This is a genomic window from Pedobacter frigoris, from assembly GCF_005116445.1.
Lineage (GTDB): Bacteria > Bacteroidota > Bacteroidia > Sphingobacteriales > Sphingobacteriaceae > Pedobacter > Pedobacter frigoris.
Genome location: NZ_SWBQ01000003.1, coordinates 634,386 through 677,725, shown reverse-complemented (window position 1 = coordinate 677,725; position 43,340 = coordinate 634,386). Strand labels below are relative to the sequence as shown.

Annotated in this window: 43 protein-coding genes (1 of these 43 only partly in view); 19 read left to right on the top strand and 24 right to left on the bottom strand. The window is 40.5% G+C overall.

Annotation, left to right across the window (positions count from 1 at the left end; genetic code table 11):
- The 5 genes from FA047_RS13760 to FA047_RS13740 form a co-directional block, all read left to right on the top strand.
- A partial coding sequence (locus FA047_RS13760; RefSeq protein ID WP_136836631.1) for an RHS repeat domain-containing protein occupies nt 1-1,353 on the top strand: 1,353 nt, incomplete at its 5' end.
- Nucleotides 1,350-1,853, top strand: coding sequence for a hypothetical protein (locus tag FA047_RS13755; protein ID WP_136836630.1), 504 nt, complete (start codon nt 1,350-1,352; stop codon nt 1,851-1,853). The genes FA047_RS13760 and FA047_RS13755, both read left to right, overlap by 4 nt.
- Nucleotides 1,854-2,523: 670 nt before the next feature.
- On the top strand, nt 2,524-2,754 hold the full coding sequence (locus FA047_RS13745; RefSeq protein ID WP_136836628.1) for a hypothetical protein: 231 nt from the start codon (nt 2,524-2,526) through the stop codon (nt 2,752-2,754).
- Between the two features lie 120 nt (nt 2,755-2,874).
- Nucleotides 2,875-3,039 (top strand): hypothetical protein, encoded by a 165-nt coding sequence (locus FA047_RS20535; RefSeq protein ID WP_169304406.1) that lies wholly within the window; start codon nt 2,875-2,877, stop codon nt 3,037-3,039.
- A gap of 3 nt (nt 3,040-3,042) precedes the next feature.
- Nucleotides 3,043-3,522, top strand: a complete 480-nt coding sequence (locus FA047_RS13740) for a hypothetical protein (RefSeq protein WP_136836627.1) — start codon at nt 3,043-3,045, stop codon at nt 3,520-3,522.
- Nucleotides 3,523-3,605: 83 nt separating this feature from the next.
- Here the strand turns inward: FA047_RS13740 and FA047_RS13735 are convergent, their stop codons facing one another.
- On the bottom strand, nt 3,606-3,917 hold the full coding sequence (locus FA047_RS13735) for a hypothetical protein (protein WP_136836626.1): 312 nt from the start codon (nt 3,915-3,917) through the stop codon (nt 3,606-3,608).
- A gap of 365 nt (nt 3,918-4,282) precedes the next feature.
- On the opposite strand from FA047_RS13735, the gene ispE reads away from it, so the two are divergent.
- From ispE to FA047_RS13720, 3 genes are all read left to right on the top strand, one after another.
- Nucleotides 4,283-5,086 (top strand): 4-(cytidine 5'-diphospho)-2-C-methyl-D-erythritol kinase, encoded by an 804-nt coding sequence (gene ispE / locus FA047_RS13730; RefSeq protein ID WP_136836625.1) that lies wholly within the window; start codon nt 4,283-4,285, stop codon nt 5,084-5,086.
- Between the two features lie 67 nt (nt 5,087-5,153).
- Nucleotides 5,154-5,570, top strand: a complete 417-nt coding sequence (locus tag FA047_RS13725) for an OsmC family protein (protein ID WP_136836624.1) — start codon at nt 5,154-5,156, stop codon at nt 5,568-5,570.
- A gap of 5 nt (nt 5,571-5,575) precedes the next feature.
- On the top strand, nt 5,576-6,739 hold the full coding sequence (locus tag FA047_RS13720; RefSeq protein ID WP_136836623.1) for an O-succinylhomoserine sulfhydrylase: 1,164 nt from the start codon (nt 5,576-5,578) through the stop codon (nt 6,737-6,739).
- Here the strand turns inward: FA047_RS13720 and FA047_RS13715 are convergent.
- The 5 genes from FA047_RS13715 to tgt all read right to left on the bottom strand — a co-directional run bounded on the left by FA047_RS13715 (nt 6,736) and on the right by tgt (nt 13,474).
- On the bottom strand, nt 6,736-7,032 hold the full coding sequence (locus tag FA047_RS13715; RefSeq protein WP_136836622.1) for a LapA family protein: 297 nt from the start codon (nt 7,030-7,032) through the stop codon (nt 6,736-6,738). The genes FA047_RS13720 and FA047_RS13715 overlap by 4 nt on opposite strands.
- Nucleotides 7,033-7,056: 24 nt before the next feature.
- Nucleotides 7,057-9,867, bottom strand: a complete 2,811-nt coding sequence (locus tag FA047_RS13710; protein WP_136836621.1) for a TolB-like translocation protein — start codon at nt 9,865-9,867, stop codon at nt 7,057-7,059.
- A gap of 469 nt (nt 9,868-10,336) precedes the next feature.
- Complete coding sequence (locus tag FA047_RS13705; protein WP_136836620.1) at nt 10,337-11,224, bottom strand: DMT family transporter; 888 nt, start codon at nt 11,222-11,224, stop codon at nt 10,337-10,339.
- A gap of 15 nt (nt 11,225-11,239) precedes the next feature.
- On the bottom strand, nt 11,240-12,343 hold the full coding sequence (locus FA047_RS13700; protein WP_136836619.1) for an LptF/LptG family permease: 1,104 nt from the start codon (nt 12,341-12,343) through the stop codon (nt 11,240-11,242).
- Complete coding sequence (gene tgt, locus FA047_RS13695) at nt 12,344-13,474, bottom strand: tRNA guanosine(34) transglycosylase Tgt (protein WP_136836618.1); 1,131 nt, start codon at nt 13,472-13,474, stop codon at nt 12,344-12,346.
- A gap of 82 nt (nt 13,475-13,556) precedes the next feature.
- Here tgt and FA047_RS13690 point away from each other — a divergent pair, with 82 nt between their 5' ends.
- Together FA047_RS13690 and rsmG are read left to right on the top strand one after the other, a co-directional pair.
- The gene (locus FA047_RS13690) at nt 13,557-14,678 is read left to right on the top strand and encodes a glycosyltransferase (protein ID WP_136836617.1); all 1,122 of its coding nucleotides are present in this window, start codon (nt 13,557-13,559) and stop codon (nt 14,676-14,678) included.
- Nucleotides 14,669-15,301, top strand: coding sequence for a 16S rRNA (guanine(527)-N(7))-methyltransferase RsmG (rsmG, locus tag FA047_RS13685; RefSeq protein ID WP_136836616.1), 633 nt, complete (start codon nt 14,669-14,671; stop codon nt 15,299-15,301). Before FA047_RS13690 ends, rsmG begins: the two co-directional genes overlap by 10 nt.
- 36 nt (nt 15,302-15,337) lie before the next feature.
- On the opposite strand, the gene FA047_RS13680 is transcribed toward rsmG, so the two are convergent.
- Nucleotides 15,338-16,678 carry a M56 family metallopeptidase gene (locus FA047_RS13680; RefSeq protein ID WP_136836615.1) on the bottom strand — a complete coding sequence of 447 codons (1,341 nt, stop codon included), beginning with the start codon at nt 16,676-16,678 and terminating at the stop codon, nt 15,338-15,340.
- Nucleotides 16,675-17,046, bottom strand: coding sequence for a BlaI/MecI/CopY family transcriptional regulator (locus tag FA047_RS13675; protein WP_136836614.1), 372 nt, complete (start codon nt 17,044-17,046; stop codon nt 16,675-16,677). Before FA047_RS13675 ends, FA047_RS13680 begins: the two co-directional genes overlap by 4 nt.
- A 143-nt stretch (nt 17,047-17,189) precedes the next feature.
- Between FA047_RS13675 and dprA the strand changes: the two genes are divergently transcribed.
- Complete coding sequence (gene dprA, locus FA047_RS13670; protein WP_136836613.1) at nt 17,190-18,278, top strand: DNA-processing protein DprA; 1,089 nt, start codon at nt 17,190-17,192, stop codon at nt 18,276-18,278.
- 151 nt (nt 18,279-18,429) lie between these two features.
- Nucleotides 18,430-19,791, top strand: coding sequence for a pyridoxal-phosphate dependent enzyme (locus tag FA047_RS13665; RefSeq protein WP_136836612.1), 1,362 nt, complete (start codon nt 18,430-18,432; stop codon nt 19,789-19,791).
- A gap of 60 nt (nt 19,792-19,851) precedes the next feature.
- Here the strand turns inward: FA047_RS13665 and murA are convergent, their stop codons facing one another.
- The 6 genes from murA to msrA form a co-directional block, all read right to left on the bottom strand.
- Nucleotides 19,852-21,177 (bottom strand): UDP-N-acetylglucosamine 1-carboxyvinyltransferase, encoded by a 1,326-nt coding sequence (murA, locus tag FA047_RS13660; RefSeq protein WP_136836611.1) that lies wholly within the window; start codon nt 21,175-21,177, stop codon nt 19,852-19,854.
- A gap of 42 nt (nt 21,178-21,219) precedes the next feature.
- Nucleotides 21,220-21,900 carry a DUF4290 domain-containing protein gene (locus FA047_RS13655; protein WP_136836610.1) on the bottom strand — a complete coding sequence of 227 codons (681 nt, stop codon included), beginning with the start codon at nt 21,898-21,900 and terminating at the stop codon, nt 21,220-21,222.
- 117 nt (nt 21,901-22,017) lie between these two features.
- Nucleotides 22,018-24,339: an ATP-dependent helicase gene (locus FA047_RS13650; protein WP_136836609.1), complete on the bottom strand. Its 2,322-nt coding sequence runs from the start codon at nt 24,337-24,339 to the stop codon at nt 22,018-22,020.
- Nucleotides 24,340-24,428: 89 nt separating this feature from the next.
- Complete coding sequence (locus FA047_RS13645; RefSeq protein WP_136836608.1) at nt 24,429-25,955, bottom strand: PH domain-containing protein; 1,527 nt, start codon at nt 25,953-25,955, stop codon at nt 24,429-24,431.
- Nucleotides 25,956-26,471, bottom strand: coding sequence for a PH domain-containing protein (locus FA047_RS13640; protein WP_136836607.1), 516 nt, complete (start codon nt 26,469-26,471; stop codon nt 25,956-25,958).
- A gap of 116 nt (nt 26,472-26,587) precedes the next feature.
- Complete coding sequence (gene msrA / locus FA047_RS13635) at nt 26,588-27,205, bottom strand: peptide-methionine (S)-S-oxide reductase MsrA (protein WP_225872733.1); 618 nt, start codon at nt 27,203-27,205, stop codon at nt 26,588-26,590.
- Between the two features lie 543 nt (nt 27,206-27,748).
- On the opposite strand from msrA, the gene serC reads away from it, so the two are divergent.
- Together serC and FA047_RS13625 are read left to right on the top strand one after the other, a co-directional pair.
- On the top strand, nt 27,749-28,879 hold the full coding sequence (gene serC / locus FA047_RS13630) for a 3-phosphoserine/phosphohydroxythreonine transaminase (RefSeq protein ID WP_136836606.1): 1,131 nt from the start codon (nt 27,749-27,751) through the stop codon (nt 28,877-28,879).
- Nucleotides 28,872-29,738, top strand: a complete 867-nt coding sequence (locus FA047_RS13625) for a sigma-70 family RNA polymerase sigma factor (RefSeq protein WP_136836605.1) — start codon at nt 28,872-28,874, stop codon at nt 29,736-29,738. The genes serC and FA047_RS13625 overlap by 8 nt, the downstream gene beginning before the upstream one ends.
- A gap of 112 nt (nt 29,739-29,850) precedes the next feature.
- Here FA047_RS13625 and FA047_RS13620 read toward each other — a convergent pair whose 3' ends face one another.
- On the bottom strand, nt 29,851-30,318 hold the full coding sequence (locus FA047_RS13620) for an Lrp/AsnC family transcriptional regulator (protein ID WP_136836604.1): 468 nt from the start codon (nt 30,316-30,318) through the stop codon (nt 29,851-29,853).
- A gap of 85 nt (nt 30,319-30,403) precedes the next feature.
- On the opposite strand from FA047_RS13620, the gene FA047_RS13615 reads away from it, so the two are divergent.
- Both FA047_RS13615 and FA047_RS13610 read left to right on the top strand, forming a co-directional pair.
- Entirely contained in the window at nt 30,404-31,774 is a 1,371-nt protein-coding gene (locus FA047_RS13615) for a dipeptidase (protein ID WP_136836603.1), read from the top strand.
- A gap of 156 nt (nt 31,775-31,930) precedes the next feature.
- Nucleotides 31,931-32,860, top strand: coding sequence for a glycoside hydrolase family 25 protein (locus FA047_RS13610; RefSeq protein WP_136836602.1), 930 nt, complete (start codon nt 31,931-31,933; stop codon nt 32,858-32,860).
- Here FA047_RS13610 and cls read toward each other — a convergent pair.
- Nucleotides 32,857-34,320 (bottom strand): cardiolipin synthase, encoded by a 1,464-nt coding sequence (cls, locus tag FA047_RS13605; protein ID WP_317130919.1) that lies wholly within the window; start codon nt 34,318-34,320, stop codon nt 32,857-32,859. The two genes, FA047_RS13610 and cls, sit on opposite strands and share 4 nt — an antisense overlap.
- Nucleotides 34,321-34,389: 69 nt before the next feature.
- On the opposite strand from cls, the gene FA047_RS13600 reads away from it, so the two are divergent.
- Nucleotides 34,390-34,815 (top strand): GNAT family N-acetyltransferase, encoded by a 426-nt coding sequence (locus FA047_RS13600; protein WP_136836601.1) that lies wholly within the window; start codon nt 34,390-34,392, stop codon nt 34,813-34,815.
- 3 nt (nt 34,816-34,818) lie between these two features.
- Here FA047_RS13600 and FA047_RS13595 read toward each other — a convergent pair whose 3' ends face one another.
- Nucleotides 34,819-35,916 (bottom strand): mandelate racemase/muconate lactonizing enzyme family protein, encoded by a 1,098-nt coding sequence (locus FA047_RS13595; RefSeq protein ID WP_136836600.1) that lies wholly within the window; start codon nt 35,914-35,916, stop codon nt 34,819-34,821.
- A 51-nt stretch (nt 35,917-35,967) separates the two neighbouring features.
- On the opposite strand from FA047_RS13595, the gene FA047_RS13590 reads away from it, so the two are divergent.
- Both FA047_RS13590 and FA047_RS13585 read left to right on the top strand, forming a co-directional pair.
- Complete coding sequence (locus tag FA047_RS13590; protein ID WP_136836599.1) at nt 35,968-37,983, top strand: thioredoxin domain-containing protein; 2,016 nt, start codon at nt 35,968-35,970, stop codon at nt 37,981-37,983.
- A gap of 7 nt (nt 37,984-37,990) precedes the next feature.
- The gene (locus FA047_RS13585) at nt 37,991-38,491 is read left to right on the top strand and encodes an FKBP-type peptidyl-prolyl cis-trans isomerase (RefSeq protein WP_136836598.1); all 501 of its coding nucleotides are present in this window, start codon (nt 37,991-37,993) and stop codon (nt 38,489-38,491) included.
- A 61-nt stretch (nt 38,492-38,552) separates the two neighbouring features.
- Here FA047_RS13585 and FA047_RS13580 read toward each other — a convergent pair whose 3' ends face one another.
- The 7 genes from FA047_RS13580 to FA047_RS13555 all read right to left on the bottom strand — a co-directional run.
- Nucleotides 38,553-38,990 (bottom strand): Fur family transcriptional regulator, encoded by a 438-nt coding sequence (locus tag FA047_RS13580; RefSeq protein ID WP_136836597.1) that lies wholly within the window; start codon nt 38,988-38,990, stop codon nt 38,553-38,555.
- Nucleotides 38,987-39,427: a hypothetical protein gene (locus tag FA047_RS13575; RefSeq protein WP_136836596.1), complete on the bottom strand. Its 441-nt coding sequence runs from the start codon at nt 39,425-39,427 to the stop codon at nt 38,987-38,989. Before FA047_RS13575 ends, FA047_RS13580 begins: the two co-directional genes overlap by 4 nt.
- Nucleotides 39,428-39,462: 35 nt before the next feature.
- Nucleotides 39,463-40,719 carry an ABC transporter permease gene (locus tag FA047_RS13570; protein WP_136836595.1) on the bottom strand — a complete coding sequence of 419 codons (1,257 nt, stop codon included), beginning with the start codon at nt 40,717-40,719 and terminating at the stop codon, nt 39,463-39,465.
- Nucleotides 40,716-41,345: an ABC transporter ATP-binding protein gene (locus FA047_RS13565; protein ID WP_136836594.1), complete on the bottom strand. Its 630-nt coding sequence runs from the start codon at nt 41,343-41,345 to the stop codon at nt 40,716-40,718. Before FA047_RS13565 ends, FA047_RS13570 begins: the two co-directional genes overlap by 4 nt.
- 9 nt (nt 41,346-41,354) lie before the next feature.
- Entirely contained in the window at nt 41,355-41,486 is a 132-nt protein-coding gene (locus FA047_RS21020; RefSeq protein WP_262709990.1) for a hypothetical protein, read from the bottom strand.
- 91 nt (nt 41,487-41,577) lie between these two features.
- On the bottom strand, nt 41,578-41,958 hold the full coding sequence (locus FA047_RS13560) for a MerC domain-containing protein (RefSeq protein ID WP_136836593.1): 381 nt from the start codon (nt 41,956-41,958) through the stop codon (nt 41,578-41,580).
- A gap of 157 nt (nt 41,959-42,115) precedes the next feature.
- Nucleotides 42,116-43,340: the 3' portion of an ABC-F family ATP-binding cassette domain-containing protein gene (locus tag FA047_RS13555; protein ID WP_136836592.1), read on the bottom strand. 407 nt of this gene lie beyond the right edge of the window; 1,225 of the gene's 1,632 nt are visible here — the last part of the coding sequence; its start codon lies off the right edge, out of view — the gene reads right to left on this strand; the stop codon is at nt 42,116-42,118.

Genomic DNA, 43,340 nt, shown 5'->3' with positions numbered 1-43,340 from the left:
ACTGCCGAAGGAGAGAAATTGCAGAAGAAGTATGTAAATGGCCCTGTTACAATGATTACTGCCTACAATAAAGGCATTGAATATGTTGGCCGGCATGTGGACACCCTGCAAGTGCAATATATCCAGACCAGCGAGGGCCGTGCCTGGTTTGACGGCACTAAGTTTATTTATGAGTATAATTTAACAGATCATTTAGGCAATGTTCGAGCTACCATTGATGCTGATCCTGCAGATGTGACCCAGCGTACTGCAAGATTGGTGCAGGAGAATAGTTACTATCCTTTTGGTATGGTGATGCCCGGTGCTGATATAAATTATACAGCGGGTAATAAGAATAATTACCTGTATACCGGAAAGGAATTCCAGGAAGAGTTGGGCGAATATGATCATGGTGCAAGGTTCTATGATCCTGCAGTAGCGAGATGGAGTGTGGCGGATCCATTGGCGGAACAGTTTTATGGGGTGTCGGCTTATAATTATGTGTTTAATAATCCAATGGCTTTTACAGATCCTACGGGGATGGCTCCGGAGGGTAAAGAAGACCCTAGAGGGGAATGGTATAGGGATATGTGGTATGATCCTTATGCAGGTGGATACTATGCATATATTCACTACAATAATGAAAAAGAACAGGCTAGGGGACAGGCGGAAGCTAATCATGCGATGATGGCTGGTGCGAGAAATGCAAGAATTCAGCAGAGACAGGCTGCATATGCATATATGTGGGCTAATTACAATCCACTTAATGCGGAGCTGCCACGGGCACGTACGCAAAATGATTTAAATCAGGAAAAATATAGTTCAAATAGAGGTAACTTTGGGAATAATGCTAATAAACAAAATGGGAGTTGGGAGAACTCGAAAGAGGCATTGGATATCGGAGGAGGGGCATACGGGTTTGGGGAAAATTTATTCCTTAACAACGGTAAATGGCTGGGAAAAAATAATAAATATTATTCTACGAATTTTGCTGGAAATCAGCATACAGGAAGCAGAAATGGAGTATTAAAATTAGCAAGTAAATACAAAAGTGCAGGTAGAATTGTAACATTTTTGAGCGTTGGCGTTGGCGTAATTGAAACAGCTGAAGGTTTTAAAAAGGACGGAAATAAAGTTGGATATAATGCTACTCGTGCAACAGCAAGTACACTAGGGTCGCTTGCAGGTGGATTAATAGGTGCTAAGGTTGGTGCAGCTGGTGGGGGAGCAATTGGTATAGCTTTCTTCGGAGTAGGTTCAGTTCCGGGGGCGGTCATAGGTGGTACCGTTGGGTTTGTCGGTGGTTACTTCGGAGGTAAGGCAGGGGGTAAAGCAGCTGAATATGGTGTGGATCAATATTACAAGCATAAATGATGAAAGATATAGAAACGTTTTTAAATTGGATATACTATTGTATGTATAAAGGGGAATATAAATTGAGCAGGCTATTTAGGATATTAAATCCGGTACGCCTATTAGTTAAAATGCCGTTCCTTAAGAAAAGATATGAAAAACTTGGGGTTGATATTGATAAAGAAATAGACTCAATCCTGTATAGTAAAAGATTCGGAGTAAGTGTAATATACATGGGCGGAATCTTAGCCGGTATATTATTTTTAGTCCAAATGACTATTTCTATAATTATTATTAGAATACTAGATATCCAGATTACATCATATGGTATTTTTCTTCCGATTTTTTTTATCACTTCTTATTTTGTTTGCCATGTTTTGATTTTCAAGGGTGATAAATATTTGTCTTATTTTGAAAAATTTGACAAATGGACGAGAAATAAAAAGATTAAATATGGGCTTTTGTCTCTGAGTGTCGTACTCACTATAATATCAACATTTATTTTTTCTCTTTTGATGTAATTGGAGGTTTCGGCAATAGTAGCCAGGTAATTTTGAAACCTGCTGTGTCCAGTCCTGAATTTACTTGTCGTTTTTGGTTGATAATGTGACAATTTGATATAGATGAAAAAAACAACCATACAAGCCATCATAGTGATAAAGATGTTTTTCATTGTGTTTTTTACTATAGCAAATACGTTTGTTAATTCCAGAAAAGAGTTTATAGAAGGATATTATTTTGTAATAAATAAGATTAGGGTTACTCCAACAAAGAGACTCATATTGTATAATAAGGAAGGAAAAGAATTTTTGTTCTGGAACTATTCTATCATGTTGGAAGAACGTCTGTCCGTTGGTGATTCCGTATTTAAAGCGCCATGTTCAGAGTTTCTCTATCTTTATAAAAAAAATAACAAGGGCGAATATGGAAAATTTCAGAAAATAAGTCCTTCTGGGTTGTTTTCTTATAAATGGTTTTGTAAATGAAATTACAGATTATGGTATCGTAATGAGATGTATAATTAAGATTGTTTGTCTGTCAATACTTTTCTGTTCCTGTGTTTACGATCCACCGGCTTCCAAGCTGGAAATCATAAACCAAAGCGGGAATAGTTGTTTTATCATAACTAAGGTTGATACCATCTCATCGATAAGGGGCTATGATGTTCCGTATTTCTCAAAAAATGAGGTATTGCCTGGAGACACCTTGGAGCTTTTTGAGTCGGGAACTAATGGTTGGTATCGTATCTTGAATCAAGGTCCGAAAAACAAACTTTATCTGTTTGTTTTCAACCAAGATTCTATTAAGAAGTATCGTAATATTGAGGAATTGGCAAAAAGGAAACAATATGATATCGTAGAATATACCGAAAAACAGCTTGAGGATTTAGATTGGAAAGTAAAGATTAATAATCATGAATAAATCTATTAACCTACCAAAAGCTATAAACACGTCAGTATGATAGCTTCTATCTCTACTAAGATAAGACTTGTTAAATAGAGACATTTTTTCTAAATTTGATACAGTTTTTAAGCCAGCATAATGGATAAACAGAAGCAATCATTTGATCAGGCTGAATTAGAGCTTTTAAAAGAGGGGCTAAAAAGAAGTTATAAGGAGCGTTTTGAAATGGCTACCCGTTTGTATAAAATACAACAGACCATGAAACAGGCTTCCATATCCCATAAACCATTTATTAGTAAGTAATTCGTGGACATCTTTGATGAGGATATTTTAAATTTTTGGAGAACGCTTCAGGAATATAATGTGCAATACATTATGGTTGGTGGATATGCTACCAATCTACACGGTTATCAGCGTTTTACAGGTGATTTGGATATATGGTTAAAAGATACCTTAGATAATAGACAACAGTTGCGTCAAGCATTTATGAAATGTGATATGGGTGATTATCCCATGATTGAGTACATGCAATTTATTCCAGGTTGGACAGATTTTCATCTTAAAAATGGCCTTCGCTTAGACATACTTATCGAAATGAAGGGGCTAGAAGGGTATACTTTCGATGAATGTCTGGAAATGGCTTCTGTTGCAGATATCGAGGATGTAAATATCCCTTTCTTGCATATTAATCAATTGATCGAAAATAAGAAGGTCGTTAATCGTCCAAAAGATCAAATTGACGTATTGGCGCTAGAACAAATACGTCAGCTACGCGAGATTAAATAAATTTTTAGGATTTAATTAAATACCACAAAAGCCGGAATCCTCCGGCTTTTGTGTGTATTAGCTATTAGTATATTGAATTTTAATTATTCAATGATTTTACCGTCCTTGTCGATTTTCAAAGAACCGGTTTCTTGTTCTTTCTTCACGTTGATCAGATAGTAAGAAGTTTTGTCTGCGTTAGTCACTAAAAACGCTGCAGTTGGAGTCCAGGCTTTAACAGGGTCAGATTGTAGGGTCTTCGTAACTGCCTCTGGAAGGTCTTTCAACTCAACCGGAGCTTTTGTAGTACTATCTTGTTGTACAGCAACTATAATTGGGTTTTTGATGTCATTTGCTTTTACTGTTGTTAATCCTGCTACTGCTAAAAATGCTGCTGATAAGATGATCTTTTTCATAATACTTATTTTAATGTTTCAGTTAAAAATTCATGTTAATTCTGTTTAGTGTATGCATCATAATGATACCAAACCTTGAAGTTTTTGGCACTTGATTGATTGTTAGTGGTTTATGTTTTTTGGTGTAGAAATTAGTTGTAGAGCTTCTCCACACTTTGTTGAGTTTTTAAACGGAAGCAGGGTTAGATGTGATTGTCTTTGCCTGTGGGCCATCATACAGTAGCGTTCGTCATCCTGAATTTATTTGCTTCGCAGTTTCTTCGAGGTCAGGATGACGGCAAGAAATAAAAGCATGTTCATATGCCAGTTGTAATTCTGAATCGATTATTTGTAAGTTTGCCAGCACAATATTAACCACACCATCAATGCTTGCATTTGCCAATGCCAAGATCAACCTTGGCCTCAACGTCATAGAAAAAAGACCTGATGGGTACCATAACCTTGAAACGATATTTTATCCGGTTAAGCTTTATGATGTTATCGAGATCACAGATGCAGTAGAGACAAGTTGCGTGATTAAGGGTGTAGATGTGCCCGGCGATGCGACAGATAACATTTGTATCAAAGCTTATCAGTTGCTGAAAAAAGATTTTAACCTGCCTCCACAGCAAATTACTTTGCTAAAAAATATTCCTGTGGGTGCCGGACTAGGGGGTGGTTCTTCTGATGCTGCGTTCCTGATTAAGCTGCTGAACCAGAAGTTTGAATTGGGTCTCACCGACAACCAAATGGAGGTCTATGCCGGACAACTAGGTGCAGATTGCCCTTTCTTTATCCGTAATGAACCAGTATTTGCTGAAGGTATCGGCGACGAGTTCAGCGCCGTTGATCTCGATCTCTCCAACTATTTTATGGTGCTGGTGAAGCCTGAGGTTCACGTATCTACAGCTGATGCTTATAGCGGAATAAAGCCTATAATTCCTAGTAGTTCGGTAAAAGATTTAATACCTTTGCCCCTCAAAGATTGGAAATTGAATCTGAAGAATGATTTTGAAGCTACTGTGTTCTCAAAATATCCTGAAATAGAACGGGTAAAAACGGAGTTGTATCACGCTGGTGCAATTTATGCAGCCATGAGTGGTAGCGGTTCGTGTGTATTTGGTATTTTTGAGGAAGAGACAAAATTATCCGGTCTGGAAAAGGACAATAAGGTATTTTACAATGTCTGAAAATCCTAATGAAAGATCTCTTAATCATCATTGGGAAAATCGGCGTAATTGACAACAAAAGGAATATATGGAGATCAACTTAGTACGTAAAAGTGGCAAGTTTAATTTTGAAGCTGAAAATTCAAGTGGCTTTAAAGTCGAGCTGGATGCAAAACAGGAAATCGGAGGAGAAGGTAAAGGTTTCAGGCCAATGGAAATGTTGCTGATCGGCCTAGGTGGCTGCAGCGGTATAGATATGGTCAATGTGCTGACTAAGCAAAAGGAGCCGCTGAATGATGTTAAAATCAGTATCAAGGCTACAAGAAAGGATCAGGAGATGCCACCGATATTTGACGTTATCAATATTCATTTTGATCTTTACGGTACATTAAGCGTACAAAAAGTAGAGCGTGCGCTGGATATGACTTTTGACAAGTATTGCTCGGTATCCAATATTCTGGGACGCTCTGCACAAATTAATTTTACATACACCATTCATCAATAATAAAAATGCAAGACAATTTCGAAACCTTGGCCATTCGTTTACAAGCGGAAAGAACACAGTTTAAAGAGCACTCAGTGCCTTTGTACCTCACTTCAAGTTATAAATTTGATGATGCTGAGGAAATGCGTGCACTTTTTGCAAACGAAAAGGAAGGTAACGTATACAGCCGTTATGCCAATCCAAATACAGACGAACTGATCAATAAAATGGCGGTTCTGGAAGGTGCAGAGGCAGGATGGGCTACAGCTAGCGGAATGGCTGCGATTTTTACAACTTTTGCGTCGTTCCTGCAGTCTGGCGATCATGTTTTATCCAGCCGTTCGGTTTTTGGTTCTACACATCAGTTGCTCAATAATATTTTTCCTAAATGGGGCGTAAGTTATACTTATGCTGACCTGGATAAATTGGATCAATGGGAAAATGGCATCAAGCCTAATACCAAAATGATCTTTGTAGAGACACCTTCAAATCCTGGTATTGACATCATCGACCTGGCATGGCTGGCGCAATTGGCTAAGAAAAATGGAATTATGCTGGTAGTCGACAATTGTTTTGCTACGCCTTACCTGCAGCAGCCAATCAAATTGGGTGCTGATATTTCTATTCACTCGGCAACTAAATTCATTGACGGACAAGGTCGTACACTTGGTGGAATCATCTTAGGCTCTGCTAAGCTGATCAAGGAAATTGAAGGTTTTGCAAGGCACAGCGGGCCGGCTATGTCGCCGTTCAATGCCTGGTTGCTTTCAAAAAGCTTAGAGACTTTAGCTGTGCGTATGGACAGGCATTGCGAAAGTGCGCTGAAAGTAGCTCAGTTTTTGGAGGGCAATGCGGTGATTAAAAAAGTAATGTATCCTTTTTTGCCTTCGCACCCGCAGTACGACATCGCGAAGAAACAAATGAGACAGGGGGGTGGCATCGTGACCTTCGTGATCGATGGCGGAGTAGCTGCGGCCGGTAAGTTTATGGATGGACTGAAAATGTTCTCTATTTCTGCGAATCTTGGTGATACAAGGTCTATCGCTACGCATCCGGCTACCAGTACGCATTCTAAACTTACAGAAGAAGAGCGCTTGCAGGTAGGTATCGAGCAGGGAACAATTCGCCTGTCAATAGGTTTGGAACATATTGATGATATCCTGGCTGATATAAAACAGGCTTTAGCCTAACTGATATAATCACGGTCCTCGTCGCTGAGGTCGTTTTTTCTCTTCAAATCATTTCTCCGATCCTCAGGTGACACCTGGGGATCGTTCATATCATAGCTGCTCACAGTTGTTTTTGGTTTGGCTGCCCAGTAGCCGAGGATAAATCCTACAAAAGTACATATGCCTACTACCAGAAGCTTAGAAATGTCCCTTTTGACAAAAATGAAGTTGAATTCAACTGCATCGGTATTGATCATCAAAAATATAGTGATTAGTGCAGTAAAGGCGATAATAAAAATGGTTTTGGTTTTCATCAGGATAGGGTTTTTGTTCTTCTGTTAAAAGCTGTAGTTGAAAATCAGTTCTAATATAGGATTTTGATTGTATTTTTTGTTTACAAACACAAATCTCGCGCCTAAATCTACAATCGGCTGGTATCTGAGTACATTCAGGCTGCTGCGCAATTCAAAGCCATAGGTTTTAGGTTCCGACAGGTTGGTCTCTGTGCCGAAGTTCTCGTAGTGGCAAAACAAGGTGCCTCTTAGGTTCCTGATGTAAGCCAGCGGACCGATCTCGGCATCAGGAAACGCAATAGGAAAGCGGTAATTGAATAAAAGCGTGTTGTTGAGCGTGCTTGTCGCTTTGATGTTGTTGTAGCCGTAAACGGTCGCGATCTCCTGGTCGTACCTGCGTATTCCTGTTGCGGTCTGGTAGTTGAAATTGGTAAGAAAGCTGTGGTTTTTGGCCAATCCCGGAAAATACAGAAACCCTTCGGCGGCGAACAGGCGTCCGGCCAACTGGTCGTCAAAAGGCTGATGGACATAGGTTAACCTAAGGGTCTGCGCCCATTTCGGTGCAATGTCTCTCTCTGCTTGTCTGACGGTGTGTGTAAAAGTGAAATTGTACTGCATTGGAAAAGCCAGCGATGTGATGAAGTTTGAAGGAAGGTTTTCCGGCATGTATCTCGTTGTGTAGCTGGTCGATGTGTTTACAGAAAAGTTGTAATTGTGATTGCGCGCATTGATGCTCAGCGGGAGTGAGGCCTGAAGTTGAACATAGTTTTCTCTCCAGTCGCCCTGAAGTACACCGGCCTTGGTGTTGTAAAAACCTCTCCTCGGACGGTTCCTGTAGGTAGTTCGGATGATGGGGTAAAATGTTTTCAGACTAAAACCTGTGCTGTACTCAAACCGGTTGAGGTCGCGGTGGTAATCTGCACCTGCAAAAAAATCGAAAGTGTTCAGCAGGTTGTTGGATTTTAGCTGCAATCCAAACTGGTATTCGTCTTCGATCACAGGAATGATGCTGTGGACGTTGAACAGGTGACTTAGGGTTTTGTATGGCCGGGAGGTAAAAGTACTGTCAGGGACGCTTAAAAATACGTTTCCTGTGTTTTCCTGTTGCTGGGTAGGGGCGCCAAAATACACAAAGCTATTTCTGCCCGAGGGTGTCGGGTTGATGTCTGTTTCTGAAATCTCATATCCTGATGCAGCGTAGTTGTTGAACAGGATCTTTTCGGCGCCTTCTATTTTGGATGGATTAAAAGCGCCGTATTTAGAAGCGCTCAGAGCGCTTATCTTTTTGCTGATGGTATCTATGCGGTAAATGTTGTCGATTCCATTGTAATGCGCGTTAAAAGCTATTCCCTGGTCAATATAGATCGGTCTGCTCAGCTGCTGTTGTGATTCTTTGATTAAAACCTGGTTTTTGTCTTCTGCTCCGGCAATCCTTAGGGCTTTTCCTTTTTCGCTTACGCTAATGTAGGCGACCAGGCTGCCGTTGCTGTCATAGCTGGGGGTTTGAAGGATGAGGTTTTCCGGATTGGCAAAGGTGTTGATGATCTTTCCGCTTTCAGCATCAAGCTCCACGAGATTGCATTTATTGCTGAGGTCAATTTTTACTGCGACAATCTTTTTCCCGTCGGCCGAGATAGCAGGAGAGAAGAGCCTGCTCCGCGAACTGAGCTTTTTAAATTTTTTTGTGCTCATGTTGTAACTGCAGATCACACTGTAGCTCCTTTGACGGTATCTTGGGTCGTACCGGATCTCGTCCCATACGATCGTATTGGCGGCATAGCTGAACCACGGCTGCTCCTGCGGGCCAATGCCAAAGAGCCTCTGTTCTTTTTTGTTGCTGTCGATCAGTACAAAATAAGCAGCTTCACTTTTGCTGTCCTTTAGCACGAGTATTTTTTCGTTCTTCAGTTTTACCGGCATGAAATAGCTGGCGGCATAACCAGCTGCTTTGTTCAAGGTAGGGTAAGTTTGTGTCTTCAGGTTTTTGTCCTGAGCCTCCCATTCTTTTTTAATCAGGGCTGAGGTTTGGAGGTAAGATTGTCTGGTTCCCTTGCCGGTGAATTTTTTTAGGCTGTTTGAAAAAGGGTAAAGTCGTACCGGTCTTTTACGGATGTCTGTAAGTACGCTGTCGAAAATATTTCTTCCAAAATCCTTTCTGATGTTTGAGGCCATCAGGTAGCCGAGTTGGTAGTAGCCGGGGGTGATATCTTTGTTAGATCCGAAGTTGGCTTTGCTGTAAGAAAATTTCCTGCCCTCGAGCAGTGCTGCCCGGTAAGGCATCACCCATAATGGTTGTCGTCCTCTGCCTGAATTTGTAAGTGCAGTTTCGATGGTTACAGCGTCGCCTTCAAAGAACCAAAGCGGGATGCTTACACCGAACCATGCGAAGTAAATATCCTCTGGAAAAGGGGAGGCTTTTCCGTTGGTCAGTTTGTCGAATTGGGCCACGTGACGGAGCTCATGAACGGCAAGGTTATTCAGCCAATCCTGACTGTCAAATTGCTGCGGTGGGGTAGTGTAAAATTCTGACTTTTTTGGGGCTAGTTGGACGAAGCCATTTGCGATTACTCCGCGGTTTTGAAGTAAGATAGGAATGCTGGTTTTTTGTCGGTTTAGAGAGCTGCCGACGTAAGGGTAGATGTGGCTAATTGTAGCAGCCATTCTTTGGGCTTCTTTTTCGAGTTCGTCCGGATAAATGAGTTTGAAGCCCGAGGTGTTAATTTGCCTCCATTTTACACTAAGTGGGTTTTGTTCAGCGCCGAAAATCTGGGCAAAAGCAGTATGTGAAATAACGGTTAATATAGAAATGTTTATTAATTTGATTATCAGTGCTTTTATGTTGTTTTTTTCAGTCATTTCAATAGGTTTGCTAAAATTATTAGTTTTTATATTTCCTGAAACTGTATTTATTGTTATGTTATTATTTAATTGTTTATATTTATTTTACTGATATTCAGTTTTTTAAATTAACTAAATTAAATTGGTTATTGACTAATTTTATTGTGTTTTTAAGCGTTTTATAGTGGCATTTTTATAAAATGAACTTAGTCGATTCTGTTTGCTTTAATCTGCTGTCAAGGTACACTATTTAGGCTTTAAATCCAACAAATATTTTTTGATGAAAATTAAGAATGTATACAGATTGAGCAAAATATCTGCTGTAGAATACGCTGATTATTGAATGGATTTTGAGGGGAAATGAGCGTTTATAGATGCTTATTAAGACCTTGGTCTAGGTCTCTTTTGGATCAGTTTATAGAAAGGATATTGAACCGAAGCAGATAAGAAAAACACTCCCCCACCCCTGTATTTTTAGTGCGAAAAACTACTGTAAATTCTTGCGTTTTTTGTAGATCGGATACAGGAAAACCGAACCTAAAATTAGTGTCGCCCCGAGGTAAAATCCGACCGACATAGACTCCTTTGAACCGAAGAAAAGGAAGGCTAAAATGATACCGTATACGGGCTCTAAATTCGTGATTAAGGCGACCCGGAATGCAGATAGATTTCGCATCACTGAGACTCCTGCAACGTAAGCCAAGGCAGTACATATAGTGCCTAATATGAGCAGGTAAATCCAGTCATGGAATCCCAGATTGAAAGATTCATTTTGAAGCTCTCCATTGAACAAACGGTACAATGTAATCCAGAAAAAGGCACCGGATATTTCGTAGAATCCTATGATTTTTGCATCGCTTTTCTGAACCAGATTGGAGTTGATGATGGCAAAAATACTGGATGCAACGGTAGCTAAAAGGCCTAAAACTATTCCCAATGTGTACTGTGATTCGAACTTAAATATGAGGTATATGCCCAGAATAATGATGAGCCCGACGAAGATATCGGGCTTGAATATGGGCTGTTTCTTGACTAAAGGCTCTAATACTGCCGTAAAAAGGGTGATGGACGACATACATACGAGCACTACTGATACAGTAGATACCTTGATGGCGTGAAAGAACAAGATCCAATGTATGGCTACGATACTTCCTGTTAAAAAGAACTGCAGAAACTGCTTTCTGGTCACTTTTATACTGGTTTTGCTCAGTTTAAAATAAACAAATAAGGTAATGCTGGCAATAAGTACCCTATACCACACCATTTGCACTGCATCAATAGATATAAGTGCACCCAGGATGCCTGTAAAACCCCATATAAAGACAGTAAAATGCAGTACCAGTAAGCTTTTCGTTATGGAAGAAAGGTTGTTCATTGTGAAATTGAATGTTTATTTTGGTGCTTTTCTAAGCAAATAGTAACCAAGCAATCCAAAAAATATGGTGGGGGCCAATACGGCAAACAGAGGTGGGAAGCCTCCTTTTAAAGAGAACATTTTGGCAAATTGATTCAATACAATATACCCAAAGCTTAATAATATGCCTATTCCCAAGGGTAAACCGACTCCTCCTCGTACTTTTCGAGACGAGAGGGCGACACCAATCAGGGTAAGGACAAAGGCAGAAAGTGGTGTTAACCAGCGCTTATAACGCTCAAAAAGCAAGTCATTCATGATTCCGCTTCCTCTGATTCTTTCTTTCTTTATTTTTACGGCCAGCTCCTTATTGCTCATGTTCTCGTAGATGTTGTCATAAGCAGAGAAATCGTCAGGACGCATGTCCAGGACAGTATCTTTGCTCATGCTCGTCCCTGTGATCATCGTCTCCTTAAAGCCATCTATGAGTCTTATAGAGTAATTGGTCAGTTTCCATGATCTCTTTACAGAATCCCATTTGATCTCTTCTGCAACAAGCTTTTTAGTGAGTACATCACCTTTAAAATTGTCCAGAGAGAAGCGTGTTCCGGTTTTGCTTCTATTGTCAAAATTATCCATGTAAATGTAGGTCTTGTCGTCCAGCTTCATGTGAATGTTGTTCTTGCTAGACGGCGCATTTTTCTTTACATATGTGTTTTCAAAGCTGTTTTTAAGCTGATTGGTATGGGGTAAAATGTATAGATTAGAGGCAAGATTGACTGCAAATATGATGAAGGCGGAAACAAAATAAGGCATCAGAAAGCGGTTGAAGCTAACCCCGCCACTTAAAATAGGCACAATTTCAGTCTGGTCAGCCATTTTCGCGGTAAAGAATATCACCGCTATAAAGTTGATCAGTGGCGAAAGCATATTGACGTAGAAGGGGATAGAGCCGGCGTAATACAGGCTGATCACCTGCCAGAAAGTGAGATTCGCACTCAGGAAATCATCCAGCTTTTCCGACAAGTCAAAGATCACGATGATGATTACAAACAGCGTTAGGGTATACAAGAACGTACCCAGGTATTTGCTGATGATGTACCAATCAATGATTTTAATCCTGTCTTTGAAGAAGCTCATTTATAATTTATTCCCTAAGATAGTGACCATTTTGTTTTTCCATGCATAAAACTCTCCGCTGATGATCTTTTCCCGCGCTTCTTTAACCAGCCACAGGTAAAAATGGAGGTTGTGAAGTGTGGCTATCTGTGCGCCAAGCATTTCTTTTGAATGCATCAGGTGCCTTAGATATGCTTTGGAATACACCTGGTCGGCATGAAGATCGCTTTCAGCATCAATAGGAGACAGGTCGTCCGCCCATTTTTTATTGCCGATATTGATGATCCCGTTTCTTGTGAACAACATTCCGTTACGTGCATTTCTGGTTGGCATTACACAATCGAACATATCTACACCTAAAGCAATGTTTTCCAGTATGTTGATGGGTGTGCCGACGCCCATAAGGTAACGTGGTTTCTCGTAAGGTAGTATATCGCATACGACTTCTGTCATGCCATACATTTCTTCTGCCGGTTCTCCAACGGAAAGTCCGCCGATCGCATTACCCTCGCGCTCCATAGAGGCGATAAATTCTGCAGATTTTACCCTGAGATCTTTATATACAGAACCCTGGACGATAGGGAAAAGTGTCTGGTTGAAACCATATTTGGGTTCAGTGCTGTCAAATCTTGCACAGCAGCGTTTCAGCCACCTGTGCGTCATGTTGATAGATGAGGCAGCATATTTGTAATCACAAGGATAAGGTGTACACTCATCGAATGCCATGATGATATCGGCACCAATGGTACGCTGGATGTCCATCGCAATTTCAGGCGTGAAAAGGTGTTTCGAACCATCAATATGAGAGTTAAAAGTCACACCTTCTTCTTTAATTTTTCTTACTTTACTTAAAGAATATACCTGGTAACCTCCGCTATCTGTAAGGATAGGACGGTCCCAGCCGATGAATTTATGCAGTCCGCCAGCCTTTTCCAGTATCTCCAGACCCGGACGGAGGTATAAATGGTAGGTGTTTCCAAGGATGATTTTGGCATCGATGTCTTGTTTCAGTTCGCGCTGATGAACGGCCTTAACCGTGCCAGCGGTACCTACAGGCATGAAAATAGGTGTCTGGATTTCTCCATGATCCGTGGTAACTGTTCCTGCTCTTGCTTTGGAATGTATGTCTTTTGCCTGTAAACTAAACTTCATAATCTTGCCTTCAAAAAATCTGGGCAAAAGTAGCAAAAAAACCAGTTAAAAATGAGAAATTTGCCGGTTACAAAAATACATCGTGGAATTAACCTTAATAGAGAGCAGTCTGCTCGGCGCTTTAATCTTTTGTTTTTTAATACAGTTATACTTTAGTCTTTTCGTACACTTAAAATTAGCGCTGGTCAAAATTGAACCAATAGCTGAGTCGGGCAGGAAACCGCTGAGCGTGATCATCTGTGCGCGCAATGAAGCGGAGAACCTGCGACAATATTTACCCGTGGTTCTGGAACAGAATTATCCTGATTTTGAGGTGGTTGTTGTGAATGACCGCTCATGGGACGGCACAAGGGATCTTTTGGAGGAATTCTCCAAACAGCATAAACGCCTTAAGGTAGTTACGATTGCTGAAGGAGAGAAGTTCATCGCAGGAAAGAAGTTTGCGGTGACTATGGGTATTAAAGCAGCAGCGCATGAATGGTTGGTGTTTACCGATGCAGATTGTGTGCCGGCATCTCCAAACTGGCTTTTGGGAATGCAGCAGCCTGCTGATGAAAAGACTGAAATTTTGCTCGGATACTCACCTTATCTAAAAAGGAAGGGTATTCTGAATGCTTTAATTCGTTTTGAAACCTTTTTTACAGCGGTTAATTACCTCGCTTTCGCTATAAAAGGGATGCCATATATGGGCGTTGGACGTAATATGGCTTACAAAAAGTCCCTGTTTTTTAAAAATAAAGGCTTCGCTGCACATATGCATGTTCCGTCCGGAGATGACGATTTGTTTGTAAATGCCCATGCAACTAAACGCAATACAGAAATCTGCTTTCATAAAGACGCACACGTGTGGACTGAGCCCAATACCAGTTTTAGAGCTTACCTGAGGCAAAAGAAGAGGCATTTTGGAGCAGGTAAATTATATAAAGGTAAGCATAAATTTATCCTTTCTTTGCAGATCATATTTCAGTTTCTGTTTTATGCATTTTTTGCGGCATTGATGTTCTTCAAGCCTGCCATGTATATCGCTCTAGGTGTTCTGGGTCTGAGTATCATCATCAGGTGCTTTATTTATCCGAGATTGCTGAAACGCCTTAATTATGGTAAATTGAGCATTTGGTTTCCGCTTCTGGATGTGCTGTTGTTCATTTTTCTGGTGTTTAACGCCATTGTATCTATATTTGTTAAAAAAGTAACGTGGAAATAAAGTCGACATTAATACAAAAGTATTTCAAGGAGTTAACTGACAAGCAAATTGCCCAGTTTGATCAGCTGTATGATTTATACAGTTTCTGGAACGCCCAGATCAATGTAATATCAAGGAAAGATATTGATGAACTTTATGAACGTCATATCCTTCATTCGTTGGGGATTGCGAAGTTTTGTACGTTTAAACCTGGCGAAAAGGTGCTTGATGTCGGTACTGGCGGAGGGTTTCCCGGTGTTCCTCTGGCGATTTTATTTCCGGAAACACAGTTTCATCTGGTAGACTCCATTGGAAAGAAAATTAAAGTCGTGACTGAGGTTGCTACTGCCTTAGGCCTTCAGAATCTAAAAGCAAGTCATTTGAGAGCGGAGCAGGTAACGGATAAGTATGATTTTGTAGTTTCCAGAGCAGTTACCCGTCTGATTGATTTTTATCCATGGGTAAAAGGAAAGTTCAATAAAGATTCGAAGAATGCGATCCCAAACGGGATACTTTATTTAAAAGGTGGAGATCTGGCAGAGGAAATTGCTGAATCAAGGCTAAAAGCGGAATTGTATCCGCTTTCAGCCTATTTTAATGAAGAGTTTTTTGATACGAAATATGTAGTATATATACCACAGTAAGAGATTTAATATCCTCTGGTAAGTCTTGCGAACGGGTTACTCACCTTTTCGTTTATTACCTGGATGTGTGGGATGGAAATCATATTTCTTAATATCTGTTTCAGATTTTTTAGTTTCAGATTTGGGCTGTGGTGGCGGTACGTCGTATACTACTTCGTTGCTTACTACTTCTACTTTTTTTGGCCTTGGCGGTGTAAACTTAACCTGGTCTCTTTTTACTACTGGTGGTGGAAATTTCACCTGATCTACCTTCGGTGGTGGTGGTTCTACCGGCGGCGGCGGCGGCACCTCATTTTTATTTACCACATCAGGCTTTACAATTGGCGGTGGGAATTTAACCTGATCACGTTTGGGCGAATTTTTCGCTTTTGGTGGCGGGAATTTAACTTTCACTTGTTTTGGAGGAGGTGGTGGAACCTGCTCCTGTTTCGTGACATTTACTTTCTTTGCGGTTTTAGGTTCCTGATTCATTGCATAATCAGTCCTGTATTTCTCCGGATACAGGTCTACTAATACATAATCTTTACTAAATGCAAGTGTCGATGCGCAGAGCATCCCCCCGGCAATCGGGATCGCCAGTAGCAGTTTGAGCCGTGCCCGTCCCGCTGATTTTTTTTGGTTTAACATGTTAATTCTCCTTTTTAATATTGATTGATTGAATATTTGATTGGTAAGTTGGCTCGGAACATTTCCAAAGGAATTCTGGATTAAAAGCATTGCATAATCGTGTTTTGGAATGTCTGAAACCGTGGTTAGGTCATCGGCAATATACTCGTGGATTAATTTAATATCCTTTTGGATTACCCAGGTAATTGGATTAAACCAGTTTAGGATTTGAATAAGCTCGAAAAAGAGGATATCTAAGCTATGGTTTTGTGAAATGTGGACCATTTCATGTTTTAAGATGGTATTCTTTTCTTTGATTGAGGGATTGATAAACAGCATATTAAAGAATGAAAATGCTGTTACCGAATTATCCAGGTCTACCAGAATAATTTTTCCCTGTCTTTGTTTTTTTGCAGCTGTTGCAAGCGATATTACCCCGTATAGGTTGTAGGCGAGTCGCGCAAGAAAACCCAATGCGATAAGCAGATAGCTCCAAGTTATAACTTGATTGATATTGATGAAGGGATTCCCGCTGGTTTTGCTTATTTCCGGACCACCATCACCGAATTGTTTGCTGCTATTAGTACTTAACAGTTCGTTTAGGTAACCAACCTGCAGTAAGGGCAATGCAAAGGCAAATAACGTTGCACTAAGCAAGTAATACCTGTTTATGGTGTAGAACGTTTCCTTGTGCAGAAATAATCGGTAAAACCCATAGAATACAGCCAGATACAGATTGGCTTCCAATAAATAATACAACCAGTTCATCATTTCTTGTTTTTAAGTTTTTCAGCCATCTGGATCAATTCATCCAGTTCATCCATGTCCATGTTTTTTTCCTTTACGAGAAAAGAAACCAGACTTTGATAGGAATTTTCGAAGTAATTGTTCATCACTTTGTCAAATGCAAAATGCTTGTATTGCTCTTCAGAGATTAATGGGAAGTAAATATGCGTATTCCCTACAGCCTTATGATCTACAAAGCCTTTGCTTTCCAATACCCGGATTACGGTAGATACGGTATTATAGGCAGGCTTTGGCGGCATCATTTTCTCGATTACTTCCTTCACCAGTCCCTCTTTTATTTCCCATAAAATCAGCATTACCTGCTCTTCCGCTTTTGTAAGTTCTCTCATCATTGAATCAAATATTAATGTTACTTAAAGCTACTACTATTTTTATAGTTTGCAAACTATTTTAATAGTTTAATTTTAAGTACCTGTTTTTTAGTGTTTTAAAATTTGTTGTTGGTTCTGCTTTATATTATTTGTGAATTTTGCCAATGAGTTTAATCCACAACATCGCCCTGACCTTCATACCTGAAGTGGGGCACGTAACAGCAAAAAATCTGCTTGGTCATTTCGGTTCAGCTGAGGCCATATTTAAAGCAAAAAGGCATGAGCTACTACAGGTATCGGGTATTGGTCCGCAAACAGCGGGTCATATCTTAAATAACAATGCGCTACAGGAAGCAGAAAAACAGCTCAGATTTGTCGAACAGCACCAGGTGAAGGTCCTGTTTTTTACTGATGATGATTATCCAAAGCGATTGCGCAATTGTTTTGATGCACCTATACTGCTGTATTATAAAGGTACTGTTGACTTAAATCATCCAAGGATAATCAGTGTGGTAGGAACCAGGAGGGCTACAGAATATGGGCGACAACTCTGCCGGCAGTTGGCTGAAGCGCTGGCCTCTTATAATGTAATCATCGTAAGTGGTCTCGCATTTGGGATCGATATCGCCGCGCATAAGGAAAGTCTGGCCAACGATATACCGACCATAGGTGTTTTGGCGCATGGTTTAGATAGAATTTATCCACCTTTACATCAGCCGGTTGCTCAAAAAATGGCCTTAAATGGGGGGTTATTGACCGAGTTTCCCTTGAAAACCATTCCCGATAAAGAGAATTTTCCACAGCGGAACCGAATCATTGCCGGTATATCTGATGCAACCATTTTAGTTGAAGCGACGGCAAAAGGAGGAGCGCTCATCACCGCAGATATAGCAAATTCTTACAACAGAGATGTTTATGCTTTTCCGGGCAGGGCGACGGACGTTTCATCTGAAGGATGTAATTTCCTCATTAAAACCAATAGAGCCGCGTTGATCAATCATACAAAAGACCTCATTTATCAACTTGGATGGGAGGAAATGACACCTAAGAAAATACAGCAGATCCAGTTGCCTCTTGGCTTATCAGAAGAAGAGCTGAGGGTTGTTGAATTGTTAAAGATATCATCGGCAAGAATAGATGAATTGTCCATACAATCGAATATCCCTCAAAGTAAGTTGGCGATGTACCTTTTAAACCTGGAAATGCAAGGAATATTGGTGGCTTTACCCGGTAAAGTTTACAGACTCAATTAAGATATTTTCTTTTTCACCTTATAATGTTTGTTTTTTATCCTACTTGTTCAGTAGATTAAAATATAGTGTTGTTATTTTTGTTTATTTAATATTATATTTTGATTTTCTGTTTATAAATAAAATTCCAATCTTCAATATGTATTTTTGTGTCATGTGGTACAACAATATTTTAGAGACAATAGGCAATACTCCTTTGGTAAAATTGAATAATATTACCAGGGAGATACCCGCCACTGTGCTGGCAAAAATCGAAACGACCAATCCCGGGAATTCCATTAAGGACCGGATGGCTGTTAAGATGATTGAGGATGCAGAAAAGAGTGGAAAGCTGAAACCGGGCGGTACAATTATAGAGGGAACATCAGGAAATACCGGGATGGGACTTGCTATGGCTGCGATTATCAAAGGTTACAAGTGTATTTTTACCACTACGGATAAACAATCTAAGGAAAAGGTGGACGCATTACGTGCATTTGGTGCTGAAGTAATTGTTTGTCCTACGAATGTTGAGCCCGAAGACCCACGTTCTTATTACTCTGTTTCCTCACGTCTGGAACGGGAGGTGCCGAACTCCTGGAAGCCTAACCAGTATGATAATCTGGCCAATAGTCAGGCTCATTACGAGCAGACAGGTCCTGAGATCTGGGCGCAAACTGAAGGAAAAATAACCCATTTGGTAGTAGGTGTAGGTACGGGAGGTACCATATCAGGTACCGGAAAATACCTGAAAGAACGGAATCCAAATATCAAAGTTTGGGGTATTGATACTTATGGTTCAGTATTTAAGAAGTTTAAAGAAACCGGAATACTGGATAAAAATGAGATTTACCCTTACATTACCGAGGGCATTGGAGAAGATTTTCTGCCTAAGAACGTAGATTTCGATATCATCGACCTTTTTGAAAAGGTAACTGATAAAGATGCGGCATTGATGACCCGGGACATTGCACGTAAAGAAGGGATCTTTGTGGGCAATTCAGCTGGTTCAGCAATCGCCGGCCTATTGCAATTGAAAGATCAATTGAAGCCTGAAGATGTAGTTGTTGTGATTTTTCATGATCATGGCAGCAGGTATATGGGTAAAATGTATAATGAGGACTGGCTGAGGGAAAGAGGGTTCTTAAAAGATGAAAAACTAACTGCCAGATCAATTATTTCTAAGAAGGAATCTGCAGAAATAGTGACCATCGATTGTGAAAAAACACTTTTGGAAGCCATAAATACCATGCATAGCCTGAACATTTCTCAAATTCCGGTTACCCAAAAAGAAATGGTTGTCGGAAAGCTGGTAGATGGAGATATTCTAAAAGCATTGATGGAAAACCCTTCTTTAAAGTCGGCGAAAGTAGAAGAAATCATGTCGGCAAGTTTCCCGTTTGTCGACCTAAATACATCTATTGATCGTATTTCAGCGTTGATCAACAAGGATAATAGTGCAGTGTTGGTAGAGACTGAGGCAGGAAAGATTGAGATCATCACGCAGTACGACATCATTAATGCCATTTCGGCTTAACAAGTTTGGTAAACATAAAAAAAGCCTCTTTAAAGAGGCTTTTTTTATGCATAATTAATTTTAATGACTTGGTGCAGCGGCATCTACACGTTTAATCTGTGCGCCTATCGCACGCAGGCGGGTATCAATGTCCTGATAACCACGCTCTATCTGTTCAATATTGAAAATCGTAGACTTTCCTTCAGCAGACAAAGCTGCAATGAGCAGTGAAACACCTGCACGGATATCTGGAGAAGTCATGCTGATTCCTCTCAGTTTATATTTTTTATCAATACCGTTTACAGTTGCCCTGTGCGGATCACAAAGAATAATTTGTGCACCCATATCAATCAGTTTATCTACGAAGAACAGCCTGCTTTCAAACATTTTCTGGTGAATAAGCACATTCCCTCTGGCCTGAGTGGCTACTACCAATACGATGCTCAGCAAGTCAGGAGTAAAGCCCGGCCATGGAGAATCAGCAATAGTTAGCATAGAACCATCTATAAATGATTCGATTACATAATGTTTTTGAGACGGAATATAGATGTCATCACCTTTTCGTTCGAATTTGATGCCTAATTTTTTGAATACATCAGGAATTACACCCAATTCATCATAACATACGTTTTTGATAGTGATTTCCGACTCTGTCATGGCTGCTAAGCCAATGAAAGAACCAATTTCAATCATATCCGGCAGCATTCTATGCTCAGTTCCGCCCAGCGCGCTTACGCCTTCAATGGTCAATAAATTAGAGCCGATACCTGAGATTTTTGCACCCATACGGTTCAGCATTTTACACAATTGCTGTAAATATGGCTCGCAGGCAGCATTATATATGGTTGTAGTTCCTTTTGCAAGTACAGCAGCCATAACAATATTGGCAGTACCAGTTACAGAAGCCTCATCCAGAAGGATATAAGCGCCTTTCAAATTGGTAGCATCTACATTAAAGAACTCTTTTTTAGTATCGTACACAAATTTGGCACCTAGCTTTTCAAAGCCTAAAAAGTGTGTATCCAATCTTCTTCTTCCTATTTTATCACCACCTGGTTTAGGAATAGCAGCTGTACCGAACCGGCCCAGAAGTGGGCCAACGATCATAATTGAACCTCTTAAACCACCACCTTTTGCCTTAAACACATCGGAAGTGAAGAAGTTTTGGTTGATATTTTTAGCTTCAAAAGTGTAAGTGTCTTTAGACAGGCGTTCCACAGTAACTCCCATGTCGCCAAGGAGTTCGATCAGTTTGTTTACATCCTTAATGTCTGGGATGTTGCTGATCGTCACTTTTTTATCTGTCAGTAAAACAGCGGCAATAATTTGTAAGGCTTCATTCTTTGCCCCCTGAGGCTGAATTTCTCCTTTTAATTTCTTTCCACCAATGATTTCAAATGCGTTCATATTTGTAAATAAAGGGATCTATGTTAAAAAGTATGGTGAATTTTAATGTCTTTGCTTCGGATTGTTATTGCGCTGACGGTTATTGTTGTTGTTATTGTTGTTTTGTCTGCCTTTATTGTTGTTCTGTCTGCCGCGATTGTTGTTATTACTTTGTCTGGCAACCACCGGAGGTTTAAATTCAACCTTGGCCAGGTTTACATTTTCATCCAGCTCCAATGCCCCGTTAGATAATTCCCTTAAATTTTTAAGGATGGTTTCATCTGCTACACTGTCTTTATTCCAGGTTACATAAGCCATTTTCATGAAGTTGGCGATGCCCTGCACCATTGCAGCACGACGTTCAGGTTCGTCTACAGCCTTTGCTTTTTCGATCATCACCTCCACAGTTTTGCCGTAGTGTTTGTATCTGATTTTTTGCTGAGGATAACCAATATGGTCAGGCTTTATCAACGCAGCTTCAGGAGTAGGTTTAGGATATGGACTGTCTACATCTATCTGGTAACCAGATATGATGTGGAGGTGATCCCAAAGTTTGTGTTTGAAATCGGCAACATCACGTAAATGTGGATTTAAAAAGCCCATCAGATCAATTACAGCCTGCGCATATTTATTGCGCTCTTCACGATCTGGTAGCTCTATGATATATTTCACCATATTCTGAACATTGCGGCCATACTCTGCCAATATCAGTTCATTTCTTGTGGTATTATAATCGAAATTCATTCTTGTTTTATTTCTATGGCTGTCTGTTATCCATTGATAACGAGCAAATGCCAGTTTTTATATAATAGTTCTTTAGTAGGAAGCCAAAAGCTTATACAGAGATAGCAAATATATGGCTTATTTCACAATTCGCAATTTAGCAAATTTTAATAACAACTGCTTGTTACCCAATCCCTGGAAAAATACGGTTGCTTTTACGTCGGGCAAAGTACCTTCCAGACTCACGATTTTACCGAATCCAAACTTCTCATGTTCTACATCCATACCATTCTGGAAAGCATTTGCCGGATCTGGTGCAAATCCCGGAGTAGGCACGTGTGCTTTTGGTAATAAAGAAGTGGTTTTAGGTCGCGGCGCAGCAGCGCTGGCAGTACCGGATGAAGATGAACCTGATGACATTGCAGGTTTTGGTTTACTGAAGCTATCTCTCTGCTGTGTCCAGGTTCGTCTTTCATTGTCAAAGCTGTCTTCCCCGAAATTATTCTTCGTAGGTTTTACCACCTCCAGCTCCAGGTATTTTGCATTGATTTCATTAATGAAGCGGCTTGGTTCACAGTTGGTCAGCGTTCCCCAGCGGTAACGTGATGTTGCGTACGTTAGCGTAAGTTTCTTTTCAGCCCTTGTAATTGCTACGTAAAACAAACGGCGTTCTTCTTCCAGATCAGTCCGCGAATTCAGACTCATCTGCGAAGGGAATAGATTCTCTTCAAGGCCTACGATAAATACGTTCTTGAATTCCAGTCCTTTAGAAGAGTGAATGGTCATCAGCGAAACCGTATCTTTGTTCTTATCATCACCACGGTCATCGTTGGTCAGCAATGCGATATCCTGCATAAAAATGGCCAGGCTACGGTCTTCAATGTCTTCACGTTCAGCAAATTCTTTGATACCGTTTAGCAATTCCTGTATGTTTTCATAACGGCTGCGACCTTCAATGCTATCGTCCGTATGTAATTCTTTTAATATCCCTGAATGCTGCGCAATGTATAACGCAGTCTCATAAGCGTCAAGCTTTTTAGCTTCTGCCGCAAAACTTTGGATCAGCATTGCAAAATCATTCAGTTGGTTGGCAATTCTGCCCTCAATGTATTGCTGAGGATTACAGATGACCTGCCACATGGTGATGTCGTGCTTATCAGCAGCCACAATGATCTTCTCTACGGTAGTATCACCTAAGCCACGGCGGGGATAATTGATCACCCTTTTAATTGCCTCTTCATCAGAAGGATTAAAGGTCAGTCTGAAATAGGCGATCAGATCCTTGATCTCCTTACGCTGATAGAAGGATAGTCCGCCATAGATCTTGTATGGTACATTGAGCTTTCTCAAAGCCTCCTCCATGGCCCTTGACTGCGCATTCGTTCTGTACAAAATTGCAAAGTCCTGGTAGTCGTAGCCCTTTGATGAGCGTTCCTGGACGATGGCCTCAGCCACCAGCTTACCTTCCTCATTGTCGGTAAAGGCACGCTGAACTTTTATCCTGTCGCCAGATTCATTGTCAGAGAATACATTTTTCTCCAGCTGATTTTTATTGTTGGCAATGATACTGTTTGCCACCTCCACAATATTTTGAGTAGAGCGGTAGTTTTGTTCCAGTTTATAAACCTGTAATTCAGGATAATCACGTTCGAAATTCAGGATGTTCTGAATATTTGCACCACGGAAAGCATAAATACTCTGCGCATCATCACCCACCACGCAGATGTTCTGATAGGCAGCAGCCAGTTTTTTCACGATCGTATACTGTGAAAAGTTGGTATCCTGGTACTCATCCACCATCAGGTATTTAAATTTTTGCTGATACTTGTTCAACACATCAGGATGATTTTTCAGCAACACATTGGTTTTGAATAGTAAATCATCAAAGTCCATAGCGCCTGCTTTAAAGCATCTTTTGGTATAGGTCTCATAAATGACACCCATTAACGGGCGCTTATTACTGTTGTCTTCGGCCTGAATTTCAGCACTCTGCATATATTCAGAGTAAGAAATCAAATTGTTTTTGGCAGATGACATCCTGTTGTATACAAAATTGGCATTGTATAGCTTGTCGTCCAGCTGCATTTCCTTCAATATAGACCTGATCAGACTTTTACTGTCGTCGGTATCATAGATCGTAAAATTTGAAGGATAACCAATTTTATCAGCTTCAACTCTCAATATTTTTGCAAATACCGAGTGAAAAGTACCCATCCAGATGTTTTTAGCCTCAGCGCCTATTACCTTCATGATACGCTCACGCATGTCTTTCGAAGCCTTGTTGGTAAAGGTTAGTACCAGGATATTGAATGGATCCACACCTTTTTGAATAAGATGGGCTACTCTATAGGTAATTACACGTGTTTTACCTGATCCCGCACCGGCCACAATCATTGCCGGGCCTTGTGTGTTTTCTACTGCTGCGCGTTGTTGGGGGTTTAAACCTGCTAAATAATCCAAAATCAGTTCCTGCTGTTTAAAAATAAGCTATTGAAAAAGTATAATCTTTTTAGAATACAAACTTAGGAAATTCTATGCTTTTTATTGGCCTACATCCAATCTTTTTCCGAACACTCTACCTGGTATGTCCAATAATTTACCAATTGCCGAATACGGGTATAATTTCCATATTTAAAATGAAGTATCCCTGCAGCGGTATGTACTATAAGGTGTCCTACATCCGCTTTCTTGTGCCAGAAATATTGTTTGGCGGTAATGGCCTGTATCTTATAAGGTTCAATGATCTCATGTTCAACATCCCATATTCCGCTTCTCTTGATGATAAACTGCTCGTTCACATAAAGTCTGTGACGTTTGAATTCAAAATATAGCATCGTACCCACCAGTGGGATATAAGGTATCATTACCCAAAAATAGGCGCGATAAGGCTGATGAATAAGTCCGGTGATGATAAACAAAGCAACAGGAAGTACAATTTTGATCATGCACTGCAGAAAGATAAAACGATAGTTGGGCTTTAATGAGATACCTTTTTCCGGTACTTGTCCCAATATCATTTTTAGCACCTCATCGCGCTCAGCTATGTTACAACCCGGAATTTCTATGTCTGTCTTTTTACTTTCTTCAGTATTTGCTTCATCGAAAGAGGCCTGTCTGATCTTCATGTTCAGCAAGTTCAGTTTTTTCTGAAAATAGTTTTGACTAAAGGCGCTCAGTTGTACTTTATTGGGTTTTAAAAGCGTATTGTGCTTTGTAAATAATCCGGAACTGATTGCCAGCGAGCGTTTTTGCCTTATCATTTCAAACTTGAAATACTTTAAGAAAGTTCTGATGATATTGGTAGTTAAAATAACAATAAGCGCAAAAACAAGTAAAATACATAAGGAAACAAACGTAAAGCCTTTTGTTATTGCTGCGCTGATGTGTTCCCTTTCAATCTCAAATGCATCCGTATAATCTTTAAAAAGCTGCAGCGCGCCGAAAATGAAACCGGAGATCAATAGCAAGCTCGCACCATAATTAGAAGTAATGCCTATTTTGAACAATGTATTCGTACTTAATTTTAATACGGGTGCTTCAATCGGTGTTGTTGACTGTTCAGCGTCGAAAGACGCGGTCGTTTCCTCTATGGAGTCGGACTCCCTGCTCAATAGCTTTTGTTTCAAAAGGGTAGCCGTTTCATGATCTATCGCCTTGATGCTTGCTTCTTTTTTTTCGCTGCCCGCTGTATCAATATCCAGGCTGTAAACGCCAATCATTTGCTGGATCAATGACTGATTGATATTTACCTGCTGGATTTTATTGAGCTGGATGGTTAAGGTAGTTTTATTAAAGATACCTTCATTGATGATGAACTCCTGTTTTTCTTCATCCAAAAAAAAGGTAAATCTTCGGTAGCGTAAATAGGAAATGACTGCTAACACCAAAGCGATCGATACAAACACAGCGATTAGAATGAGTCCAAGATGTCCGGTGCCCTTTGTTTTAATGACAACGAATACCAGTGGAAGTGCAACAGCTCTTACCGTTTTTTGAAAGCTATTGGCAAATAGTACGACAATACCAGAAGCCGATTGTTTTCTTGGTTCAGAAAAATCCTCTATTATGCTTTCCATTTACCTGGCTTCGTTTATTTGTTTCATCAGCAATTCTTTGATGCTTTTTGCATGCGCTATCTCAATGCCTGGTATGTGTAAGCTTCCAGAAGCACCGCCTGCTGTAAAGATTCTCAAAGACCCGAGTCCATATATTCTGGAGAATAAACCCTCGTCAAGTGCAATGTGCTGGATTCTGGAAAATGGGATTATGGTAGTAGATGATGCGATGATGCCATTTCTGTACATGATGTCTTTCTCACGCAATGCAAACCCTCTTTTTTTGACACTTAAGCGGTAAAAAAAAAGAAGCAGAACTGCAAAGACCAGGTAAATGGATACTATAATGTATATATATGTTCTGGCTCCTGTGCTCAAAATCAAAAGTGTGACAAGTCCTGCAGCAATGATCAGTAAAAAGATAGCGATATTGATCAAAACAACATTCCAGTATTTGTGATGTAGCGCGGTTAATGATACTTCCTCATATTTTGGGAGTGAATTGGTATCTAAAGTAGCGTTCGTAAAATCCAGCATCTGTATCTGATTATGATAAGTAACGAAGTTAAAAATAATTTGCTCATTCTCCGTTGTATGCCTTAGGTATGCATTCGAATCAGCTAGAGTGTCTTGAGGATTCTGTCATTCCCAATCTATTTATCCAAAAATGTTCCAAACCGCTCATAATGGCAGGTATAACCATTCGGATGTTTTTGTAAATAATCCTGGTGTTCTTCTTCTGCTGGCCAAAACTTCACATAAGGCTCTAGCTTTGTCACTACTTTTCCATCCCATTTATTTGAATTATCCACAATGCCTATCACTTCTTGAGCTATTTGTTTTTCCTCATCATTTTGATAAAAGATAGCCGAACGGTAGCTTGAGCCTCTGTCGTTTCCTTGTCTATCCACCGTGGTTGGATTGTGGATGCGATAAAAATAATCCAGTATTTCTTTGAAACTGGTTTCGGTGCTATCGTAGGTTATTTCAATGCCTTCGGCGTGCCTGGGATGATTTCGGTAAGTTGGGTTTTCATTTTCGCCACCAATGTAGCCCACTTCAGTATCTAATATTCCTTTTTGTTTTCTGAAAAGATCTTCCATTCCCCAGAAACATCCACCTGCGATGTATACTTTTTTACCATTTTCCATATTTTTATTATTTGTCTGTATATTAAGATTTTTTGTTTCTTTTTCCTTATTTCCAGTTGTGCCGCATGCCATAAAGGTAGCCAGCAGAAGCAAAGACGGAAACAGGCTGAAAATTTTCATTTTTGTATTCATAATTTTTTAATTGTTATCATTCTCTATTCATTTATTTCTGTTGTTCGTCATAAGGCTTTGACAAAAGTTGACGTTTTGGGTTGACGGATTTCATCTTTATGAATCAAACCTTTACAAAACACGTTAAAATCGGTTATGTTTTAGAAAATTCCCTGAAGAAAATCGTTAAAACTTATTTGAAGTTGGAACTGTCGCTTTATATTGGAGGAAAACTGATGGAGGTATATGTTTCGGTAATTTCGGAGGTTAGGATGGAGGTTGCATATAGTCAGTATCTCGGTAGGCTTATAGTGTCTTAAGCGCGCGTTTTTTTGCCTTTTTCGCTTAGTGTAAAAGATACGTAAAAACCCTTTTTTTTAGGGTGTTAACCGCATTTTATACTAAAAACCATGCTAAAAATTTACAAATACTGTTAATTGTGATTATTCTTTCATTAAAAACAGGAATATTTCCTGAAAAGCACTAATGTCAAAATTCAAATCATTAAAGCACAGAACTTTGACTCGTCAATAAACCAAATATACCTAGTTAATGGAAACACCCCAAGTGCATAATTTCGGAGCAGGGCCTTGCATCCTGCCAAAATCAGTAATGGAACAGGCTGCCAGTGCGGTGATCAATTGGAACCAGAGCGGACTTAGTATCCTTGAGGTTTCTCACAGGTCTCCTGAATTTGAATCCGTAGTGCTTAAAACTCAGCTTTTGGTTCGGGAGCTGCTGAAAGTTCCTGATGATTATTCTGTTTTGTTTTTACAGGGCGGTGCAAGTACCCAGTTTTCTATGATCCCCCAAAGCTTTTTAAAGACAAAGGGTGCTTATCTGGATACCGGCTATTTTGCACAAAAAGCAATTAAAGAAGCTAGGTTTTACGGGGATGTACAAATAGTGGCATCATCAAGGGATAGAGATTATACTTACGTCCCGGATTGCGACAATATTCATTACGACGCAGACTATATTCACACGACATCAAATAATACGATAGAAGGAACGGAGATTTTCAATTTCCCTAAGCTTGGTATCCCTCATTTTTGTGATATGTCTTCGGATATCTTTTCGAGACCGGTCAATGTAAGGGATTTTGATCTGATCTATGCAGGAGCTCAAAAAAATATGGGGCCTGCGGGAATGACGATGATTATCGTGAGAAATGCACTGCTAAAAACGGTAGACAAAACACTGCCTTCTATGTCTGATTACAGGGTTTTTCGTGACAATAACAGCCTCTACAATACACCACCGGTGTTTTCGATTTATGTTTCCATGCTGAACCTGATCTGGCTGAAGGATAAAGGCGGTGTTGAGGGCGTGGAGCAGCTAAACATTAGGAAGGCAAATACTTTGTATGCCGAAATAGACCGAAATACATTGTTTTATGGCCTGGCAAATGTAGCTCACCGCTCTCGTATGAATGTTACTTTTAAAATGAAAGATCCTTCGTTGGAGCGTGAATTCCTGGATTTTGCCGCTGAACGAGGTGTGGTGGGTATTAAAGGATACAGGACTGTTGGTGGCTTCAGAGTATCATTATACAATGCATTGCCGTTAAATAGTGTGAATATACTGGTAGCAGCCATGCGGGATTTCGAAGGGTTGAAATATTCATCTTCGATAATTTCTAATACTGAGAAAGAACTGAATAAAGCTGAGCTTTATGCGTGACCTGAGGATAACCAAATCGATTACCAACCGTACTGAAGATTCTTTGTTCAGGTACCTTAGCGAGATCGGTCAGATCAATATGATAGATGCCAAGGAAGAAGTTTTGCTGGCTAGGAAAATCAGAGAGGGTGACCAGTCAGCCGAAAACAGGCTTATTTCTGCCAATCTACGTTTCGTAGTTTCCTGCGCAAAGAAATACCAGCATCTGGGTTTAAGTATGGGAGACTTAATTAGTGAAGGGAATCTCGGTCTGATCAAAGCAGCACGTCTTTTTGATGAAACAAGGGGTTTTAAATTCATCAGTTATGCTGTTTGGTGGGTGAGACAGGCCATGATAAGTGCCCTAAACGAACAAGTCAGGATCATTCGCGTTCCGATGAACCAGCAATTGGGTATGAATGCAATCAGTATAGAGGCGCAGAAGCTGGAACAAATCCTGGAACGTGAACCTACATTGGAAGAACTTTCGGAAGCGATCGGCAAAAAGCAAAGTCAACTTACTGAATACATTCAGTCAAACGCACGTACAAAATATCTTGAGGATCACCTTCCGTCGGGGGACAGTGAATGCAATACTCTGCTGAACTTTTTGCCTGAAGAAGGTGGAGATCATACTGGCGAATGGATCAGGAAGGAAGCATTGAGTCTGGAGTTTAATATACTGTTGTCCAGATTGAGCCCTAGAGAACAAAAGATTTTGAGGTTATCTTTTGGACTGGGAGGTTATCCGCCCCTGGAAAACGAAGATATTGCGATTAGACTGGGACTTTCCAAAGAAAGAGTCCGACAACTGCGGACAGGTGCCATTCGTAAACTGAAAGGTATTCCCGAGGCTTTAAGACTCAGAGAGTATGCTTAGTACCAATGATATATGCTCCATTGTCTTTCTCATAATTGTTATTTTGCTGGTTGTGGCTTATAAAATGGGCAGCATTAACAGGGTGGCTGAAGAAGAAGACGATTCTCACTGGCTATAGCTTGAATGAGGTTTCATATTTAGACTCTGCGATAACAAACATACTTTTGACTGATGCGATGTTGGGTAAGATGGAAAGTTTTTTCATAATGAAATCATTGTAGTCGTCGATATCGCCGACTACTACTTTTAAAATGAAGTCATTTTCTCCACTTACGTGAAAGCATTCCATCACTTCTTCGAAAGCATTGGTGTTTTGCTGAATGTCGACCAGTGCTTCAAGGTTACAGTTGTTTATTTTTATCAATGTAAATACGGCCAGGCCACGTCCGACCCGTTTGCGGTCAAGCAGGGTGACAAACTTTTTGATGATGCCATTTTCCATTAATTTTCGGACACGTGCCTGCGTAGCGGATAAAGATTTATTGGTTTTGTAGGCGATTTCCTTGTGGGTTAGCCGCGCATCTTTTTGAATCAGATTGAGAATGCTAATGTCCGTGTTGTCCAGTTCTTTTTGACTCATACTCTACATTTGGTTTGGTAAAGGTATGTAAGTTATTGGGTTTGAAACAACGAGTTTTACATATATTTGCAGAAACTAATTTGTTATGCAAGAGATCAAAAAATATGTTGAAGAGAACAAGCAGCGTTTTTTAGATGAGCTGTTTGAATTATTGCGTTTCCCATCTGTAAGTGCCGATCCAAAATATAAAGGTGATGTGCTGAAAACTGCCGATTTTGTTGCCGCTAAGTTAAGAGAAGCAGGTGCCGATAAAGTGGAAATTTGTGAAACAGCTGGTTATCCTATCGTTTATGGTGAGAAGATTATAGATGAAAAATTACCTACTGTTTTGATCTATGGACATTATGATGTTCAGCCACCAGATCCTTTGGAACTTTGGAAAACTCCTCCTTTTGAGCCTACAGTGCGGGATGGTAAAATTTATGCACGCGGTGCCTGTGATGATAAAGGCCAGTTTTACATGCATGTAAAGGCATTTGAATTGATGATGAAAACAAATACGCTTGCCTGTAACGTTAAATTCATGATTGAAGGTGAGGAAGAGGTAGGTTCTGCAAACCTTGGAATCTTTGTAAATGCTAACGTTGAGCGTTTGAAAGCAGATGTAGTTCTGATCTCTGATACCTCGATGATCAGCATGGAAAATCCGTCGATCGAAACCGGTTTACGTGGTTTGGCTTATATGGAAGTAGAAGTGGTAGGCCCTAACCGCGATTTGCACTCTGGTGTATATGGTGGTGCGGTAGCCAATCCTGCAACGATCCTTTGCAAAATGATCGCTTCATTACATGATGAAGATAACCACATTACCATTCCTGCATTCTATGATAAAGTTGTAGAACTGACAGAGGAGGAGAAAAAAGCATTGAATTCCGCTCCTTTTGATTTGGATGAATATAAAACTGATTTGGATATCAACTCAGAGTGCGGTGAGAAAGGATATTCTACTTTAGAGCGTACCGGAACAAGACCTACTTTAGAGGTTAATGGTATCTGGAGCGGTTATATAGGAGAAGGTGCTAAAACTGTACTCCCTTCAAAAGCAAACGCGAAGATTTCTATGCGTTTGGTGCCTAACCAAAGCTCGGAAGAGATCTCTGAGATTTTCGCAAAACACTTTGAAAGTATTGCCCCTAATTATGTGAAGGTTAAAGTAACAGCACATCATGGCGGTGAACCGGTAGTTACGCCTACAGACAGCATAGCTTATCGTGCTGCGGAAAAAGCCATTGTAGATTCGTTTGGTAAGGCACCTATTCCGACAAGAGGTGGTGGCAGTATTCCTATTGTCGCTTTGTTTGAAAGTGCTTTGGGTATTAAATCTGTATTGTTTGGCTTTGGACTGGATAGTGATGCTTTGCACTCACCAAATGAGAAATACGATATCTTTAATTATTACAAAGGAATAGAGACATTGCCTTTGTTCCATAAGTATTTTGCAGAATTGAGCAAATAAGCTTATTGCTCCAATCTTAATTACCTAAAGCTTATTTTATAAAAACACCAACATTCCTGCTCTCTGCGGATTCAGAAATAGAATCCGGATGTCGATCAGGAACATTGGTGTTTTTATTTTTGGATGCATATTTGAAAGGTGTATTTTTGTAGCATCATGCCACCAGCACCAAGAAAAACACCTGTTTCCCGAAAACCTACTTTCCGCAAGATCTATGAATCAGATGCTTCCGGACGTCCAAGAAGAAAAACTACCCCAAGAAAGAGAAGCACAAAGAAAAAACCATGGCCGGTATGGCTTAAGATTTCAATAGCCGCATTGTTACTGGTGTTGCTTTCTCCATTTTACTATGGGTATGTCATTAAAGGTTCTAGTTCTACATGGCGATGGATCAGAGACATAGGAGAGGATCCCAATTACCGTACCTATAGTAGCTTTGACATTAAGATTCCCAGGGGTTACGGAATTCATGGGATCGACGTTTCTTATTACCAGGGAAAAATAGACTGGAAACAGGTAAAAACCATGAAGGAAGATGATGTAAAGATTGATTTTGCATTCATTAAGGCAACTGAAGGTCTATTTAAAGTTGATCCATATTTTCAGCGCAACTGGCGTGAAGCACCAAAGGCAGGTGTGATCTGTGGTGCATACCATTTTTTTAGGCCGCAAAAGTCGGGAGAGTGGCAGGCAAAGTTCTTCCTGCAGACTGTTAAAATTGAGGCGGGTGATCTTCCTCCCGTGGTAGATATTGAAGAACTTAATGATGTTACTGCTTCAAAGATGCGTGTTCAACTTGCTGAATTTCTAAACTATATTGAAAAGAAGACAGGGGTAAAGCCAATTATCTATACAGGATTGTCTTTTTATAAAGACTACTTGCAAGGTCATTTTGATGAATATCCGCTATGGATAGCACATTACCATCAGCCAAAATTGAAAGTTAGTAAGGCAACAAACTGGCATTTTTGGCAACATTCTGATAAGGCAAGGATATCAGGAATTAATCATGTCGTCGATTTTAATGCGTTTAATGGTGATAGTCTGGCATTTGATAACATGCTGATTAAACGGACAAATTTTTAAAGCAACGGCGACAGCAATCTGGCTGCTTTCTCCAGCAATTGTTTATAGCTCGGCCTGGCAGCCCATTCTTCAGGATCTATTTTTTCAGCATCCTGCAGATCCTGATAGAATACTTCGGTTAGCTCAGTTCCTATTTTGTTGTCATACACAACAGCATTCACTTCAAAATTCAAATCGAAGCTTCTGAAATCCATGTTTGCAGTGCCTATCATAGCTAATTTGCTATCCGATACCAGTGTTTTAGCGTGAACAAAGCCTTTTTTGTACTGGTAAATTTCAACCCCTGATTTTAGCAGGTCATTGTAGTAAGAGCGGGCGGCAGAATTGACCAGCACAGAATCTGATTTTCCGGGCACAAGCAGTTTTACAGCTATCCCACTCAACGAAGCTATACTCAGGGCGTCAAGCAGGCTTTCGCCCGGAATAAAGTACGGGCTGGTGATGAGGATTTCCTTTTCGGCAAGGTTGATAGCCTGGAGGATAGAGAATAAGATGGTAGGCGATTCTGAGTCGGGACCGCTGGCAGCAATCTGTACTATCGTATCGTCTTTGGTGGGCTCAGCAGGCTTCTGAGGGAAAAAATGAGGATCTCTTTTTAGTGGCTCGTCAGTGCAAAAGTTCCAGTCGCACAAAAATAAATACTGAAGGTATTGAGTACCTGGTCCGTCAATCCTTAAATGAGTATCTCTCCAAAATGTCTTTTGCGGCTCATTGCCGTCGTTGATGTACCTGTCGCTCACATTAATCCCGCCGACAAATGAAGTTACGCCATCGATAACAATGATTTTTCTGTGGTTCCTGTAATTTAGCCTGTTGGCCAGCAATATGAAGTGCACCTTTAAGAATGGATAAGCTTCTATTCCATTTGCTCTCAGCTTAGGCACCAGCTTTTTTCGGATATCCCTGCTGCCGAAGTCATCGTAGATAAAGCGCACTTTTATTCCTTCTTTGGATTTTTCTATAAGTGCTTCAGCAAGCTGCTGACCAATAAGATCATCTTCAAATATGTAGTATTCAATATGGATGTGGTGCTTTGCCGCTTTGATGGCCCGGAGTACTTCCGGGAATTTGTGTTCTCCATTGATCAGTAGCTTTACTTCATTGTTGGTTGTTAAGGGGCTCATGGAGTCTTTCAACAGCATGAACGCAAGTTCTTTATTGCTCAGTATTTTATCGTTATTTTCTTGAATCGTCTGCCTGGAGTAGAGCATGAGGTCATCCCTGAACTTTGTTGCCAGTTCGTCGTCTTCATAAAGCTTTTTACTGTACATCTTTCTATGGCGGTAGTTGATACCAAAGAAGAAATAAAATATCATTCCGAAAAACGGGACGAAGACTGCAAAAAGCAGGTAGGCCAGGGTCTTGGTTGTGCTGCGGGTATCGTAGATGATGCGCAGACAAACCAGGCCAAGAGCGATTAAATAAACAATTTCAGCAATGAGCAGCCAATCCAGATTCATAAAAGTATTGCCATTTGTGGCAAAATACAAAAAGCATTTTTAAATTGGCTGTTAACTTGACCCCAAAATATGAGTATAAGGACAGCTGCGGCGGGTGACGCAAAAGCCATTCAAGATTTGATGAACCAGCTTGGTTACCCTACTGAAGATGGTTTTATAGAAAAAAGACTGGAGGTGTTATCCAAAAACCTTGAACATACAGACCTTATTTATGAACTCGAAGGCGCTGTGGTAGGTTTTATATCTATCCATTTTATTCCACAGATCGCTTTTGATGGTGAATATGCTGTCATTAATTATTTTGTTGTGGACGACCAAGTGAGGAGCCAGGGGGTAGGTAAAGCTCTGGAAGAACGTTGTACGGAGCTGGCTACAGCGAGGAAATGCAAACGGATATTGGTCCACAGCAATGCAAGAAGAACTGACGCGCACCGGTTTTACCTCAGACAGGGTTTTATTGAGTATCCGAAGGATTTTATCAAGAAATTACTTTAAGCATCAAATAGTCCATTTTTCGCAGGTTTTAAGAAAAGAAGGATTTGCATCTGCCCCGATGCCGGGTGTTTCGGGAGCGTCTACAAGATAGCCATTATAGGTTAATCCGCCGACTACAGGATCTACGAGGTGCCCCAGCAGGCAGGAATCCATATCGAAGAAAATCACATTTGGACTGGACAATGCAAAGTGGAGGTTGGCGCTTAATGCGATTCTGCTTTCCAGCATTCCGCCAATCATACATTTGGTGCCTGTTTGCAGCGCTATTTCATGAATTTTCTGAGCTTCAAGAATCCCACCGGATTTGGAGAATTTGATGTTTATATAATCGGTAGCCCCGCTATTGATCAGTTTACGCGCGTCATGATGGCTATAGCAGCTTTCATCAGCCATGATCGGGATTGAAGAGTTAGCTTTTAATTCCGGTAGTTTATCATCATACCATGTTCTCATGGGCTGCTCGCAAAACTGGATGTTGAAAGGTTCAAGCATCCCAAGGGCCAATAGCGCATCATCAAAACTCCATCCCTGGTTGGCATCCAATCTTAAACTGACCTCATTTCCAACAGCAGCCCTAATCTGCCGAACGCGTTCTACGTCGGAATGTACGTCTTTTCCAAGCTTGACCTTAACGATACGGCAACCCTTGGCTACAAATGATGAAGCGGCGGCGGCCATGGCTTCCGGGCTGCCAATACCAATAGTCATGTCTGTTTCTATGGTTCGTTTTTCCCCGCCAAGAAATTGGTACAGCGGTTGGCGGGCATGTTTACCTGCGATATCAAACAAAGCCATATCGAAGGCACTTTTAATGGTGCTGTTGTGTGCGGCGTATCCCAGGATGTCATTCATGCGCTCGGGAATATCGAGCGGGTCTTTGCCAATCAATACCTTTGCAAATTCTTTTGCCATTACAATGCAAGTTTCCTGGCTTTCACCGACAATCATCGGAAAAGCAGAACATTCGCCCACGCCATAGATACCATTACTACAGAATATTCTAATGAGCACATTCTGAGCATAATGCATAGTTCCTGTCGCAATTACAAAGGGTTCTGTAGGTATGCTGAACCGGTAGATTTCGATATGGCTGATCTTCATACGGATACTGTTTTATCTAGTAAAAATACAATTAATCTTTACCTTTAGTGTATGAATCATGAACCCAATAGCCTCATTAAGGCATCTTCACCTTATTTGTTACAGCATGCTTATAACCCTGTAAACTGGTATGAATGGGGGACTGAAGCATTGGAGAAAGCCAAAGCAGAAAATAAGCTGATCCTGGTGAGCATAGGCTATTCTGCCTGTCACTGGTGCCATGTGATGGAGCGTGAGAGTTTTGAAAATCACGAAGTGGCAGAGGTTATGAACCAGCATTTTGTATGTATTAAGGTCGACAGAGAGGAAAGGCCGGATATCGATCAGATTTATATGCTGGCCATACAATTGATGACTGGGAGTGGGGGCTGGCCGCTAAATTGTATTTGTCTGCCAGATCAGCGTCCGATTTATGGAGGTACCTATTTTAAAAAGGAAGACTGGATCAACGTCTTGTTAAGCGTGGCAGACTTATGGAAAAATGATCCTGATAAGGCAAAGCAGTATGCGGACAGGTTAACCGACGGTATTCGCAATGCGGAAAAGATTGTCCCGAATCTAAAAGCAGAGGATTATACGGAAGTTCATCTTAGAGAAATAACAGATCCCTGGAAGCGGTATTTTGACATGTCGGAGGGTGGATATAACCGTGCACCTAAATTTCCGCTACCAAATAATTGGCAGTTTATGCTGCGTTACAGCAAGTTGATGAATGACGATGCTACCCATGTATCTGCATTACTCACGTTAGAGAAAATGGCAATGGGAGGTATATACGATCATGTTGGCGGAGGTTTTGCCAGGTATTCTGTGGACGGACAATGGCATGTGCCGCATTTTGAAAAGATGTTGTACGACAATGGTCAGCTGATCAGTCTGTATGCTGAGGCCTACCAATATTCACGCAATCCATTATTTAAAGATATTGTTGCAGAAACTGTAGTGTGGCTTGAACGGGAAATGACCTCGGAAGTAGGGTTGTTTTATTCAGCATTAGATGCGGATAGTGAGGGCGTGGAAGGTAAATTCTATGTGTGGGACAAGGCTGAGTTTAAAGCCACAGTCGGAAAAGATGCGGATTTGCTGGCGGACTACTACCACGTTACGGGAGAAGGGAATTGGGAAGAAGAGCAGACCAATATATTACTGACAAGATTTTCACTGGATGAATATGCCGATGTAAGGGGAGTTACGATCATAGAACTTCAGAAAAAAATCAGCGCTGCGAAAGTAAAGTTGCTGGAAGCAAGATCTAAGCGGGTAAGACCGGGACTGGATGATAAGTGTCTGACAGCCTGGAATGGAATGGCAATTAAGGGCTTAGCTGAGGCCGCAGAGATATTCAATCAGGAGCATTATTATCATCTGGCGGTGAGGGCTGCAGATTTTGTGATTAGTGACCTGGGTGCAGAAGATGGCGGCTTGTACCGCAATTATAAAAATGGAAAAGCAAGTATTCCGGGTTTTCTGGATGATTATGCTTTTTTTATTGATGCGTTGATTTCACTTTATCAGTGTGATTTTGGAGAGCATTGGCTGAGGGAAGCAAGGAGGCTCAGCGATTACGTACTTTCTAATTTTGAAGATACAGAAAGTCCGATGTTGTTTTATACTGCAGAAAGTGGTGAGACCCTGATAGCCCGAAAGCATGAGGTGATGGACAATGTGATCCCTTCTTCAAATTCGGTAATGGCCCAGAATTTACACAAGCTGGGACTGTTGTTTGATCATGGAGGATATAGCAGCAAGGCTGCAGACATGTTGGCTGCAGTTCATCCGCAGATCAAAACGTATGGTTCTGCTTATTCTAACTGGGCTATACAGCTTTTAAATGAAGTATTTGGCGTAAATGAAATTGCATTAACCGGAGAAGATGTCTCTGAACAGAAGCGTTTGTTGAATACCCATTACATTCCCAATAAAATTACTTTATCAGGAACAAATTCTCAGCTTCCTTTGTTAAAAGATAAGCAAAGCTTTGAAACAAAAATCTATATTTGCCGAAATAAAGTATGCCAGTTGCCAGTAGCTACTGTTGATGAAGCATTAAAATTGATAACTAAATAACATCACAATGAGTATTAAACCCAATACAGTAGTATCATTAACGTACGAATTGCATACGACTAATGAAGAAGGACAACAAGTTTTTGTAGAGAAAGCAGATGAGCAAAATGCACTCGTATTTCTTTATGGTACAGGAATGATGTTGCCAAAATTTGAAGAGCATTTAAGCGGTTTAAATGTAGGTGATGATTACAGCTTCGAGTTGACAGCTGCTGATGGCTACGGAGAAATCGATCCAGGAGCTTTTGCCGACTTACCTAAAGATATGTTTAAAGATGTAGATCTTCCAGCAGTAGGAGATGTTATTCCTTTGCAGGACAATCAGGGAAATCACTTCAGAGCTGGCGTAACTGCAGTTCACGAAGACAGTGTTTCTGTTGATTTAAACCACCCAATGGCTGGTAAAAACCTGATTTTTGCAGGTAAAATCCTTACTGTACGTGAAGCTACTCAAGATGAATTGGCTCACGGCCATGCACATGGTGCAGACGGTCATTCTGGTCACTAGAATTTAAGAATTAAGTTAAATAGAAAGGCTGCTTGTGTAAAACAAGCAGCTTTTTTTATATCTAGTCCGGCTTTACCGGATTGGCATTACATTTTTCGCAGGTGCCGTATGCTGTGGTGCTCATGGTCTTCGCAGTAAAGCCATCAGGCATTTTTATTTTTGGTATGCGGACTTCCAGACAATAGATCTTAAAGCAACTGGTGCAGTTAAAATGCACATGCTCGTCATGATGGTGATGCTCAGAACAGGATGAAGAGCAGATGGCATAGTTGGCCGTTCCGTTCATGTCCATAATCCGGTGCAGGATCCCCTTGTCTTCATAGGTGTTCAATATCCTGTATAAAGTAACCCGGTCAATCTCTTTGCCCAGCTTTTTTTCAAGCTCGGGCTGAGAAATGGCCACTTCGTCCATAGAAATCTCTTCAAGTACACGAACACGCTGTTTGGTATGTTTTAAATCGTGTTCTTTTAATATGTTGACAGGGTTTATCTTGGTCATATTGATTTCGCAGCTACTAATGAAATGGGAGGATTATCCATCGCATTTCCTGTACTTAATTTTAACGTTCCTTTAACAGTTATCGTCTGATAAGTGAATTTAATAGGCTCTGCCATCTCTACCATTACCATGATCGGTACTCCGTTTTTACCACAGTAAAAACATTGATTGATGGGTAATGTAGAAAGCATGAATTTGGTTTGTTTCATTCCGTCTTTGATGGGAACGATATAACCTTCCAATTCAAAAGGCTTGTTAGCGAACTTTTTAATGTTAGCATTGTAAACGGGAAACATTTCAGAATCTTTAACAATCTTGAAGTCAACACTACCGATAACATCCCAGTTGTCAGACATGACCTGATCGTCAGGATTATGCTGAGCTTTAACCGCTAAGCCTGTAAACAGCAACATTATAAGCATTATTCTTTTCATCATGATCCGGATATATTTATTTAAAGCTCTATTTCTTATTAGTTTTTAGCCAGTATTTTAGAAATATTCGACTTGTATGCCTGTATTGCTGGTATAATAGCAGCAAAGATACCAATAGCGAGGCCTGCGGCAAACAAATATATTTCATCCCAAAGTAAAACAATGCCAGTCAACCTAGCCTGATTGCTTTCCTGGTAACTTCCAATCAATTGTAATGCCAGATGTCCAAGTGCTATTCCAATGATTGTTCCGGCTAAGGTAAGCATAATCCCTTCGGCAATTATGATGACAAATAGTTTCCCTCTGGAAGCACCCAGTGTCCGCATAATGGCCAGATCATAACTGCGCTCTTTTAAAGAGTTGTATAAATTAACAAATACACTGATTGCTGCAATGAGCATAATGAGTGCAGCAAACCATTGAAGTGTATCTACTCCGACGCCGATGAGGGAAAACAGCCTGGTGCTTTCCTGTGCAGGAGAGGCAGCCTGCATATTGGTAGATTCATTGACCATGCGCGGAAACATCACTACAGACATGGGTGAGCGGTACTGGATCAGTAAGGAAGTCAGTTCGCGGTCCTCGTCATGAGCTTCTTCATGCTTATGTTCGTGATCTCCGTGCTCGTGATCATGTACTTCGCCTTCATGATGCTCATGCGCTTCAGCCTCATGATCATGTTCATCATGCATCTTCCAGACACTCGCTACATTGGTCAGGATCAGGTTGTCAGTTACATTTCCCTGAGCTTCAAGTATGCCTGCTACAATATATGGATGATCTTTGTGTACATCTGAACTGCCTGTGAGACCGTGTGCACCATTAAAGGTATCTCCAATTTTCAGCTTCTGGTTTTGAGCTACAGAGGACCCAATGGTCGTTTCGAAGTCTTTCTGCCAGAATTTTCCTTCTCTAACCTTTAACTTATAAACGCTTACAAAATTGCTGTCTGTACCTACAATTCTTACCCCATTGTAATTGTCGCCGAGGGCCAGTGGGACTGCCTTCTTAACAAAGGGACTATGCGCAAGCTCCATCGCCTGTTTTAAAGGTATATTTCCCGTAGGAAAATCTATGTAATAAATGCTGCTGAGTATCAATTGCAGAGGACTGCCTTTGGCTCCCACAACAAGGTCTATATCCTTCGAGTTATTTTCCAGTTTGTCGCTGATCTGCGTAGAGGCCAGCAGTAATATGGTAAGGATTCCTGTGCCAAAAGCAATGAGCATGATATTTAGTGCAGAGCTTAATGGTTTAGACCATAGGCTTTTCCAGCTGATTTTTAATGGGCTCATGCTAATTCGTAGGTATTGGTAAATGCATCTTTAACTCTTTTATCGTGGGTCGCCACAACCAGGGTAGCCTGGTTAATGTTGGACTGTTGAAGCAACAGATCGAGTACTGCCATAGCGTTTTTGTCGTCCAGACTCGAAGTAGGTTCATCTGCAATCAGCAATGCCGGTTTATTAATTACGGCTCTGGCAATAGATACCCGTTGCAATTGCCCCTGACTCAGTTCATTTGGATATGCTTTTATTTTGTCGGCGATACCCAGTGAAGTCAATACCTCGCTGACCCGGGTCATATCTTCCGGCAGTTTTGCAAAGCTTTGGGCCATCAAAAGATTTTCTGCAATGGTAAGACTTTTAATCAGGTGCGGTCGCTGGAATACGATTCCTATATTTCTGCCCCTGAACTGATCGAGTTGTTTGGCAGAAAGTGTATAAATTGAAGTGTCATTGATGGTAACGGCACCATTATTCGGTTTTAGAATTCCGGTAAGGATGTGCAGTAGTGTTGTTTTTCCGCTTCCAGATGAACCCAGAAGCAACCATTGCTCCCCATTGTTGATCTGCCAGTCCTTAAACCCAATTTGGACCTTTTCGTTGTAGTTGTGAGATACAGAGTTTAATGAGATCATATTTAATCCTTATTTCTTTATATGGCTTTTCAAGTACTTGATGTAAAGTTGCTTACCAGCTGCCTTTTCATGTCTGCAGCCTGGATTGATCATACTCACAAAAAGTAGGAATGCGCCAAATATCAGTTTTTTGTTCATCATATGTGTTATGCAAAAATAGTATATGCAATTAAATTGCAGTTGTCTGAAGTGTAAAGGATTTGCTACTGCCGGTTAATATGCCGGTAACAGGTTAACGATGGATACAGCTGCCGCTGTATTTCCAATTGATAAAATGTGCAAAAGCGATGGTAAATCCGCCCAAGGGAATCAAGACTGATTCGAGTTCGTGAATAACGTAATGTCCAGAACCTATCAGTAAAAACCCAATGATCAGAACCAATATCGGCACTACCTTTTTGTGCTTCGGATAGGAACTGCTCAAAGACCATATCCCGATAATAAGGGATATCCCAATCATTGTCAATTCTACCCAACTGTGCGCGAGAAAGCCCAATCCCATAAGGGGAAGTGTAGTTATGAAAAAAGGCAGGGCTGCACAATGGATGGCACAAGCAATAGAGGCTGTCATGCCCAGTTGGTCAAGTTTTGCTGTTCTGATAAGTCGTTTCATGATGTAAAGAATAAAAGTTAATGTAACTAAGTTGCAAATATAAAAGCAATTTAGTTACATTTACAACTATCCTTCTGTTTTATTTTGCGACGGAACAAAACTAAAAAAGGTACTGAATGATTTCAGTACCCTTTTTAATTATAAAATTCGATCTGCTTTATTTGATTCCTTTATATAGCGAAGCACGAAGTTGAGCTACATCTTCACTTGTAATATATTCATCATAAGTCATCATCTTATCAATCGTGCCATTAGGCGTAAGTTCAATAATTCTTGTAGCAACAGATTCAGTAAGCGCATGATCTCGTGAGGTAAACAATGCTGTTCCTTTGAAATCCTTTAAGCCGTTATTTAATGCCGTAATAGATTCCAGATCCAGGTGATTCGTTGGCTCATCAAATAATAAGAGATTAGCATGTCTAAGCATCATTTGTGAGAACATGCAGCGCATTTTTTCACCACCTGATAGTACTTTAACATTTTTCAATACTTCCTCTCCTGAGAAAAGCATTCTGCCTAAAAAGCTTCTCACAAATTGCTCATCCTGGTCCGTTCCTGAATATTCACGTAACCAGTCTACCAAATTTTCATCTTTTCCTGCAAAATATGGTGTATTGTCATTCGGGATATCTGCAAGATTGATCGTCACTCCAAATTTAAATTCTCCGGTATAGTTTTTCTCTCGACCTGTCAATACATTGTAGAAAGCAGTAGTCGCTAAGCTGTTTTGAGAAAGGACAGCGATTTTATCACCTTTATTTACCATGAAGTTGATGTTTTTAAACATCACTTCACCATTTAATGTGCAGGACAGGTTTTCTACCTGAAGGATCTGATCACCCGCTTCTCTACCGAGATTGTTGAATAATATGGCTGGATATTTTCTGCTTGAAGCCTTGATTTCAGAAATATCTATCTTATCCAAAGCTTTCTTACGTGAGGTAGCTTGTTTAGACTTCGATGCATTGGCGCTAAAACGCTGAATGAATTCCTGAAGTTCTTTGACTTTCTCTTCCAATTTCTTATTCTGATCACTGCGTTGCTTCAATGCCAATTGACTTGATTCATACCAGAATGTGTAGTTACCAGAGTAAATACTCATTTTGCTAAAGTCGATATCCACAATATGCGTACAAACTGCATCCAAAAAGTGCCTGTCGTGAGATACCACCAATACGATGTTTTGGTAATCGGCAAGGAAATTTTCCAGCCATGCGATCGTATCGATGTCCAAATCGTTGGTAGGCTCATCAAGCAAAAGAATGTCTGGATTACCAAATAGTGCCTGAGCAAGTAATACACGAACTTTTTGATTACCATCAAGCTCTTTTAACTGCTTATAGTGATGTTCTTCTTTAATACCTAAGTTACTCAGCATAGTA

What these genes read in the sequence shown, in the direction of transcription:
- FA047_RS13755 (WP_136836630.1), top strand. Translation starts at nt 1,350, where the DNA reads ATGATGAAAGATATAGAAACGTTTTTAAATTGGATATACTATTGTATG.
- FA047_RS20535 (WP_169304406.1), top strand. Translation starts at nt 2,875, where the DNA reads ATGGATAAACAGAAGCAATCATTTGATCAGGCTGAATTAGAGCTTTTA.
- FA047_RS13735 (WP_136836626.1), bottom strand. Translation starts at nt 3,917, where the DNA reads ATGAAAAAGATCATCTTATCAGCAGCATTTTTAGCAGTAGCAGGATTA.
- ispE (WP_136836625.1), top strand. Translation starts at nt 4,283, where the DNA reads ATGCTTGCATTTGCCAATGCCAAGATCAACCTTGGCCTCAACGTCATA.
- FA047_RS13725 (WP_136836624.1), top strand. Translation starts at nt 5,154, where the DNA reads ATGGAGATCAACTTAGTACGTAAAAGTGGCAAGTTTAATTTTGAAGCT.
- FA047_RS13720 (WP_136836623.1), top strand. Translation starts at nt 5,576, where the DNA reads ATGCAAGACAATTTCGAAACCTTGGCCATTCGTTTACAAGCGGAAAGA.
- FA047_RS13715 (WP_136836622.1), bottom strand. Translation starts at nt 7,032, where the DNA reads ATGAAAACCAAAACCATTTTTATTATCGCCTTTACTGCACTAATCACT.
- FA047_RS13710 (WP_136836621.1), bottom strand. Translation starts at nt 9,867, where the DNA reads ATGACTGAAAAAAACAACATAAAAGCACTGATAATCAAATTAATAAAC.
- FA047_RS13705 (WP_136836620.1), bottom strand. Translation starts at nt 11,224, where the DNA reads ATGAACAACCTTTCTTCCATAACGAAAAGCTTACTGGTACTGCATTTT.
- FA047_RS13700 (WP_136836619.1), bottom strand. Translation starts at nt 12,343, where the DNA reads ATGAGCTTCTTCAAAGACAGGATTAAAATCATTGATTGGTACATCATC.
- tgt (WP_136836618.1), bottom strand. Translation starts at nt 13,474, where the DNA reads ATGAAGTTTAGTTTACAGGCAAAAGACATACATTCCAAAGCAAGAGCA.
- FA047_RS13680 (WP_136836615.1), bottom strand. Translation starts at nt 16,678, where the DNA reads ATGATGAACTGGTTGTATTATTTATTGGAAGCCAATCTGTATCTGGCT.
- FA047_RS13675 (WP_136836614.1), bottom strand. Translation starts at nt 17,046, where the DNA reads ATGATGAGAGAACTTACAAAAGCGGAAGAGCAGGTAATGCTGATTTTA.
- dprA (WP_136836613.1), top strand. Translation starts at nt 17,190, where the DNA reads ATGAGTTTAATCCACAACATCGCCCTGACCTTCATACCTGAAGTGGGG.
- FA047_RS13665 (WP_136836612.1), top strand. Translation starts at nt 18,430, where the DNA reads ATGTGGTACAACAATATTTTAGAGACAATAGGCAATACTCCTTTGGTA.
- murA (WP_136836611.1), bottom strand. Translation starts at nt 21,177, where the DNA reads ATGAACGCATTTGAAATCATTGGTGGAAAGAAATTAAAAGGAGAAATT.
- FA047_RS13655 (WP_136836610.1), bottom strand. Translation starts at nt 21,900, where the DNA reads ATGAATTTCGATTATAATACCACAAGAAATGAACTGATATTGGCAGAG.
- FA047_RS13645 (WP_136836608.1), bottom strand. Translation starts at nt 25,955, where the DNA reads ATGGAAAGCATAATAGAGGATTTTTCTGAACCAAGAAAACAATCGGCT.
- FA047_RS13640 (WP_136836607.1), bottom strand. Translation starts at nt 26,471, where the DNA reads ATGCTGGATTTTACGAACGCTACTTTAGATACCAATTCACTCCCAAAA.
- msrA (WP_225872733.1), bottom strand. Translation starts at nt 27,205, where the DNA reads ATGAAAATTTTCAGCCTGTTTCCGTCTTTGCTTCTGCTGGCTACCTTT.
- serC (WP_136836606.1), top strand. Translation starts at nt 27,749, where the DNA reads ATGGAAACACCCCAAGTGCATAATTTCGGAGCAGGGCCTTGCATCCTG.
- FA047_RS13625 (WP_136836605.1), top strand. Translation starts at nt 28,872, where the DNA reads ATGCGTGACCTGAGGATAACCAAATCGATTACCAACCGTACTGAAGAT.
- FA047_RS13620 (WP_136836604.1), bottom strand. Translation starts at nt 30,318, where the DNA reads ATGAGTCAAAAAGAACTGGACAACACGGACATTAGCATTCTCAATCTG.
- FA047_RS13615 (WP_136836603.1), top strand. Translation starts at nt 30,404, where the DNA reads ATGCAAGAGATCAAAAAATATGTTGAAGAGAACAAGCAGCGTTTTTTA.
- FA047_RS13610 (WP_136836602.1), top strand. Translation starts at nt 31,931, where the DNA reads ATGCCACCAGCACCAAGAAAAACACCTGTTTCCCGAAAACCTACTTTC.
- cls (WP_317130919.1), bottom strand. Translation starts at nt 34,320, where the DNA reads ATGAATCTGGATTGGCTGCTCATTGCTGAAATTGTTTATTTAATCGCT.
- FA047_RS13600 (WP_136836601.1), top strand. Translation starts at nt 34,390, where the DNA reads ATGAGTATAAGGACAGCTGCGGCGGGTGACGCAAAAGCCATTCAAGAT.
- FA047_RS13595 (WP_136836600.1), bottom strand. Translation starts at nt 35,916, where the DNA reads ATGAAGATCAGCCATATCGAAATCTACCGGTTCAGCATACCTACAGAA.
- FA047_RS13590 (WP_136836599.1), top strand. Translation starts at nt 35,968, where the DNA reads ATGAATCATGAACCCAATAGCCTCATTAAGGCATCTTCACCTTATTTG.
- FA047_RS13585 (WP_136836598.1), top strand. Translation starts at nt 37,991, where the DNA reads ATGAGTATTAAACCCAATACAGTAGTATCATTAACGTACGAATTGCAT.
- FA047_RS13580 (WP_136836597.1), bottom strand. Translation starts at nt 38,990, where the DNA reads ATGACCAAGATAAACCCTGTCAACATATTAAAAGAACACGATTTAAAA.
- FA047_RS13575 (WP_136836596.1), bottom strand. Translation starts at nt 39,427, where the DNA reads ATGATGAAAAGAATAATGCTTATAATGTTGCTGTTTACAGGCTTAGCG.
- FA047_RS13570 (WP_136836595.1), bottom strand. Translation starts at nt 40,719, where the DNA reads ATGAGCCCATTAAAAATCAGCTGGAAAAGCCTATGGTCTAAACCATTA.
- FA047_RS13565 (WP_136836594.1), bottom strand. Translation starts at nt 41,345, where the DNA reads ATGATCTCATTAAACTCTGTATCTCACAACTACAACGAAAAGGTCCAA.
- FA047_RS21020 (WP_262709990.1), bottom strand. Translation starts at nt 41,486, where the DNA reads ATGATGAACAAAAAACTGATATTTGGCGCATTCCTACTTTTTGTGAGT.
- FA047_RS13560 (WP_136836593.1), bottom strand. Translation starts at nt 41,958, where the DNA reads ATGAAACGACTTATCAGAACAGCAAAACTTGACCAACTGGGCATGACA.